This window comes from Kutzneria sp. NPDC052558, from assembly GCF_044547355.1.
Taxonomy (GTDB): Bacteria; Actinomycetota; Actinomycetes; order Mycobacteriales; family Pseudonocardiaceae; genus Kutzneria.
On the sequence record NZ_JBIUAG010000020.1, the window covers coordinates 55,582 to 110,461 of the forward strand.

The following is a 54,880-nucleotide window of genomic DNA, read 5'->3' on the forward strand; positions in this document are numbered from 1 at the left end:
CCGCCGAGTCCATCGAGGGCGTCGAGGTCGACGCCGTGCGGCCCTACGCCGGCGTGCTCAACACCCACCGCGAGCTGGAGCTGGTCGAGGAGATCGCCGCCCAGCCCGACCAGGGTCTGGCGATCTTCGCCGAGGGCGTGCCGCGCATCGTGCGGGCCGGCTGGGCCCTGGTCATCACCCACGACGGCGAGGGCGTGCACCGGCTGGCCGCCAGCCCCGCCGCCCCCGAGACGCGCATGGTCTCGGTGCCGTGGATGCCGCTGCCCCGCGCCACCATCCTCGACGGCGAGGAGGACTGGGTGCCCGAGACCTGGCAGGAGCTCGGCACGGAGCTGGCCGCCACGCCCCTGGGCAAGCCCGAGCGGGTGCTGCTGGTCGGCCGCCCCGGCGGGCCCATGTTCCGCGCCGCCGAACTGGCCCGCCTGGCCCACCTCGCCGGCATCGTGTCGGTGGTCCTGCCGGACTGAGCGGCAATGTGGTTTTGTCGCGCGGCGATTGCCCGACCAGGCGTGCGCCATGCGGCCCAATTCCCGCCAACACCGCGCTGACCTGCGGCGATAGTAATACTTGAGTAAACTTTGAGAATTCTCCCAGGCTACGGGGCGCCGATTCCGAGCAATTTCGCCGGGATACTCGGGGCAGCTTCCCGTAGCGAATGGAGAGCATCGTGTTCCGAATCAGCGCGGTTGTCGCGGCCGTGGCGCTCGCGACGGTCACCGCCACCACGCCCGCCTGGGCGTCGACGGATCGGGTGGTGCACTTCGACCTGAGCCACCTCCAGCAGCCGGAGAACATCACGCTGGAGCCGGACGGCTCCGCCGATCTGACGTTCAGCCCGGCCGCCCAGGTGGCCAGGGTGAGCCCGTCCGGCCAGGTCACCATCCTGGCCCAGCTGCCCGGCCGCACCGGGGGCATCGTGCGCACCCCGGACGGCGCCCTCTACGTGAACGTCAACGCCGGCGACCAGACCGGCGTCTACCGGATCGGCCGCGGCGGCGGCGCCAAGCTGTTCGCTGCCCTGCCGGCCGGCTTCGTCAACGGCCTCGCCCTGGACGGCCGCACCCTCTACGCCACCGACTCCTCGGCCGGGCAGGTGTGGCGGATCCCGCTGAACGGCGGCGCCCCGGCGATCTGGGCGCAGGGCGGCCCGCTGGCCAAGGTCACCGGCTTCGGCTCCAACGGCATCAAGGTGCACGCCGGGGCGGTGTGGGTCAGCAACACCGACAACGGCACGCTGCTGCGGATCCCGGTCCAGCGTGACGGCTCGGCCGGCGCGATCCAGACCCGCGCCACCGGCCTGCCCGGCATCGACGACTTCACCTTCGACGGCCGCGACGTCCTCGCCGCCATCAACGCCAGCAGCCAGCTCGCCGTGATCCATCCCGACGGCAGCCACACCATCGCCCTGACCGCGACCAACGGCCTGTCCAACCCGACGTCCATCGCCGTGCGCGGCAAGTCGGTCTACGTGGCCAGCGCCGCCTACCGCACCCAGAACGACCCCAACCTGCTCATCACCCGGTTCTGAGCCGTCGTCGGCCCACCGCCATGGGCCGACCACCGCCCTCACACCACCGGGCTCCGCACCAGCGCCCACCCACCGAGGCGCGCCGTTCGTCGCCCCGCGCCGGCAATATCACCCGCTTGCGAACCGACGCCCACCCACCTCGGTGGACCGGCCTCCACTCCTGGCCCCGTTGCCGCGCCGGCAATATCACCCGGTTGCGAGCATCGCTCGGACCGCCGAGACCAGGTCGGCGTTGCCGAGAGCAAGTGTGCCGTCGGGGCGGTGCAGGGTGTCCTCCAGGCCGATCCGGGTGGAGAGCCCGAGCCGCACCGCCTCGCCGAGCACGGGCCACGCGTCTTCTTCTTGTCCGTGCAACAGAATCGGCGGCTCGACCCAGGAAAGCGCCTCCAGCAAGGGATCCGGCCGGTCGCCGGGCTGGACCTCGGCCAGCACCCGGACCACGCCGGGCGGGATTCCCTTGGCGCGCAAGGCCTGCGCCGCCGGCAGGTGGAAGACTCCGAGCTCGATGCCGATGCCGGCGGCGTGCAGCGCGGCGCAGACCTCCCGCCACCCATCCTCGTGCACGTTCACGGAAGCGGTGTCGGGCCGGCCGGCGGCGAGACCGGCCCACCCGGCGACGAGCTCGGCGCGGCGCACCGGATCGGGCTGGATCCACGCCCCGGTGGTCACGCCGATCTCCACGCCCGGCACGGCAGCCCGGATCACCGAGACGGCGGTGGCCACCTCGGGTCCGGCGATCACCTCCAACCCGGCAACATCGCGCGGATGCACGTGCAGGGCGGTCACGCCGAGCTCGGCCACCGCCGCGGCGTCGGCGGCCAACTCCTGAGGCGTCACCGGCAGCGCGGGATGCGCGCCCCGCGGCCGATCCCCGTTCAGACAGGCTTGCAGCATCCCCCGACCGTGCCCTGGCCGGGCCGCAACGGCAACGGGGCCAATTCATTCGATCGAGCTAAGACCGTGTGGGTTCCCGGACAACGGCTTGGATTGGCCACGACTCCTCCAGTACGTTCCGGGGCGGCCAGGGCATGGGCTCGGCCCGAAGCAAGGAGACGTGATGCGCGGCCATCACCGGGTGGTGCACCCCGAGGCAGCACTCGCCGTGTCGGCCGGCATCACCGGCATCACCTTCGCGGCAGTGGTCGCGGTGATGGCGGTCCAGCACGCCAGCGACCAGGCGACCGACGTGCGCAACGCCGGCCAGACGCCGGCGCCGACGCCGACCACCACCTCGGCGACGCCCACCCAGCAGCCGCCGACCACGATCATCGTGCAGCAGCCGGCGCCGCAGACGAAGGTGCTGGTGGTGACCAAGGAGGTGCCGGCGCCGCCGGTCACCAGCAGCGCGCCGAGGTCGGCGCCGCAGCCGAGGGACCTGCTGCCCTCGACCACGCCGCCCGACCCCTACGGCCAGATGATGACCGAATGGCCGTCCATGGCCGGCAACGTCTTCGACCTATTCGTCCGCTGAGGCCTCCTCCTCTTCCTCGGCCCCGATGACGGCCACCTCGGTCGCCGCCTCCGGCCCCTGGGCCAGCAGCACCCGGAAGCCGTCCTCGTCCAGCACCGGCACCTTGAGCTGGATCGCCTTGTCGTACTTGGATCCCGGGCTCTCGCCGACCACCACGAACGAGGTCTTCTTCGACACCGAGCCGACGGCCTTGCCGCCGCGCACGATGATCGCCTCCTTGGCCTCGTCCCGGGAGAGGTTGGGCAGCGTGCCGGTGACGACGATGGACAGGCCCTCCAGCACCCGCGGCGTCGAGGCGTCCTGCTCCTCCGCCATGCGCACGCCGGCGGCGCGCCACTTCTCGATGATGTCCCGGCGCCACTCCCACTCGTGCCACTCCAGCACCGCCGCCGCGATGGTCGCGCCGACGCCGTCGGCCGCCGCCAACTCCTCCTCGCTGGCGGCGAAGATCCGGTCGATGGAGCCGAACGTGACCGCGAGCGCCCGCGCCGCCGACGGGCCGACGTGGCGGATCGACAGCGCCACCAGCACCCGCCACAGGTCCCGGTCCTTGGCCGCGGCCAGGTTGTCCAGCAGCCGCTCGCCGTTGGCCGACAGCTTGTAGCCCAGCTCGGACTTCTTGTCCTGGGCCCGGAACAGCTCGGTCCGCAGCAGCTTCTCCTCGTCGAGGTCGAACACGTCGCCCTCGTCCTCCAGCACGCCGGCCTCCAGCAGCGCGGTCGCCGCCTCGTAGCCGAGCACCTCGATGTCCAGCGCCTTGCGGCTGGCCAGGTAGAACAGCCGTTCCCGCAACTGGGCCGGGCAGGACTGCTGGTTGGGGCAGCGGATGTCGGCGTCGCCCTCCTTCTCGTAGCGCAGCGTGGTGCCGCACTCCGGGCAGTCGGTCGGCATCACGAACTCGTAGGCGTCGTCCGGGCGGACGTCGATGACCGGCCCCAGCACCTCGGGAATGACGTCGCCGGCCTTGCGGATGACGATCGTGTCGCCGATCCACACGCCCTTGCGCTTGACCTCGGACGCGTTGTGCAGCGTCGCCCGCGACACCGTGGACCCGGCCACCAGCACCGGCTCGGTCACGGCGTACGGCGTCACCCGACCGGTGCGGCCGACGCCGACCTGGATGTCCAGCAGCTTGGTGGTGGCCTCCTCCGGCGCGTACTTGTAGGCGATCGCCCAGCGCGGGGCCCGCGAGGTGGAGCCGAGACGGCGTTGCAGCGCCACCTCGTCCACCTTGATCACGATGCCGTCGATCTCGTGCTCGGCGTCGTGCCGGTGCTCGCCCCAGTAGGCGATGTGCGCCTCGACCTCGCCGATGCCCTTGACCAGCTTGGTGTGCGGCGACACCGGCAGGCCCCACGCGGCCAGCGCGCGGTAGGCGTCGGACTGGCGCTGCGGCTCGAAGCCCTCGCGCTTGCCCAGGCCGTGGCAGATGAAGCGCAGCGGACGGCTCGCGGTGATCTTCGGGTCCTTCTGCCGCAGCGAGCCGGCGGCCGAGTTGCGCGGGTTGGCGAACGGGGGCTTGCCCGCCTCGACCAGGCCGGCGTTGAGCTCCTCGAAGTCCTCCACCCGGAAGAACACCTCGCCGCGCACCTCGACCAGCCTGGGCGTCGGGAACTCCTCGGCGCCGGTCAGCCGCTCCGGGATGTCCTTGATGGTGCGGACGTTGAGCGTCACGTCCTCGCCGGTGCGGCCGTCGCCGCGGGTCAGCGCCCGCACCAGCCGGCCGTCCTCGTACAACAGGTTCAGCGCGAGGCCGTCGATCTTGAGCTCGCACAGGAAGTGCGAGTCCTCGCCGATCTCCTTGTGCACGCGCTCGGCCCAGGCCTGGAGGTCCTCGGTGTTGAAGACGTTGTCCAGGCTGAGCAGCCGCTCCAGGTGGTCGACGGCGGTGAAATCGGTGGAGAAGGCGCCGCCCACCCGCTGGGTGGGCGAGTCCGGCGTGACCAGGCTGGGGTGCTTGTCCTCGATGGCCTGCAGTTCCCGCAGCAGCACGTCGAACTCGCCGTCGGTGATCGTCGGCGAGTCCAGGACGTAGTACCGGAACTGGTGTCCACGGATCTGCTCGGCGAGCTCGCCGTAGTGGGCGCGAACCTCGTCGGGAACGTCTTCGGTGCTGGTCACGGGCCTAGATTAGCGGCCACCCCCGACAGTTCCGGCCCACCGTGGCCCGCGCCGGGCCAGGTCGCCCAGTGGGGTAACGACCCGAATCCGCGCCGCGCGTCAGCGCTGCGATGAGGACGGCCTCAGCGTTCGGAGTGGTCCGCCCCCAGGGGATTGCCGTCGGCGTCCTGCCCGGCCAGTCCACGCACGATGGTCCGCAGCTCCAGCAGCGTGATGGCGTGCTCGGGGACGGTCTCCGCGGCCTCGACCCGGCGCAGCCGCTCGGCGGCCAGCCGTTCGCCGAGGGTGGCGTCGAGGGGCAGGAAGGTCATCGCGGTGCGGGCCTCGTCGGTCAGCGCGGCCAGCTGCGGATGGTGCACGGCCACGTCGACCACGCCGGCGTCCCGGTCGACCTGGGCCGCCACCCGAACGTCGGCCAGCCGCAGCCGGTGCTCGCCGATGTTGACGGTGACCTCGGTCGGATCCGGCACCGGCGGCACCGAGTCGTGGTACTCCCAGATCATGTCCTCCGACGGCGCGGCCCGCTGCCAGGCGTCGGTGTAGGGCCGCAGGTCGGGGCGCTCCTGGCCGGTGACCACGAGGGCGTAGACGGCGCGCTGGCCGCGTTCCACCGAGAAGTGCAGCTCCGGATGGATCGCCGCGACCTCCTCGCACAACAGGTGCTCGATCCGCTTCGGCTCGCTGTCGCCGAGGGCGGAGTTGATCTGCGGCAACAGCTCGTGCCAGCGCTCCCAGAACCGCTCGGCCCGGGCCCGCGGGTTCTCGGTGGCCGGTTCCAGCCACTCCGCCACCTGCTCCGAGTCCGGCTCGAGGGGTGCGGTGTCGTGCTCGGCGTGACGGCGCCGCCACGGGAACCACTTCATCCCGTCATTGTCCGCCTCGGCGCGCCGTTGTCTGCCCCGTTGAGGCCGTTCGGACCAGTGAATGCGGCCATCCGCGACCCGATCGGGGTCATACATGAACCACATTCGCATTAGTCATCGGCCGGCAATTGCCGCAACGGCAGCCTTGCAGACGGAAGAGGCCTGGTCGATGCCGGTCTGCTCGTCCGGCTGCGAGCTGGACAGGTAGGCCACCAGGTAGTTGTGACCGCCGTGGCTGACCTGTCCAATGCTGTTGACCGCCCACAGGTCGTTGTCGGAGTCGACGGGCAGCCAGCCGTTCTTCAGCGCCGGCGTGGTGCCGGCGTCGGCCGCCGCCGACACGCCCCACACCTGGTCCGGCTCGATCTGGTGCATCAGGTTCGCGGCGTACGACCGGGCTTTGGGACCCAACAGCGACTTCGACGAGGTCAACACGTTCATCACGGTCAGCTGGTCGGCCACGGTCGTGGTGGTCAGGCCCCAGTAGTCGTCCGCGCCCGGCACGGTGTTCTTCAGCCCGAACGCCGTGTTGGCGGTGGCCATGCCGGCGGCGCTGCCCACGTCGTCCCACAGCGTCGTGGCGGCGTCGTTGTCGCTGGCCTCGATCATCTTGGTGGCGGCGGCGTCCTCGTCGTTGGTGAGCGGGCTGCCCTGCTGCTGGGCCTGGTACAGCAGCACGGCCAGGATGTCGGCCTTGACGATGCTGGCCGTGTCGTAGGTCTCGTCGGCGTTGAAGCTGGCGGAGACGCCGGTGTCCTGGTTGAGCACGGCGACGGAGAAGTCGCCGGTCTTGTCGGCGTTCAGCGGGGCCATCGCGGCGGCCAGCACCTGGTTCGGGTCGGCCGCGGGCACCGAGGTGGCGTCGACGGAGGTCGTCGGCTTGGGCTTCGCGGCGCTGCTCAGCGTGTTCGTTGCGGCGGCCGCGCGGGCCTGAGGCTGGGCCTCGCCGGACACCGGGGACGCGACGACGTCACTGTCCACGCCGACCACCACGGCAGCCAGCCCGGCGCCGGCGACCACGGCAGCGAGCATCACCAGCACTCGGTGGCGCGTCCACGCCGGCCCGGAATTTCGACCCATGCGGCAAGCCTCGGGTATCCACCTGCGGAGAAGCTGAAGAGGAGACCGTGAAGACCTTAAGAGTTCCCTGTCCGGATTGCCAGGGTTCGATCGGCCGATAGGTGAACCAATTCATATCCAGGCAGCTCACAGCCGGTTTTGATGCCGTTCACAGGCGTTTGTTAAAAAGGATGAATCGCCCTCCCGAGTGAGTTCCATGATCAAACTGAACCGACATTGGGGGTGATCAGGCCGCTTTCGTAGGCGACCACGACCAGTTGTGCTCGGTCCCGCACGGCGAACTTGGCGAGCAGGTGGCTGACGTGGGTCTTGACGGTGCCGATGCCCAGGTGCAGCCGACCGGCGATCTCCGCGTTGGACTGTCCGCGGCCCACCAGTCGCAACACCTCCACCTCGCGCTCGGTGACGCCGGTCAGCGAAGGCCGCGACGGCTCCGGGAGCCGGCTGAACTCCTCGATCAGCCGCCGGGTGACCGAAGGCGACAGCAGCGCCTCCCCACCGGCCACGACGTGGATCGCGGCCAGCAGCTCGGCCGGCGGCGTGTCCTTGAGCAGGAAGCCGCTCGCCCCGGCCCGCAGCGCGGCGTACACGTACTGGTCCAGGTCGAACATGGTCAGCACCAGCACCTTGCTGGACAGCTCGGCGCAGATCCGGCGGGTGGCCTCGACTCCGTCCAGCACGGGCATGCGGATGTCCATCAGCACCACGTCCGGCCGGCGCCGCCGGGCCAGCTCGACCGCCTCGTCACCGTTCTCGGCCTCGCCGACCGTGACCAGGCCCGGATCGTTGTCGATGAGCGTGCGAAAGCTGCCGCGCAGCAACGCCTGATCGTCGGCGACCAGGACACTAGTCACAGGAAAGCCTTGCCGACACGGCGAATCCGCCGCCCGGGCGAGGTCCCGCGGTCAACGCGCCCTCGAACATCGCGACCCGTTCCCGCATGCCTCTCAGCCCGTTCTGGCGGCCCAGGTCGGTGACGTCCACCCGAACCTCGGTCTCGGTGACGTCCACCAGCACCTGACAGCTGGTGGGGGCCGCGTGTTTGACGACATTGGTCAGCGCCTCCTGCACGATCCGGTAGACGGCGAGGTCGGCTCCGTCCGGCAGTGGGCCGCCACGCACCTCCATGCTCACTTCCACCCCCATTTCCCTGGCCACCTCGACCAGTTCCGGCAACTCGGTCAGCCCCGGCGCGGGGCGCAGCGGCTCCTCGGCCCGCAGCACGCCCAGCATCCGTCGCATCTCCGCCAGCGCCTGGCGGCTGGTCGACTCGATCACCCGCACCGCGTCCGGCGCGCTCTCGGGCACGTGGTTGGCGACGCCGGCCTTCACCGCGATGACGCCGAGGCTGTGCGCCACCACGTCATGCAGCTCGCGGGCGATCCTCAGCCGCTCGGCCACCACCGCCTGCTCAGCGACCTGCCTTGCGTAACAACGACTTCTGCGCACGGCCCGGCCGATCGCCCACGCCCCGCCCAGCACCAGCGCGCCGAACAGCGTGGCGCCGACGTTGGTGAACGTCCAGAACGGCCCGGTCACGCCCCGTCCGACCAGCGCGCCGGCCCCGCCGAGCACGACGACCGCCAGCGCCCACCACCGGTGTCGGTCGGTCTCGACCATCACGGTGTACAGGCAGAAACCCGCCGCCAGGAACGGATCCACCAGAATGCCGAGCAACACCGACAGCCACGTCATGGTCAGCACGAACGCGAACACCGGCAGCGGCCACACCCGGCGCAACCCCGCCGGGACCACGGTCGCCACCAGCATCAGCACCCGCAGCCACACCGGAGCCGGCACGTGCAAGCCGCTGAACGCCAACAACAGGACGACATAGAGGACTGCGCATACGCACTCCTCCAGCACGAGCCGTCGTGATGGCATGTCCGCAACGCTAGTGGACGCGTGCCGGCCGCACATCTGTCTGGAGACAGAGATGAGAACAGGTCGCCAGACAGAGGCGGACCCGGGCCCGCCCGCGGCATCGTCGAGGCATGAAACCGCTGCTCCTGGCACTCACGGCAATCACAGTGCCCCTCACGCCCGCGGCGCAACCGGCGCTGGGCTGGGGGCCGTGCGACAACGGCATGGAATGCGCCACCATCACGGTGCCGCTGGACTGGCAACACCCCGACGGCCGCGCGGTCACGCTCGCGTTGGGACGGTTGAAGGCGACCGGCCCCTCGCAGGGCACGGTGCTGGTGAATTACGGCGGGCCCGGCGCGCCGGGCATCAAGATCATGGGCACCGGCGTGCTGTCGCCGGGCACGCAGCCGTTCGCACAGCTGCGGCAGCACATGGACATCGTCACCTGGGACCCCCGTGGCTACGGGCAGGGCGGGGCCAGCATGCCGACGATCGACTGGTCGTGCCTGAAGACGTTGCCGCACAACGGGCCGCCGACACCACCGAGCTCACCGGCCGGCTTCACCCAGCTGGCGACATCCAACGCGGCCGCCGCGAACGCCTGCCGTGCCCAGGATCCGGCGCTGTTCGACCACATGGACACGCTGGCCAACGTCCGGGACATGGACGCCATCCGGCAGGCGTTGGGGCAGTCCCGGCTCAACCTCTACATGGGCTCCTACGGCGGCGTGTACGGCCAGAGCTACGCCGACTTGTACCCCGACCGCGTCCGGACCATGGTCATCGACGGCAGCGGCGACCACGGTGGTGACTTCGACCGCGTCCAGGACGCCATCGCCCGGGACAACGTGCTGCGATTACACCGGTTCTCGGACTGGTGTGCCGCCGAGGTCACCTGCGCCCTGCACGGCCAGGACGTCGCTCAGGTCGCGGCGTCGGCGCTCGACGACTGGAATTCGAAGGTGGCCCTGGCCGGGCGGCTGATCCACAGCGACCACGCCGACTTCCCACAGCTGGCGGCCGACCTGGCCAAGGCCGCCCGGGGCGACACGTCGGCGTTCCCGGCGCCCGGCATGGGATATCCGGTGTCGGAGTGCCATGAGTGGCCGGCGCCGCGCAGTCTCGCCGACCTGCGGGCGAGCATAGCTCGATTACACCGCGTCGACCCGGTGCTCGGTGCGGCCGGCACGATGATTCCGTTCACGCTGGCCTGTGTGGGCTGGCCCGCCACTGTGGACAATCCGCCGCGCCCGCTGCCCGGTGGGTTGCCCCCGCTGCTGGCCGTCGGGTCCTGGGGTGACTTCCCGGCGACCGAGCGGGTGGTGTCCCGGGTGCCGGGCAGCGGATCCGTCTATCACGACGGTGGCGGCCACGAGCTCTACGCCACCGGCAACGCCTGCGTGATCGCGTTGGTGGACAAGTACTTCCTCACCGGGGCGCCGCCCAAGGCCGTGTGCTGACACGACGAGAGGCCGCCCGACCTGGGGACCGGGCGGCCTCTCTTCCCTGCCGTCAGCCTGCCGCAGTCAGGCTGAACGCGAGCGCGGCGGTCGAGGTGAAGTCGATCGCCGGCTCCGAGCTCTGCCAGGTGCGCACGTCGTCCATGTAGCGCGACGTGCTGGAGTCGTAGGTCTTGAAGGAGGTGACGCCGCAGGACTTGCCGCCGTCGGGAAGGCTGTCGATCTCGGTGAACAGGCTGGCCTTGTTCGGGCCATTGACCACCGCGCCGACCGCCACCTTGGTCCCGCCGGTCAGGCTGCCGGCCAGGTTGGCCACCTGGTGCTGCATGCAGTGCGGGAAGGTGCTGCCGACGCCGACCACCAGCGAGGTGCCCCACGCGTTGGAGCCGAGGGCGAAGTCGCGCTGCTGGGTGGCGAACGCGTCGTAGTCGTGCTTGCCGGTCAGCTGGCCGTAGAGCAGGGCGGTGGCCACGAAGCCGAAGCTGTGGCTGGCCACGTCGAAGTCGGTGACCGAGGCGCCCGTGCGGAACGGGCTCTTGGCCGCCTCGGTCACGCCGTCGGACAACTGCCGGGCCAGATCGCCGGTCAGCTGCGCCTCGGTGACGTCCAGTTTGGGGGCGTTGGCCTGGCGCAGCACCTTGATCAGGTCGGCGTGGCCGAGCGCGCTGGTGTCGTAGACGTTGAGTGTGCCCCGGTCGCTGCTGGCCAGGTACGCCTTGGCCCACTTGCCGGCGTCGGTGGCCCAGCCGCCGGCCCGATTGTCACCGAGCGCGGCGCCGGCCAGCGCCAGCTCGGTCGCGCCGAGTTCCACGTCGTCCAGATAGGAGGATTCCGGGTAGTAGCCGTGCGGGTAGGCCGAGACGATGCTGCCGCCGGCGGTGTCGGCCAGGCCGTAGACCGCGGCCGCTGTGCCCAGGTACTGGGTCGCCTTCGCCTTATCGGTGGCGGCCAGGTTCTGCGCCGCCACGGCGAAGGCCGCCGCCACCCGGCCGGCCAGGTTCGGGCTGATCTTCTGGCCCGCCTTGTTGGCCGCGAACACCGGGCGGTACTTGATGTAGTAGTTCTCGTCGCCGGCCTTCACGCTCAGCTTGTCGTCGGCCTCCGGCAGCCGCCAGACGTCGTGGTCGCCGACGAAGTTCTCCTTGCTGCTGCCGCCGCCCACACCCACCTGCGCGTACAGCACGCCGTTCTTGGCGTCCCACATCCTGCTCAGGAAGTCCAGGCCATACTGGGCCTCGGCGTTCAGGGAGGCGCTCGGGCGGGCCCGCTCCGACAGCAGCAGATTGGTCACCGCGTACGAGGTCGTCTCCGTGAACTTCAGGAAGTCGCCCGCGTCGAACCAGCCGCCCGAGGCGTCGATCGTCGCCCCGGTCTTGGACATCGTGCTGCTGATGGTGTCGTCACCGGTGAAGGTCGGCACGGTGTACACCGACGCGGTCTTGTCGGTGAGGTGGCTCGGCTTGCGGTTGAGCACGCCCGGGATCACGTCCGAGCCGTCCCGCTGCACCTGGAAGAACTTCACCACGTCGTCGGCCACCGGCGAGAACAGGCTCGCCGCCGTGCCCACCTTGAAGGCGGGCGACACCGTGCTGCCGACCTTGACCTGGTAGGTGCCCGCCGTCTTCAGGGCCGAGATGTCGATCGGGTAGACCGCCGAGTAGGCCGTGCTCCACTTGCCCGTGCTCGCGCCCACCTTGCCGGTCAGCACCGACTTGCCGCCGGCGTCCACCACGGAGAACGACGCCCCGGCATTCGAGGACGTGCCCATCAGATAGGCGGCCTTCGCCTCCCCGGTCGCATAGCCGACCTGGTCCACCCTGATCTGCGCCGTCGTCGCCGCCTCCGCGGGCACGGCGAAGCTCACCGATGCCACCGCGGCCAGCACCGCGATCGCTGCCGTTCCAACTCTCATGGGGTCCTCCGGTGCAGGGGCCGGTGGCGGCGGAGCCCAAAACAGTTAATAAAGTATCCTAATTTGTTGAGATGAAAGCTACGTCACACTCCGCCCGCGGTCAAGAGATCGTCCGGACCAACCCACCCTGAGGCCCGCCCGGGTCCACTGGGGGCGAGCGCACCAGATCCCGAAAGCCATGGCCGGGCATGCACCGACCAACCCCAGCCCCCACCACTCCCAGGGGAGGCCGCCCCGCTGCCAGCCTACTCAGCGGTGGGCGGAGTCGATCTTGGGAGCGGGGTGGCTGTGGATAACCCAGCCCCTGTGGACAACGGGGAAAGCGCTGGTCACCAGGTTTCGGGGGGCTCGACGAAGGCCTTGGCGAGGTCGCGGGACAGGGACATGGCGCGGCGGGCCCAGGTGTGGTCGGCGACGGCGAGGCCGCAGGCGGGGGTGGGCAGGGCGCGCTCGGCGAGGCGGGAGCGGGGGAAGCCGAGCTTGTCGGCGAGCTCGAAGGCGGGCTGGGCGAGGGACTTGAGGGTGACGGGCTGGGCGGGGGCGGTGGTGGGAACCAGGCCGAGGAACAGCACGGCGCCGTCGTCCCAGGTCTCGCCGATCTCGTCGAGGACGGCGGCGGGGGCCTGGCGAAGGAGGGTGAGGTCGAAGGCCAGGGCGTCGGCGCCGGAGGCGCGGATGAGGCGCAGCGGGGGCTCGTCGGCACAGCAGTGGACGACGACGGGCTGCCCGGTGGCCCGACGGGCGGCCTCGATGACGGCGCCGAGCAGCTCACGAACCTCGGGCTCGGGGACGGGGGCGACGTGGCCGAGCTTGGACGGCGTGGGCAGCATGCCCCGCAGCACGGAGGGCAGCATGGGCTCGTCCAGTTGCACCACGACGTTCGCACTGGTCCGTTTGGCGACCTCAGCGACGTGGGCGGCGATGCCCTCGGACAGGGAGGCGGCGAACTCCCGGAGAGCCCCCGGGTCGGTGAGGACTCGATGGCCCCGCGGCAGCTCGACCAGGGAGGCGAGGGTCCACGGACCGGCGACCTGGACCTTGACCACGGCGGGCTTGGCGTCCTCGACGGCGTCCTGGAAGGCGTCGAGGTCGAAGCGCAGCAGGTCGACGGCCCGGCGGTGGTCACGGCCGGGGCGGGCGGCGACCCGGTAGCCGGAGGGCACGACCTCGACGGCGAGGTCGACGAGCAGGCCGGCGGACCGGCCGATCATGTCGGCGCCGACGCCGCGCGCCGGCAGCTCGGCCAGGTGGGGCAGGTCGGGCAGCTCGCCGGCGACGACCCGGTTGGCCTCGCCGGGGTCGGTCCCGGGCAGGGATCCGTTGCCGGTCGCGGCGGCCTGCGGCCAAGGTGCGTTCTCCACGGTTCACCAGTCTTTCGTCTTGTGGGGAACTCCCCGAAAAAGGTCTAGACCCATTGACGTTGTGGTCTAGGCCACTTACGGTCTGGGTACGACGTGAACCCACCGGGCCGCCCGCCGCGTAGAGCGGAGGGTCGCCTCAAGTGGGCGGCAGCCGTGGTGTGGGAGCGTGACGCGCCCTCGCTCCCACACCACCCCGCTGTCCGTCTCTCCGCACCCCTGCCGCAGAGAGGCTCCACGATGCGCTCCTCCATCCTGCTCGCCGCCGCGATGATGATCACCTCGATCGCGGTGGCGGCCGCGCCCGCGCAAGCGGCGACGGCCTTCCCCGCGTGTCAGCACTTCTACACGGGCACGATCCCGGACCGTCCGGTGACCGGCGGACACGGCCCCGGGACCCTGGTCCCGCCGGTCGACGTCAGCGGCCGGCTGCCGGCGCCGTCGGGCGTCAGCGGCGGGGTCTCCGGCACCGCGGTGACCTTCACCTTCAACCGGGTGCCGGGCGCGGTGGCCTACCGGGCCTTCCGCAACGGCCAGGCGCTGCAGTGGATCAGCGACTGGGGCCAGCCGACGCTGACGGTCACCGACGCCAGCCCGTGCCAGAACGCGAACTACCAGATCTACGCCATGAGGGACGCCAGCGGCTCGGAGCCGTCCATCGGACAGATCTCCACCTCCTACCGGGTCGGCGCCGACAACAAGCTGGCGGCGTGGTCCCTGCCCAAGGGCACGGTGCTCAACTACCGCGTCACCTCCTACAACGACGCCGGCCAGACGGCGCTGGGCTACAACGCCGGCCCCGGCTTCTGCGCGGTCGACGCCCGGAACATCCCGTGGGGCACCAGATTCACCGTCCCCGGCTACGGCAGCTGCTACGCGGCCGACATCGGCAGCTGGATCAAGGACGACATCGTGGACGTGTGGCTGCCGGGCAACCAGGCCAACGACTGGGGAATCCAGCGCCTCAACCTCGTGGTGAGCTGAGACCCGGTTCGCTTAACGAAGGCGGTGAAGGGACTCTTTCGGGCGTTGGACGTCAGGAAGGGCCCCATCATGACGTCGACCGTTGTGAAGGGGCCCTTCCTGGCGTTGAACGAGAGGATCGGTCCCTTGATCTTGGTCAGGAGCCGAAGAGACGGGTGAGGGCTTCGCGGGCGGCGGCGTCCTGGGCGGCGATGCCGTTGAGGACCTCGGCGAACACGGCCAGCCACTCGTCCACGCCGACCTGGCGGCGGCTGATGACCACGCCCCGCACCACCTGGCGGATCTCGGCCTCGACGCCGCCGTGCTTGGCTGCCCGCAGCTCCAGGTGCCGGTCGGGGGTGCGCACGACCACGGAGGTGGCCTGCCCGCCCCGGCCGAACAGGCCCCGCTTGCGCTCGACTTCGACCATGCCGGCGGGCAGGGCGTCGCCGAGGGTCTCGGTGAGCACCCGGGTGTACGACTCGACGTCGGCCCGGTCGGCCTTCAGCGCGGCGACCACGAGGTGGGTGTCCCACATGTTGTCGGCCATCAGTCCACCAACGGCAGCACGAGCTGCGGCTTGGCGATGGTGTGGTCGGCCCGCAGCGGCTTGACCGCGGTGCCGATGGCGAAGAACTCGGTGGTGTGCCCGCCCCACTGGTGCGGCAGCGACAGCAGCTGCACGCCGACGATGCCCTCGGCCTGCAACGCTTCGGCCTCGGCCTGCATCCGGCTCATGGCCAGCTCCCGGGCGTCGTACAACGCCTCGGTGAACTGCGGGATCTCCACGTTCTGCCCGACGTTGCCCAGCGCCTGCCAGAAGCGTTGGTGGGCCACGTGGTAGACGCAGGTGCCCATGACCATGCCCAGCGGGGCGTAGCCGGCCTGCACGAGGGTCCAGAAGTCCTGCCCGGACAGGTCCGAGGTGAAGGGCTTGCCGGTGTTGTTGCGCCACTGCCCGGGCTCGTCGGCCTTGACCGCGGTGCCGACGGCGATGAACTCGGCCAGGTCGCTGCCGAACTCCTTGAACTCGATCTCCAGCCGGACGCCGACGATGCCGTCGGCGCCGAGCACGTCGGCCTCGGCCTCCATCCGGGTCATGGCCAGCTCCCGGGCGTGGTACATGGCGTTGGACAGCACCTCCAGCTCCTGGTTCTTGCTCCACCGGCCGAACTGGAAGCCGACGTGGTAGATGCTGGAGCCGAGCACCATGCCCAGCGGGCGGAATCCGGCCTCCCGCACCAGCAGGAACTCGTTGACGCTCAGGTCGGAGGTGAACAGCGAGGTCTGCTGGCCGGGTTTCATCTCGGCCAGGCGCCGCATGGCGTCCTCGGGAATCCCGTCGACGGTGGTCATCACTACTCTCCCTGCCGACGCAGCGGCATGACGGTCAGCGTGCGGGCCGGGGCGGGCCCGTCGGCGTGGAACTGGGCGATGGCGGTGCCGTAGACGACGGCGAGGGCGGCCACGAGCTGTTCGCCGGGCTTCCAGGTGGACAGTGCCATGTCGGACACGATGCCGCCGTCGGCGTGTGCGGATCTCACCATGTCGTGGAACCGGCGGCGGGCGCCGGCCCGGACCCGGTTGATCAGCGCGGTGTAGGAGTCGACCTCGGTGTTGCCGGCGTAGAACGAGGTCTGCAGCTGGGTGTTGGCGCCGATGTAGACGGCGTGGGCGTCGCCGGCCCATTCGACGTGCACGGGGACCCAGCCGCTCTGCATCAGCTTGGCCACGTCGCCGCCGGACAGGTCGGTGGTGAACAGCGACCGCGGCCGGCGGCTGGACTGGGCCCGCACGGCCGTGCCCATGGCCAGGAACTCCTCGCCGCTGCCCATGTCGCTGGTGCTGAGCCGGATGTCGACGACGCCGTCGGCGCCGAGCGCCTTGGCCTCCTCGCGCAGCCGGCCCAGCGCGGTGGCGTAGCCGGTGTTGAGGGCGTCCAGGAAGGGCTGGGCGATGCCGGCGATGTTGTAGCTGTAGGCCGGCAAGTACGTCAGCTGGCGCGGCGCCATGCTCTGCACCACGCAGCCCATCACCTCGCCGACCGGTTCCAGACCGACGGACTTGATGCCGGCCGCCGAGGGCGCGGACAGCAGCGAGGTCCGCACGCCGGAGCGCGCGGCCCGGGCCAGTCGTTCGACGGCGGCCGGGGGCAACCCGTGCATCGATGACCTCCTCGTCCTCCCTCCATCGTGTCACTGCCAGGCGTGAGGGCAACGTGATCCAGCAGACTGGCGCGATGCTCATCGTCTCGAATGTCCTGGTCGCGCTGGTCGCCCTGATCCACGTCTACATCCTGGTGCTGGAGATGTTCCTGTGGACGGCGCCGCGCACCCGGGCCGCCTTCGGCGTGTCGGCCGAGCTGGCCGAGCAGACCAGGGCGCTGGCGGCCAATCAGGGCCTCTACAACGGTTTCCTGGCCGCCGGGCTGATCTGGGGGCTGATCGGCAGCCGCCCGGCGGAGATCTTTTTCCTCGCCTGTGTGATCGTGGCCGGCGTTTACGGCGCGTTCACAGCCACCAGGCGCATCCTTCTGGTGCAGGTGCTGCCGGGGGCGCTGGCCCTGCTGTTCGTTCTGCTGGCCGGTTGAGCGCGTTCGGCGCTGGCACACCCGGCCGGCTCCGGCGATACTGCCGGGACAGGAGGAGGGGGTGGCGGGGCGTTGCTGGTGCGGCCGGCGCAGTGGGCCATCCGCCGTCTGTCGCCCGGGCTCATCGCCTTCACCGTCGTGGTCGAGCTGGTGGCGGTGGTGCTGCCGTTCCTCTTACCCGGGCGGACCCCGGCGGCCGGCGACTGGCTGCGCTTCGGGGTGTTGCTGGTGGTCGGGATCGCGCAGGCCGAGCTGTCCCGGCGCACCGAGCGGCAGCGCCGCTTCCTGGCCAGCACCGTGCACGTGAACATGACGTCGGTGTGGATCTTCGCCGGCGCCGTGGACCTGCCGCAGGGGCTGGCCGTCACGCTGACGGTGCTGATCTTCGGCCATCTGTGGGAACGGATCTGGCGGCGGCTGGAGAGCCGGCCGGCGCACCGGGTGATCTACACCGCCACCACGGTGGTGCTGTCGGTGCTGCCGGTGCGCCCGGTGATGGCCGCGGTCAACGCGGGGCTGCCGTTCCTCGACCGTGACCTGCGCGGCCTGGTCGCCATCGTGGCGGCCATGGCCGTGTTCTTCGCGACCAACAGCGCGCTGGTGACGATCGCGTTGAAGCTGCGCTATCCCGATCTCACGGTCCGCGAGCTGTTCGGCGGCTGGGACGTCAACGCCCTGGAGCTGGCCACGCTGTGCCTGGGCGCGCTGACCGCGATCGTGCTGATGGCCCACGTCTACCTGGTGCCGCTGGTGGTGCTGCCGATCGTGGTGCTGCACCGGGGTGTCCTCATGCGACAGTTCGAGGAGGCGGCCACCACCGACCACAAGACCGGCGTGCTCAACTCGGTGGCCTGGCACGACGCCGCCGCCCGGGAGCTGGACCGGGGGGCCGATTTCGGCGTGCTGATGATCGACCTGGACCACTTCAAACGGATCAACGACACGCACGGGCACCTGGTCGGCGACGCGGTGCTGCGCGAGGTCGCGGACACCGTGTGCGAGCAGGTCCGCGACGTGGACGCGGTGGGCCGGTTCGGCGGCGAGGAGTTCGTGGTGCTGTTACCCGGGGCCGCGCTGCCCGACGCCATCCGTGTGGCGGAGCGGATCCGGACCGCGATCGCGGACCTGACCGTCGACGAGGGCAGCGCGGCCATCTCCGCCTTGTCCGCCTCCATCGGCGTGTCCGTGCACCCGACGGCCGGCGCGGTGCTGGAGCAGGTGCTGCTGGCCGCGGACAACGCCTTGTACGAAGCCAAGCGCGGCGGCCGCAACCGCGTGGTCAGCCTGCTCGATCCGGCGTGAGCAGCCCGACCAGCTCGGCCACCAGCCGCGGCGGCCGCTTGCGGTGCACGACGAAGATCTCCCGTGCCGGCCTGATCCCGGCCAGCGGGCGCACGGCCAGCCGGTCGCAGTCCACGTCGCCGAGCACCGTCACCGGCACCAGCGAAATGCCCAGGCCGGCGGCGACCAGGGCCAAAGTCACCTCGTAGTCCCGCGTCTCGTAGGCCACATGCGGTCGGATTCCGGTCTGTTCGGCCAGAAACTCCAGGCAGACCCGGTTGGGAATGCCGTGCGCGCCCGAGATCCAGTCCTCGCCGGCCAGGTCCTTCAACGCGACCCGGCCCTCAGCCCTCGGGTGGCCGGCCGGCAGCACCAGCCGCAGCGGGTCGGCCAGCAGCCGCCTGCGGTGCAAACCGTTGTCGGCGGGCGGAATCACGCCCGGGTACCGGTGGGTGATCAGCACGTCGAGATCCCGCGAGGTGACCAGGCCGTAGCCGTCGGGCGGCTCCATGTCCACAAGGGACAGTCGGGCTCGCGGGTGCCGTTCCCGCAGCGCGGCAAGGGCTTCCGGCACGAGCACCTTGCCGGCCGAGGAGAAGGTGCCGATGGCCAGCGACTCCGGCTCGGCCTCGATGGCCGCCCGCACGGCCCGTTCGGCGTCCCGCAGCTCGCCCAGCACGCGTTCGCCGTGGCGCAGCAGGACTTCGCCCTGCTTGGTCAGGGTGACGCCGGCCGGGCCGCGCTCCACCAGCCGGCAGCCCAGTTCCCGTTCGAGCTTGGCCAGCTGCTGCGACAGCGCCGAGGGTGTGAAGGCCAGCCGAGCGGCCGCCGCGGTGATCGAGCCGGCGTGCCCGATCTCCACGAGCACCCTCAGCCGGGCCGGGTCGAGCATTAAGCGCTCCTAAAGTCGGCTCTGCGATCCTCGCTGGCGATTATGGCCCGCCGGGGTCAGGGTTGGGGGCATGACAACGCTCGTGGACCTGCCGACCGTCGACGACGTGGCCGCCGCGGCCGAGACGATCCGCCCCTATGCCCGGCGCACGCCCGTCCTGCGCACGTCGCTGGACGGCCGGCCGGTGGTGCTGAAGCTCGAACACCTCCAGCTCAGCGGCTCGTTCAAGCTGCGCGGCGCGGTGAACGCCCTGTCGCGCGGCGACCGGCCGACCCGGGTCGTCACCGCCTCCGGCGGCAATCACGGCCTGGCCGTGGCCACCGCCGCCAGTCTGCTCGATCTTCCGGCCACGGTGTACGTGCCGGAGTCGGTCCCCGAGGCCAAGGCCCGGCGGATCGAGGCGGCCGGGGCCAAGCTGGTCCGGCACGGGGCGACCTACGCCGAGGCCGCGAAGGCGGCCATGGCGGCGGTGGGGCCACAAGAGCGGTACCTGCCGGCCTACGACCACCGGGACGTGATCGCCGGCCAGGGCACCATGGGCGCCGAGATCGTCGCCGACGCGCCCGAGGTGGACGCAGTGTTCGTCGCCGTCGGCGGTGGCGGGCTGGCCGCCGGGACAGCGCTGGCGATCGGCGACCGGACGACCGTCGCGGTGGAACCCGAGGCCTGCGTCGCCCTGCACGCCGCGCTGGCCGCGGGCCGGCCGGTGGACACCGAGGTGAAGGACTCCGTCGCCACCTCCGCCCTGGGCGCGAGCCGGCTCGGCGACCGGCCGTTCGCCATCCTCAACTCGCCGCGCACCCGATCGGTGCTGGTCAACGACGCGGAAATCGTTGCCGCGCAAGCGTTGCTGTGGGACGAGTGCCGGCTGGCGGTCGAGCCGGCCGCCGCGGCGCCGCTCGCGGCCTGGCTCGCCGACCGGGCGCCGGCGCAGCTGCCGTGCATCGTGCTCTGCGGCGCCAACAGCGACTGGACTACGACACCGTGACCGTGACGGTGAAGCCCTGCAAGGACTTGCAGGTCAGACCGCCGGGCGTGGTGGTCGGGCACACCGGCCGGCTGGAGGTGAGCTTGGCCGTTCCCTTGTGCCGGGCCATGAAGTCGGCCTGGGTGCCGCTGATCGGCGGCGAGCCGGTGAGCAGCAGCGTGTCCACCGCGTCCGAGTCGCTGACGATGGCCGACCAGTGGCCCTTGCCGTCGTCGGGCAGCTCGACCGTGAACTTGGCCCCGACCGTGGCACAGACGCTGTGACCGTTGTCGGCCATGGTGATCCGCGCCGGCGCCTGGCAGGCGGAGCTGGTCTGGGCCGGGGCCGTCTGGGCCGGCGGCGAGGTCGGTGGCAGACGCGAGCCACAGCCGGCGACGAGGATCGCTGACATCCCAAGAACCACAAAGGCTGCTCGCATGTCTGAAGGACGGTGCGAGCAGCCTCCACGGTTGCAGCTACTTGAGCGTTCCAGCCGTCAGGCCGGCCTGGACCTGGCGCTGGAACACGATGTACATCGCCAGCATCGGCAGCATGGCGATGGTCATGCCGGCGAACAGGCCCGACCAGTCGGACTTGTAGCCCTGGGTGACGGCCAGGTTGAGCAGGCCCTCGGCCAGCACCGAGTGGTCGGTGTCGAAGCTGGACTGGGGCTGCAGCAGCACCAGCGGCAGCAGGTACTGGTTCCACTGGCCGATCACGTTGAAGATGCCGATGCTGATCAGGCCGGGCTTGGCCATCGGCAGCATCACCCGGGCGAACAGTGTCGCGTGCCCGGCCCCGTCCAGCAGCCCGGCCTCGGCGATCTCGGTGGGCAGCGTGCGGAAGAACGAGTGCAGGAAGAACACGGTGAACGGCAGCGAGAACGCCACGTACACCAGGATCAGGCCCAGGTAGGAGTTGAGCCCGAGGTACGGCCCGATCACCGGGATGGTGCCCAGGTTGCCGACGATCTTGAACAGCGGCACCAGGGCCAGGAACACCGGCAGCGTCAGCCCGGCCACGAAGGCGTAGTAGACGATCCGGTTGCCCGGGAACGAGTACCGGGCCAGCACGTAGGCCGCCATCGCCCCGACCACCATGGTGATCGTGACGCCGCCGGCCAGCACGATCACCGTGTTCAGGAAGAACGTGCCGATGTGGCCGGTGGTCCAGGCGCGGGCGAAGTTGTCCCACTGCGGCGACGCCGGCAGCGACCACGGACTGGTCAGGATCTCCTTGTCCGTCTTGAACGAGGACATCACCGCCCACAGCAGCGGCAGCACCACCATGGCCGCCCACAGCAGCAGGAAGCCCTGGGAGAAGAAGTTCACCACGCCGAACGAGCCGCGCGGCGGCTTGGCCTGCTCGGGTGGCTCGGTGTCGGCGGTGGCCAGGGCGACCGCGACGAGCTCTTGTGGCATGAAGTCCTCCCCCTCAGAACTCGATGCGATCGCGTCGGGTCACCCGCAGCTGCACGATGGCCAGCAGCAGCGAGAACACCGCCAGCGCCACACCCATGGCGCAGGCGACGCCGAACTTGCCCTGGGTGAACGCGGTCCGGTACAGGACGTTGGAGATCAGCTCGCTGGCGTGGTTGGGGCCGCCGCCGCCCGACTCCGGGGTCAGGCCGGTGACCAGGGCGAAGCCGTCCAGCGCGATGAAGCCCAGGTACACCCAGGCCACCGAGATGTTCTCCCACAGCAGCGGCAGCGTGATGCGGAAGAACGTCGGCCCGCGGGTGGCGCCGTCCAGCAGCGCCGCCTCGTAGATCTCCTTGGGGATCGACTGCATGGCCGCCGAGAACAGCACCATGTAGAAGCCGACCCCGCTCCACACCATGACCGCCAGCAGGCACCACAGCACCAGGTCGGGGCTGTTGAACCACTGGACCGGCTTGTTCGGGTCCTCCAGGCCCAGCGCGATCAGGAACGCGTTGAGCAGCCCGCGGCCGTCGGTGCGGAACACCGACTGGAACAGCACCACGATGATCGCGACCGACAGCACCTGGGGGAAGAACAGCACGACCTTGTACACGCTGGAGCCACGCACGCCCCGAATGCCGGCGCTGTCCCCACGTCCACCGACGTTGAGCATGAACGCGAGGAACAGCGCCAGCAGGATCGTCGTCACGGGCATCAGCACCAGCAGGAACGCGTTGTGCAGGACGGCCTTGATGAAGATGTCGTCCTGCAGGATGCGCACGTAGTTGCTGATGCCGACGAAGTTCTGCGTGTCGGACAGGCCACCCCAGTCGGTGAACGAGTAGAACAGCGTCTGCACGAACGGCGAGATCACGTAGACCACGTACAGCACGACTGGGATGACCAGAAAGCCCGCGACGAAGGGCAGACTGCGATATTTCATCGGTTACTTGTCCCGGTGGAACTTCGTGATGGAGCTGTCGGCGGCGACCTTGTCCGCGGCGGCCTGGACCTTGTCGATCCACTGGTCGGCGGTGAAGCGGCCGGCCATCAGCTCGCCGGTGGCCGCCTGCCACTCGTTGATCAGGGTCGGGTACCAGTCGGTGACCGAGCGGTAGGTCACCAGGTTCGTGCCGGCCGCCTGCACCGCCTTGTTGGCCGAGGTCAGCGCGGTCGAGCTGGTCACGCTGTCGGCGGAGCCCTTGACGATGGACAGCGAGCTGGTGGCCTGGGCGAAGTTCTTGGCCGCGTCCTTGCTCAGCATGATGCGCAGGAACTCCAGGCCACCGGCCGGGTTCTTGGCCTTCGCCGGCACCACGAACGGCTCGCCGGCCTCGGCCCGCAGCGTGCCGTAGGGCAGCTTGTCCGAGGAGGTGAGGTCGGGCATCGGGACCAGGGTCAGCTCGGTGCCCTGGGGGATGGTCTTGCGCATCTCGTTCTCGAACCAGCTGCCGACCGGGATGAAGGCGGCCTTGCCGTCCAGGAACGCCTGCTGGGACTCGATGTGGGTCATGCCCTCGGCGCCGGGCAGCACCCAGCCGTTGTGCACCAGGTCGTACACGGCCTGCACCGAGCTCTTGACCGCGTCCACCCGCCAGGCGTTGGGCTTGAGGTTGTCGATGTCGATCAGGACCTGGTTGCCGCCGGCCTTGCCGACCCAGTCCATGAGCGGCACACCCTGGTAGTACGGGTACTTGCCGGCGTGCACCCACGGCGCGATGCCGGCGGCCTTGATCTGCGGGGCCAGCGTCTTGAACTCGGCCCAGGTCTTGGGCGGGGTCCAGCCCTTGCTGTCGAACAGCTTCTTGTTGTACCAGATGCCGTAGACCGTGTAGCTGTAGTTGAGCAGGTACACCTTGTCGTTGTAGGTGCCCACGGTCAGCACGCCCGGCAGCAGCGTGTCCTTGACCTTCACGTTCGGGTCGTCGTAGCTGGCCGCCTCCAGCAGCGGCCCCAGGTCGGTCAGCGCGTTGCTGTCGACCAGGGTGCCGGGCTTGATCTGGTTGTCGCCGGAGTCGTCGATCACGTCCGGCGGGGTGCCGTTGGCGAAGCGGGGCTGGAGCTGGTCGGAGATCTTCTGGGTGGCGCTCAGCGCCGCCTTCGCGCTGGGGAACGCCTTCGTGTACAGGTTGAGGTCGTACTGGGCGTAGTCCTTGCCGAAACCGCCGTCGAAGATGACCACGTCCAGCGGGGCGTCGGCGACCACGCCGAACGGGTTGGTCGCGCTCTTGGCTCCGGTCTGGGCGGCGCTGCCGCCACCACCACCCGCACACGCGCTGAGCACGCCGGCCGCGGGGCCGGCCAGCACCGCGAGCGCCGCGGCCCGCTGGAGCAGCTGGCGGCGAGAGAATTCGGAACCCGAAGGGTTGGGCATTGATCTTCCCCCTGCTGGTCAGGTGGACGGTTGTCCCTGGTTGAACCGGCCCCGACCCGGTCCAGACCAGTGACCGTAACGCCCATCACAGCGCGGGGGGAGGACCTTGTCGCAGTGACCTACACATCGTGACGCTCTCGTGTCCGATGCTCGCTCCACGCGTCCGTTCGGCGGATGAAGCGAACGTTTGCGACTTTTTCGTCGCGAGAGGGCCGCCCCGGAGTGTTGGATGGGGAGCATGGAGTCGGACGAGGAGTGGATCGCACGGCTGCGGCGCACGGCCCTTCGGGACGCCGAGGAGATCGCGCCCAGACCGTCCTTCCCCGTGTTCGGCCTGGCCGAGCCGGATCTCGGGCTGGGCGTGCTGACGTCGCTGTCCGACTCCTCGGCCGAGGAGATCACCCTCGCCTACGGCGACCCGCTGGCCCAGGGCGGTCCGCACCTGTCGATCAACACCGCCCTGCCGGTCGAGGACGAGGCCGCCGGGGCGCTGCGCCGCATGCTCGACGACGAGCACAACCGCATCGTCGACCACGCCGGCGTCGAGGACCCCGACGACGGCGAGCCGGCCGAGCTGTCCGACACCATCACCACCGTCGACGGCGTCGAGCTCACCGGCCCCATCTACCGGGAGGGGCCGCTGTGGACCGCCCGGTTCACCGTCTCCGACGTCGTCGTCACCGTCGTCGCCCGGGGCGTGGCCCCCACCTCCCTGCGCCTGGCCACCGTCGGCGACCTGCGGCCGTACCTCGAACGGCGGGGCGAGTGGATCGCCCGGCTCATCGAGGCCCACCGCCGCCGCCCCGTGCCCGACCTGCCCGCCGCCGCCGGGCTCGACGTCTACCGGTCGCTGATCGGAGAGCTCCTCGGCTTCCAGTCCCGGCACCGCCTCGCCGCCCGCGAGGGCCGTCTCCCCCGCCGCCGCGTCGGCGACGGCCGCCTCTACGGCCCCATGTGGCAACGGGCCGTGCGGGAACTCGAACGCTCCGGCCGCCTCAGCCGCGAGGCCGCCAACCGCACCGTCACCTCCATCGTCAACCAGCTCACCCGTCTGGCCGACCGCGCCGACTGGTTCGCCGACAAGCGCCTCGCCGACCTCGCCGTCGACGAGACCATCCGCTACGCCGTGCTCGGCCAGCCCGTCTCCAGCCGCGACGCCCAACTGGCCTGGGAGCGCGTCACCCTCGACGGCCGGCCCGAGGACACCAAGGTGTGGCTGGAGACCTGGGAGAAGTGGGCCACCGCCTGACCAGGGTCCCGGTCGCCGGCGTCAGGCGAGGTGGATAGCCTCCACGCCGACATCCGAGGTACTGTAGATGTCATGACCGCAGCGTACGACGACGTGCCCTTCAGCGAGTTGCTGCACCACCCCGCCGCCACCACGCGAAGACTCGATGTCGTCCGCACGCTTCGACTGCGCCGGCGTGACGCCGGGGATCTGGCGCTGATGCGCGTCGAACAGATGGAGCGGGACGCCTCGATCGTGTACTTCGCCGTGCGCCTGCTGGCCGGGCTGGTGCGAACCGACAACATCGAGGCCCTCCGCCAGGCACTGCCCGAAGCCCTTCCGTGGAGCACCTTCCTGCCCGCCGAAGACGTCGACACCTTGATCAACGAACTGGTCGACACGGCACGGGGCGCGATGGCGCTCGACAACCTCGCCCCGATCGCGCTGCTGCTCACCCAGTGGCGCCACAGCGCGGAGATCCACGCCGACCCCGATCTGTTGGCCGCCGTCACCCGCGAACCCGAGGGCGATCTCGGCCCCGCCCCGATCCCCGAGGCGGCCGAGTGAGTCCGAAACGCGGAGACCGCGCCGCACCACCCCCGATCGCCGATGAGTACGACATCCGCTTCGTCACGTCCGAAGCCGCCGACGGCTGGGAAAACCTCAGCCGTCAGGCCGCCGGCAATCTGCGACGGGCCTACGAGAGGATTCGCGCCACGCCGCGCGCCCTCGACATCCCCGACCGCCAGCACCGCCTCAAAGGCAAGCTCGGCACCGCGGCCTTCAAGGGCCAGGAGTTGGAACGCTGGCAGTACGAGGTCACCGGAGGCGGACGCATCTGGTACCTGATCGACGACCAGACGCGGACCGCATGGATCACCTACGCCGGCACCGGACACCCCAAGGCCACCGACTGAGGTTCAGTCGAGGTGGAAGACCTCGGTCAGGGGCTTCATGGCCTCGTCGGGGCGGCTGCCGTCGAGGGCGACGAAGAACTCGGCCATCTCGGCCTGCCAGCGGGCGTTGACCTCGCGGGCCTGCATGCCGGCGCGGGCGGCGTCGAAGTCGTCGGTTTCGAGGTAGCCGACGAGGAGGCCGTCCTCGGCGAGGAAGAGGGAGTAGTTGCCCCAGCCGGTTTCCCGGAGGGCGTCGCGCATCTCGGGCCAGACGTGGGCGTGCCGCTCGCGGTACTCGTCGAGGCGGTCGGGGCGGACCCGCAGGAGGAAGCAGACGCGGCGCATCAGCGGGCGCCGGTGATGGTGGCGCTGGCCAGCACGACGTCGTCGCGGTAGAGCACGACGGCCTGACCGGGGGCGACGCCGCGGAGGGGCTCCTTCAACGTGACCCGGACGCCGTCCTCGACGACCTCGGCCACGGCCTCGGCGATGCCGCCGTGGGCCCGGACCTGGGCGGTGCACTCGACGAGGCCGGACCAGTCGACGTGGACGACCTCGTCGGCGGCCTCGATCCTGGTGACGTCGAGCTTCGAGGCGGAGCCGACGCGGACGGTGCCGGTGACCGGCTCCAGGGCCAGCACGTAGCGAGGGCGGCCGTCGGGGGCGGGGGTGTCGATGCCGAGCCCGTGCCGCTGCCCCACGGTGAAGCCGTGCACGCCGGTATGCCGGCCGAGCACGGCGCCGGTCTCGGCGTCGACGAGGTCGCCGGCCTGCTCACCGAGGCGCTTGGTGAGGAAGGACCGGGTGTCGCCGTCGGGGATGAAGCAGATGTCGTGGCTGTCGGGCTTGGCGGCGACGGCGAGCCCGCGGTCGGCGGCCTCGACGCGGACCTGCTCCTTGACGGTGTCGCCGAGCGGGAACATGGCGTGCGCCAACTGGTCTTCGGTCAGGGAGGCCAGCACGTAGGACTGGTCCTTGCCCTCGTCGACGGCCCGCCGCAGCTCCGGCCGACCGTCCACAGTGGACAGCTGGGCGTAGTGCCCGGTGCAGACGGCGTCGAAGCCCAGCGCGATCGCCTTGTCCAGCAAGGCCTCGAACTTGATCTTCTCGTTGCACCGCAGGCACGGGTTGGGCGTGCGCCCGGCCGCGTACTCGGCGACGAAGTCCTCGATCACGTCCTCGGTGAAGCGCTCGGCGAAGTCCCAGACGTAGAACGGGATCCCGAGCACGTCGGCGGCCCGCCGGGCGTCGTTGGCGTCCTCGAGGGTGCAGCAGCCCCGGGCCCCGGTGCGCAGCGTGCCGGGCTTGGCCGACAGCGCCAGGTGCACACCCACGACCTCGTGCCCGGCCTCGACCGCCCGCGCCGCAGCCACAGCGGAGTCCACGCCGCCGCTCATCGCCGCCAGTACCCGCATGCTCACATCCTCACCCTGGAAGCCGACCGCCGTCGCAGGCCGGCGATGCCGGCGTTGCGGGCCCGTTCCACCGCCGGCCCGATCGCCTCGCCCAGCGCGGCGACGTCCTCGGCGGTCGACGTGTGCCCGAGCGAGAACCGCAGCGAGCCGCGGGCGGCCGCCGGCTCGACGCCCATGGCCAGCAGCACGTGGCTGGGCTGGGCGACGCCGGCCGTGCACGCGGAGCCGGTGGAGCACTCGATTCCCTTGGCGTCCAACAGCATCAGCAGGCTGTCGCCCTCGCAGCCGGGGAACGTGAAGTGCGCGTTGCCGGGCAGCCGGTCAACCGGGTCGCCGTTCAGCACGGCGTCGGGCACGGCCTTGCGCACCGCCGCGACCAGCTCGTCCCGCAGCGCCCGCACGCGCGCCGAGTCATCCTCGACGGAAGCTCGCACGGCCGCGGCGAAGCCGACGATCGCCGGCACGTTCAACGTCCCCGAGTGGACGTCGCGTTCCTGCCCGCCGCCGTGCAGCAGCGGCGCGCACTTGACGTCCCGCTTGAGCAGCAGCGCGCCGATCCCGTACGGGCCGCCGAGCTTGTGGCCGGTCAGCGTCAGCGCGGACGCCCCCGACTCGGCGAAGTCCACCGGCACGGACCCGACCGCCTGCACGGCGTCGGTGTGCAGCGGCACGCCCCGGCAGGCGGCGATCTCGGCCAGCTCACGGATCGGGTTGATGGTGCCGACCTCGTTGTTGGCCCACATGACCGTCACCAGGCCGACACTGTCGTCCAGCGCGCATGACAGCACCTCAGGAGTCACCCGGCCGAGGGAGTCGACCTCCAGCCAGCCCACGGCGTCCTCGCCGAGCCACTGCACGGCGTCCAGCACCGCGTGGTGCTCCACGGTCGAGGCCAGCACCCGTGGCTTGTCGCGGGCCCAGTAGATGCCCTTCACAGCCAGGTTGTCGCTCTCGGTCCCGCCGGCGGTGAAGATCACCTCGGACGGGCGGGCTCCCAACGCGTCGGCGATGTCCTCCCGGGCCTCCTCCACGGCGCGCCGGGCCCGGCGGCCGGAGGTGTGCAGCGACGAGGCGTTGCCCAAGGTGGACAACGCCTCGGTCATCGCCGCCACTGCCTGCGGGAGCATGGGAGTGGTGGCGGCATGGTCGAGATAAGCCATCGCGACACTAAGGGTAGCCCGTCCGCGTGACGGTTCACGAATGACCGGCGGCCCGCCGGCTCAGCACGAGCGCCCCGAACACGGTCAGCAGGGCCAGCACCGCGTTGAGCGGCGACCAGCCCAGCGTCGGCCCCAGCTGCGCCACCAGCACGCCGCCCAGCCCGACGATCAGGGACTGCCCGAACAGGTCGGACAGCTGCAACGCCGCCGAGTTGAAGCCCCGGTCCTGCGGCGTGGACAGCTTCAGCACCAGCACCGCCACGCTGGACACGCCCAGCCCCATGCCCATGCCGGCGAACACCCAGGCCACCGCGGCCAGCCACGGCGGCCCCCACGCCGGTGCGACGAACGTCACCAGGACCAGCCCCAGGGTGATGAGCAGGAAACCCCGCCGCATCAGCACCGGGCGGGCGATGTCGGGGTGCCGCCCCTGCCACCAGGACATGGCCGACCAGCCCAACGCGGAGATGGTCAGCGGCACGCCGGCCAGCGCCGGGCTGAAGCCGTGCACATGCTGCAACACCAGCGGCAGGAAGAGCTGGCTGCCGAAGAACGCGCCGGAGAGCAGGGCTCGCGCCAGCACCACGCTGGGCAGGCCGGCCCGCGCGAGCAGCGTGCCCTTGGGCAGCAGCACCCGCAGCGACGGCACCACCAGGGCCAGACCGACGAGCACGACCGCCAGGCCGACCAGGTCCGGGTGGTCGCCGGCCCAGCTCAGCACGGCCAGCCCGATCGCCGCGGCCACGGCGGCCACCGGCAGGCCACGGCGGCGTTGTCCGGTCTGGGACGGCTCGAACGCCGGCAGCCGGCGCAGCACGACCACCACCAGCGCCCAGCCGATCAGCACCAGCGGGGCCAGCCCCAGGAAGATCCAGCGCCAGTTCAGGTACTGGGTGATCAGGCCGGCGACGGTCGGCCCGATCAGCGACGGCACGACCCAGGCCGCCGACAGCGCCCCGAAGGCGACCGGCCGGTCCCGCTCCGGGAACACCATCGCGATCATCACGTACAGCGCGACGACCTGGGCCCCGCCGCCGATGCCCTGCAACGCCCGGCCGACCAGCAGCTGGGTCATCTCCTGCGAGCTGCCGGCGACGACCAGGCCCAGGGCGAACAGCAGCGGCGCGACCATCAGCACCGCCGCCGGCCCGCGCCGGTCGCACAACCGGCCGCCCAACACGTTCCCGACCACCTCGGTGGCCAGGAACATGGTGAACGGCCAGGAGTACAGCGACTCCCCGTGCAGGTCGTGCACGAGCGTCGGCAGCGCGGTGCTCACGCCCATCTGCTCGAACGCCGCGAGCGTCACCAGCAGCAGCAAGCCCGTGGTGGCCGCTCGACGATCCGGCGCCCAGAGCGCGCTCGGTTTTTTGGTCCCCTCTGTGACGGTCACCCGGTTACTTTGCTACCTCAAGCCCGCTCCAGGTCTAGTTCCTTGTGCAAAGCAACTGTGGTGCCGAGCGCTTCGGCCACGCCGGCCTCGGCGATGAGAGCCAAGTCACGGCGGTTGTCGGCCCGCCCGGGGGCGATCTCCGGCAGCACGTGCACCTCGACGACCAGGCCCCGCAGCCGCAGCACCCGGCGCATCGCGGTGACGAGGTCCTCGGCGCCGACGAAGGCCGCCGGCCGGGCGGTGGCGCCGTCGGCGACGCGGTAGCGCAGCGCCACCGGCCGGACCGGCACGCCGGCGTCGAGAGCGGCCTGGAACAGGGCCGGGCGGAACCGGCCGGAGGAGATGCCGCACCAGGTGGTGCCCTCGGGATTGGTGCCGATGGCCAGGCCGGCCCGCAGCGCGTCGCTCAGCTCCGACACGGTCTCGGGCAGCCTGGACAGCCGCTCGCGATCGATGAACACCGAGCCGGCGGCCGAGATCAGCTTGCCCAGCAGCGGCCAGCCCCGAATGTCGAGCTTGGCCACCATGGCCATCGGCTGCACGGCGTCGAGCACCAGCGAATCCAGCCAGGACACGTGGTTGCTGACCACGAGCACGCCACGGCCGGGGGTGGCCTGGAACCGCGGCTCGCCGTGCACCTCGATCCGTACGCCGAAAGCACGGACCAGGGCGGCGAACCAGCGGCGCACCGCGCGTCGGGTGTTGGACCGCAGCACCGGCTTGGCCGCGACCACGAGCAGCCCGCACAGCAACACCACCAGCGCCGCCAGCACCCGCGACATCACACGAACGAGCGACACCCGGCGGAACGTGCCGCCGGTGACACAGCTCGGGCCGCAAGGCGACGACGGCATCCAAGCGTGGGCGGTCATGCGGTCTGCCCCAGGAAGAACTTGAGGTAGCGCTGGTCCACGCGGTCCATGGACAGCAGCACGAACAGGTCGGCGACGCCGAAGTCCGGGTCGTGGGCGGGGCGGCCGCAGACCCAGGCGCCCAGCCGCAGGTAGCCCTTGAGCAGCGGCGGCATGACGGTGCGCTGCGGGGCTTCGACCGACTCCGGGCGCCACGGGTTGAGCGGCGTGACCCGGAACTCCTCGGGCGAGAGGTGCTTGGCCGCGACCGCGTTCCACACGCCGGCGGCGTACGAGCCGCCGTCGGCCAGCGGCACCGAAGCGCAGCCGGCCAGCCACTTGTGGCCGGACAGCAGCATGTAGCGGGCGATGCCGGCCCACACCAGGCCGACCACCGAGCCGTTGCGGTGGTCCGGGTGCACGCAGGAACGGCCGGTCTCGACCAGCGCCGGCCGCAGGGCGGAAAGAGCGCGGAGATCGAACTCGGTCTCGGCGTACAGGCCGCCGTCGGCGCACTCCGGCGGCAGCATCCGATAGGTGCCGACGATCTCGCCGGTCTCGTCCTCGCGGACGACCAGGTGATCGCAGCGCTCGTCGAACTCGTCGGCGTCCACGCCCTCGGCGATGGAATGCAGGGTGGCGCCCATTTCCTCGGCGAACACCAGGTGCCGCAGCCGCTGGGCGGCCCGCACCTCCTCGTTGTCGCGCGCCACGAGCAGCGAGTAACGAGGCGTGCCCGGAGCCGTCTCCGGGCTGCTGACCAGCAGTTGCGACCGCGTCATGGCATCTGGTCTACCGGGCGTGACCCGTACTCCGAAGGGTCTGTCCGTTTACGCGAAAATGACGCTTCAGCTAATTGCGAGTCGATGTGAATTCAGCGTGACGCTGATATGAATCCCGGGGGTCTGAGGGTTGTCCCCCAGATATTAAAACGGGCGACGTGGTCCGCGCTTTCCGCGGACACACGTCGCCCGAGCCTGTCGGTTCCCGTGTCAATGGGAACCGCCCCCGGCCGATTAAACCCTCAGCCCTTGCGCTTCTGGACTTCCTCGGTGAGCTGCGGCGCCACCTTGAACAGGTCGCCCACGACACCGAAGTCGGCGATCTCGAAGATCGGCGCCTCCGCGTCCTTGTTGACCGCGATGATCGTCTTCGAGGTCTGCATGCCGGCCCGGTGCTGGATGGCGCCGGAGATGCCCAGCGCGATGTAGAGCTGCGGGGACACCGTCTTGCCGGTCTGGCCGACCTGGAACTGGTGCGGGTAGTAGCCGGAGTCGACGGCCGCGCGGGACGCGCCGACCGCGCCGCCCAGGGCGTCGGCCAGGGCCTCGACCACGGCGAAGTTCTCCGCGCTGGCCACACCGCGGCCGCCGGAGACGACGACCGAGGCCTCGGTCAGCTCGGGGCGGTCGCCGCCGGCCAGGGGCTCACGGCTGGTGATGGTGACCACGGCGTTGCCGGCCGGCACCGCCACGGTCTCCTCGACCGCCGCGCCCTCGGCGTTCTCGGCCTCCACCGCGCCCGGACGCACCGAGATCACCGGCACGCCCTTGGCCGCCTTGGCCTTGACGTTGTACGCGCCACCGAAGATCGACTGGCCGACGCTGGCGTCGGCGTTGACCTCGGTGACGTCCACGAGCACGCCGGAGCCGATGCGGATGGCCAGCCGGCCGGCGATCTCCTTGCCGGTGGCCGAGGCGGCGACCAGCACGGCCGCCGGGGAGGCCGAGCCGACCAGCGCGGCCAGCACGTCCACCTCGGGGGTGACCAGCTGGGTGGCCGCGTCCTCGGACTCGGCCACGTAGACCTTGGCGGCGCCGTGCGCGGCCAGGGCGTCCTTCAGCTTCGCCGCGGTGCCCGGGGCGCCGACGACGACCGCGCTGGCCTCGCCGATGCGGCGGGCGGCGGTGAGCAGCTCGTGGGTGACCTTCTTGACCTCGCCGTCGACGTGATCGACGAGGACCAGGACCTCTGCCATGTCTGTTTCCTCCTCGTCAGTTCGTCAGATCAGCTTCTGGCCGACGAGGTACTCGGCGACCTTCGTGCCGCCGTCGCCCTCGTCCTCGACGCGCTGGCCGGCCGAGCGCGGCGGCTTCGGCGCCGACTCCAGCACGGAGGTCCAGGAGCCGGCGATGCCCAGCTCGGCCGCGTCCACGCCCAGGTCGGCCACGGTCAGCGTGCTGACCGGCTTCTTCTTGGCCGCCATGATGCCCTTGAACGAGGGGTAGCGCGGCTCGTTGATCTTCTCGTTGACGCTGATCACCGCGGGCAGGCTCGCCTGGAGGTGCTGCACGCCCTCGTCGGTCTCGCGCTCGACCTTGACGGTCGTGCCGTCGACCTCGACCTTGCGGGCGTGGGTGAGGGCGGGCAGGCCCAGCAGCTCGGCGACCATCGCCGGCACCGCGCCGACGCGGCCGTCGGTGGCCTCGTTGCCGGCCAGCACCAGGTCGACGCCCTCGATCGTGCCGACCGCCTTGGCCAGCACCTTGGCCGTGCCGATCGCGTCGGTGCCGTGCAGGGCCTCGTCGCTGACGTGGACGGCCTTGTCGGCGCCCATGGACAGCGCCTTGCGGATGGCGTCGGTGGCGCGGTCGGGACCCACGCTGACCACCGTGACCTCGCCGCCGTGCGCGGACTGGAGTTGCAGCGCTTCCTCGACGGCGCGCTCGTTGATCTCGTCGAGCACCGCGTCGGCCGACTCGCGGTCCAGGGTGTGGTCGGAGTCGGCGAGCTTGCGCTCGGAGTAGGTGTCAGGCACCTGCTTGACCAGGACGACGATGTTCATCGGTCTCCTTCGACCTCCTGAGCGCTGGGGTGTTCAACCACCAGAATGTTACCGACGGGTAGCACAGGTGCAAACGCGGGCAAGCACTCCGGTGGCGTGAGAGTTCTCACGCGCATCCTCGCACTACGCGCGCGTGAGTGGGCACCGGCGTTACGACCGAACGGTCGTCACCCGTATGCAGGCATGCGGCAGCCCAAGTAGCCTGCTGGCCCATGAGGCGTCGAGTAGCCGTCGTGACCGACTCCAGCGCCTGTCTGCCGCCGCAACTGGCTGCTACATCGGGAGTGGCCGTTGTTCAGTTACAGCTCCAGGTGGGAGATCGGTTCGACGAGGAGGCGTGGGTCGCGCCAGAGGATCTGATCAAGGCCATGCAGGCCGGGAGCGCGGTGTCCACCTCGCCTCCGGATCCGGGCGCGTTCTTCTGGACCTACCAGGACGCCGCCGCCCAGGGCGTGGACGCCGTGGTGTCGCTGCACATCTCCGAGAAGATGTCGCAGACCTGCGAGGTGGCCAGACAGGCTGCCGCCCAGGCCAGCGTGCCCGTGCACGTCGTCGACAGCTCGTGCATCAGCATGAGCCTCGGCTACGCCGCCCTGGCCGCCGCCCAGGCCGCCGGCGCCGGCTGGGACGTGCGGCAGGTGATCGCCGCGGCACAACGGCGCTACACGACCGGCACCGAGCTGATCTACGTCGACACCCTGGAGTACCTGCGCAAGGGCGGGCGGATCGGGGCCGCGCAGGCGCTGCTGGGCACCTTCCTGTCGATGAAACCCCTGCTGACCATAAAAAACGGCCAGGTGGCGCCCTCCGGCCGCGCGATGGGCACCGACCGCGCGATCAAGAAGCTCGTCGACGCCGCCGTCAAGCGGGCCGGCAACGACCAGGTCGACGTGGCCGTGCAGCACTACGGTCCCGACGACCGCGCCGGCGCCCTGCTCGACACCCTCAAGAAGCGCATCCCCCGCGCCCGCACCTTCGTGCTCACCCAGGCCAGCTCCGCCGTCTTCGCCCACCTCGGCCCCGGCGCCCTCGGCGTCACCGTCTCCCCGGTCTGACCCACCCCCGCGAGTCGCGCCCACGGACATGCCGAATGTCGAGTTCCGACACCCCGATCTGCCACATGCGCTTCCTCATGGGCGCCACTAGGAAGCGCATGTGACAGATGGCGGGGTCAGGTGGCCACCCAGTACCGCCGGATGCCGTCACCCCGGAACTCCAGCACGCCCCCGTTGGCCTCGATCACCCGCCGCGAGGGCTCGTTGTCCTCGTCGCACGTGATCAACACCTGCGCCAGGCCCAGCTCCTGGGCCTTGGGCAGCACCGCCGCCAGCATCGCCGTGGCGTGCCCCCGCCGCCGGGCCGTCGGCCGCACGTCGTAACCGATGTGCCCGCCCTTCACCCGCAGCCGCTCGGTCAGCTCGTGCCGCAGGGCGATCCGGCCCAGGTAAGTCGTGCCCTCGCACCACCACCAGGTCGTACAGGGCACGCGCAGCGCCGTCGCCGACACCGTCCGCAGGCCGGTGACGAACTCCGCGAACCCCTCCGCCGTCTCCCACCGACCGTCGCGGATCTCGTCCCCCACCATCGACCGGTCATGCTCCTGCCCACGTCCCTCGCCCTGGAACTCCCGCATCGCCTCGACGAACGAGGCCCGCAGCTCGACTCCCGGCAGCGTCAGACGTGGCATGCGCCCCAGTGCAGCAGGACGATGACCCCCATGCATCCGAATAACGCCGAGGCGATCGTCGGCTGTCGGCCCAACCTGCTGGTCGACAGCATCGCCGCCAGCCTGCGGTTCTACGTCCAGGCCCTGGGCTTCCACGTCGGCTGGCGCTGGTCCGACGCCGAGGGCCGCTTCCTGGCCGAGGACGAGCCCGACCAGCCCGGCACCGCGATCGTGGGCCAGGACGCCGTGCAGATCATCCTGACCCAGAAGCCCGGGGAGCACACCACCTGGCTGCACCTCGACGTGCACACCGCCGACCAGGTCGACGAGCTGTTCCAGGAGTGGACCGACCGTGGCGTCCGCGTGGCCGAGCCGCCCGTGGTGCGGCCGTGGGGCAACTACGAGATGCGCCTGCACGACCCCGACGGCAACACGCTCCGGGTCAGCGCCCCGGCTACCGGCAGGTAGGGTTCGCGGGGTGACAGCCGAGCCGCTGCCCCTGACCGGGGAACGAACCGTCCCGGGAGTACCGGAGGAAAATTATTGGTTCCGCCGGCACGAGGCGGCGTATCTGGCGCTGGCCCGGCACTGCGCGGGGGCGACGGTGCTGGAGGCGGGGTGCGGCGAGGGATACGGCGCGGACCTGCTGGCGGGGGTGGCGCGAGAGGTGATCGCGCTGGACTACGACCGGTTGACAGCCGAGCACGTGCGCCGGGCCTACCCCAGGGTGCACACGGTGCGGGGCAACCTGGCGACGCTGCCGCTGGCCGACGCGACGGTGGACGTGGTGGCGAACCTCCAGGTGATCGAGCACCTGTGGGACCAGCACGGCTTTCTGGTCGAGTGCCGGCGGGTGCTGCGGCCGGGCGGGCGGCTGCTGGTGACGACGCCGAACCGGATCACGTTCTCGCCGGGACGGGACACGCCGCTCAATCCGTTCCACACCAGGGAACTGTCACCGTCCGAATTGGACGAACTGCTGCGCGGGGCCGGGTTCGAGGTGGAGGCCCTGCACGGACTGCGGCACGGGCCGGGCATCGACGCGACGATCATCGAGCGGCAGGTCGAGGTGGTGCTGGGCGACGGGGGCTGGCCGGATGACCTGCTGGACGAGGTGAAAGCGGTGACGGCGGAGGACTTCGTGATCACCGCGGACGACGTGGACGGCAGCCTGGACCTGGTCGCGGTGGCGGTGAAGCGGTGACCGACGAGGGGACCTTCTGCCTGGTCGTGCACAGCCACCTGCCCTGGCTGGCCCACCACGGATCCTGGCCGGTGGGCGAGGAATGGCTCCACCAGGCCTGGGCGCACTCCTACCTGCCGGTGGTCGACCTGCTGGAACGCTATGCGGCGCAAGGAAAGCACGATGTGCTGACGCTCGGCGTCACGCCGGTGCTGGCGGCGCAGCTGGACGATCCCTACTGCCTGCGGGCCTTCCACGACTGGCTGGGCAACTGGCAGCTGCGCGCGAATTTCGCGGCGACCCGGTGGACCGACCCACTGCTCAAGGACCTCGCGGCGGCCGAGCACCGGGCCTCGGCCAAGGCGTTGGGGGACTTCGAGACCAAGTGGCGGCACGGGTTCTCGCCGGTGCTGCGCCGGCTGGTCGACTCCGGCGTGATCGAACTGCTCGGCGGCCCGGCCACGCATCCCTTCCAGCCGCTGCTGGACGAGCGGATCCGCCGGTTCGCGCTGACCACCGGGCTGGCCGACACCGAGCTCCGCATCGGCACGCGCCCGCAGGGCATCTGGGCCCCCGAATGCGGCTATTCCCCTGGCATGGAACAGGGTTACGCCGCCGCGGGCGTGCAACGGTTCCTTGTGGACGGTCCGGCCCTGCACGGCGACACGGGCGCGGCGCACCCGGTCGGCGACAGCGACGTGGTCTGCTTCGGACGGGATCTCGAGGTGACCTACCGGGTCTGGTCGCCGAAGGCCGGCTACCCCGGCGACCCCGTCTACCGCGATTTCCACACCTACGACCACCCGTCCGGCCTGAAACCGTCCCGGGTGACCGGAAAGAACGTGCCGCCGGAGCAGAAACGGCCGTACGACCCGGAACTGGCGGCCGTCGCCGTGCGCAAGCACGCCGCCGACTTCGTGGACACGGTGGTGCGCCGGCTGCGTTCGCTGCCGAAGCCGGGGCTTGTGGTCGCGGCCTACGACACGGAACTTTTCGGACATTGGTGGCACGAGGGGCCGGCGTGGCTGGACGCCGTGCTGACGGCCTTACCGGAGGCCGGGGTGCGGGTGACCACGCTGCGCGGCGCGTTGGAGGCCGGGCATCTGGGCGCGCCGGTGCAGCTGCCGGCGTCGTCCTGGGGTTCGGGCAAGGACTGGCGGGTCTGGGACGGCGAGCAGGTGCAGGACATGGTCGCCGACAACGCCCGACTCCAGCGGACGCTGCTGGAGACGCTGCGGCCCAGCGACGTCCGCGACCCGGCCGCCGACCAGATGCTGCGCGAGGCGCTGCTGGCGCTGTCCAGCGACTGGGCGTTCATGGTGACCAAGGATTCGGCCGCCGACTACGCCCGGCGCCGCGCGTCAACCCATGCCGACCGGTTTTCCCATCTGGCGGAACTGATCCGCCTCGACGCGCGGGAAAAAGCGCGCGATGTGGCCGCTGAGCTGGCCGGTGTCGACGGGCTGTTCGGAAGTCTAGACGCACGGGGGTGTTGACGACCCAGCGTCGACACTAGTTTGACGCCGCGTGTCCACCAGAGCTCTGCTGATCGCCGCCCTCGTGGCGGCCACCGTGCCCACGACGGCGACCGCGGCCGCCGTCACGCCGATGATCCCGTTGCAGCACACCGCGGTCCAGCCCGCGCCGCTGCCGACCGACCAGTGCCTGGCCCAGCTGAAGAGGCACTGCTACTCGCCGCAGCAGATCCAGGCCGCCTACGACGTGAACCCCTTGTACGCCAGGGGAATCACCGGCAAGGGCCGCACGATCGTGATCGTCGACTCGTTCGGCTCGCCGACCATCCAGCACGACCTGGAGGTGTTCGACAAGCAGTTCGGCCTGCCCGACACCCAGGTCGAGGTGCTCAAGTGGGGCGAGGTGCCGCCTTTCGACCCGACCGACCCCGACCAGTCCGGCTGGGCCGGCGAGAGCACGCTCGACGTCGAGGCCGCGCACGCCGTCGCCCCCGGCGCGAAGATCGTCCTGGTCGAGACGGCCGTGGCCGAGACCGAGGGCCCGGTCGGCGTGCCGGAGATGATGAGCGCCATCAACCACCTGGTCAACGCGGGCGAGGGCGACGTCGTCTCGATGAGCTGGGGCACCGGCGAGCGGCACTTCCCCGGCTACGAGGTCGGCGACTACACCTCCTTGACCTCGCAGCGCTACGCCTTCCAGAACGCCGCCAAGCACGGCGTCACGCTGGCCGCCAGCTCCGGTGACGGCGGCGGCGCACCGGCCGGCATCGGCGGCTTCTGGCCCTCGTCCGATCCGCTGGTCACGGCGATCGGCGGCACCCACCTCGACCTGGACAACACCGGCAAGCGCGTCAACCCGGACAGCGCGTGGACCGGCAGCGGCGGCTACGTCTCGCAGGTGTTCGACCGTCCCGCGTACCAGAACGGCGTGAAGTCGGTGGTCGGCGCCAAGCGCGGCACCCCTGACATCAGCCTGGACGCCGACCCCGACGGCGGCCTGTGGATCTACTCCAGCTACGACCCGAAGGCGCCCGGCTGGTGGCTCGGCGGCGGCACCAGCCAGTCCTCGCCGCTGTTCGCCGGCGTGGTAGCCCTGGCCGACCAGGCCGTCGGGCACCGGCTCGGGCAGATCGACAACCAGATCTACCGGCCGCACGCCCAGGGCATCGTGGACGTGACCGCCGGTCAGACCGGGGCCAACGGCTATCCCGCCGTTCCCGGCTACGACCACGCGACCGGCGTCGGCACCCTCGACGCGGCCCGCTTCGTCGCCGGCCTGCGCTAGAACCCGTTCTAACGAGGAGTTTCGGGACCTCCGGGGCTACCGCCGAGTAGCCCCGGGGCCGGACATGGCAGGATCCCCTGGTCATGCGGATCCTGATGCTGTCCTGGGAGTACCCGCCGGTCGTGGTCGGCGGGCTGGGCCGGCATGTCCACGCGCTGGCCCGCAAGCTCGGCGAGCAGGGCCACGACGTGGTGGTGCTGTGCCGGCAGCCCACAGGCAGCGACGCCGCCACCAACCCGACCTCGGACTTCGCCTCCGACGGGGTGCGGGTGATCAGGATCGCCGAGGACCCGCCGCACCTGGTGTTCGAGCGTGACCTGGTGGCGTGGACCCTGGCCATGGGCCACGGCATGATCCGCGAGGGGCTGCGGCTGCTGCGCACGTGGCAGCCCGAGGTCGTGCACGCCCACGACTGGCTCGTCACCCATCCCGCCGTGGCGCTGAGCGAGGCCGCCGGGGCGCCCCTGGTGGCCACCATTCACGCCACCGAGGCCGGTCGGCACAGCGGCTGGCTGTCGCAGCCGCTCAACCAGCAGGTGCATTCCGTGGAGTGGTGGCTGGCCAACCGGGCCGACAGCCTGATCACCTGCTCGGCCGCCATGCGGGCCGAGGTCACGCACCTGTTCGACGTCGACCCGGACACGATCACCGTGCTGCACAACGGGATCGAGCCTCGTCGCTGGCGCGTGCGGCCCGCCGACGTCGTCGCCGCCCGGGAGCGGCACGGGTCGCCGAACGCGCCGCTGCTGCTGTTCTTCGGCCGGCTGGAGTGGGAGAAGGGCGTCCAGGACCTCATCGCCGGCCTCGCCCGCATCCGCCGCAGCCACCCCGGCGCCCGGCTCGTCGTCGCCGGCACCGGCAGCCATGCCCAGTGGCTCGCCGACCAGGCCCGCAAGCACCGGGTGCTGCGGGCCGTTGAGTTCGCCGGGCACCTCTCCGACCGCGAGCTGGCCGCCGTGCTCGCCGCCGCCGACGCTGTCGTGCTGCCCAGCCGCTACGAGCCCTTCGGCATCGTCGCCCTCGAAGCCGCCGCCGCCGGCACTCCCCTCGTCGCCTCCACCGCCGGCGGCCTCGGCGAGGTCGTCATCGACGGCAAGACGGGTTCTTCCTTCGCCCCCGCCGACGTCGACGGCCTCACCGCCGCCGTCCGGGGCGTGCTCAACGACCCCGACGCCGCCCAGCGCCGCGCCCGCGCCGCCAAGGCCCGCCTCGGCACCGACTTCGACTGGGGCCGCATCGCCGCGGGCACCGCCGCCGTCTACACCGCCGCCCGCATCCGCGACCACGGCGTCCTCGGCCGCCCCAAGATCGCCACCGGCAACGCCTTCCAGTAGCCCCCGTGCCGATCCGGCCCGTGCGGGGGGGATCGAGCGAGGTGGAGAGCGGCCAAGAGCGGGAATCAAGCCCGGCGATCATGGGCGGGCGACATGAGCAGCCCCCGAATCAAGCCTGGTCGGCGACACTGGCAATGCCGGAAAACCCAAGCCCTACTTGGGAAACCGCGGACTGCCAGCTTCGCGTGGTTGGATTGACTCGGGGGCTGCTCAGCACTCGGAGCCACCCACAACCCCGACTGCCAGGTTGATCTGCTTGCCTGGGTTCGGGGCCTGCGCAGCACCGGGGGAGCTACTCGCCGAGGGCCTGTTTGAGGGCCTCGTCGGCTTTGCGGGCCATGTCGGCGACGGCGGCGCGGCGGTCGGCGTCGGCGGCGTAGTCGGCGCGGCGGTCGCGGACGACGCGGGCGGGGGTGCCGACGGCGATGGCGTAGTCGGGGATGTCGCCGCGGGCGACGGCATGAGCGCCGAGCACGCAGCCGCGGCCGATGCGGGTGCCGCGCAGGACGGTGGTCTTGACGCCGAGCCAGCAGTCGGGGCCGATGCGCACGGGCGTCTTGACGATGCCCTGGTCCTTGATCGGCATGGTGATGTCGGCCACGACGTGATCGAAGTCGCACACGTAGACCCAGTCGGCGACGAGGGTGGCGGCGCCGATCTCGACGTCGAGGTAGCAGTTGACGGTGTTGTCCTTGCCGAACACGACCTTGTCGCCGATGCGCAGCGAACCCTCGTGGCAGCGAATGGAGTTGCCGTCGCCGATGTGGACCCAGCGGCCGACCTCGAGCCGGCCGTAGCCGGGCCGGCAGTGCAGCTCGACGTTGCGGCCCAGGAACACCATGCCCCGCAGCACGACATGCGGATTGGCCAGCCGGAACTTGAAGAGCCGCCAGTACCGAACCAGGTACCAAGGCGTGTACGCACGGTGACGCAGCATCCAGCGCAACGAGGCCATGGTGAGGAAGCGCGCCTGCTCGGGGTCACGGCGACGGGCGCGACGCCGTGACGCTAGGGAAGCTCCCCACATGCTCGTCATAGGCTGCACCCTATGACGCCGCTGATCATCGACACCGACCCAGGCATCGACGACGCCTTCGCGATCGCGCTGACGGCCGCGAGCCCCGAGGTGGAGCTGCTCGCGGTGACGACCACGTTCGGCAACGTGGGCCTGGAGCACACGACCCGGAACGCCCTGCGGCTGCTGGAGCTGTGCGGACGCCCGGATGTGCCGGTGGCGGCCGGGGCGGACCGCCCGCTGGTGCACGCGACGCCGCACCGGGCCGTCGAGGTGCACGGCGGAGACGGCCTGTCGGGGGCGGCGGACACGCTCCCGAAGGCGTCCAAAGAGGTCGACGGCCGGCACGCGGTGACCCTGATGGCGGATCTGCTGCGCGAGGCTTCGGAGCCGGTGACGATCGCGCCGATCGGCCCGATGACCAACGTGGCGCTGCTGCTGGCGCTGCACCCGGAACTGAAGCCGAAGATCGGCCGCATCGTGGCGATGGGCGGCGGCGCCAAGGGCGGCAACATCACGGCGGCGGCCGAGTTCAACATCTGGAGCGACCCCGAGGCGGCGCATCGCGTGCTGGCCGAGGAGGACGTGCCGACCGTGCTGGTGCCGCTCGACCTGACGCACCGCTGCTTCGTCGACGCCAAGGGGATGGACCGCCTGGCCACCGGCGGCCCGGTGGCCCGCGCGCTGAACGCCCTCACGCCGTCCTACCGGGCCACCTACCGGCGCGTTCTGGGCACCGACGGCATGGTGCTGCACGACGCCATCGCCCTGGCCGAGGTCATCCGCCCCGGCATCCTCCGCACGACCGCCTGCCCGGTCGAGGTCGACACCTCGCACGGCCCCGGCCGCGGGGCGACGATCGTCGACCAGCGCCTGGGCCTGCCGTCGCAGCGTCGGCTGGTGGACGTGGCCCTCGACGCCGACGTCGACGAGCTCGGGGAGTTCGTGCTCAGCCGCGTGTTGGGCTGAGGGCCAGGTCCAGCGCGGCCTCGCAGTGCAGCGTGGTGGTCGGGAACACCGGCACGTCCAGGCGTTCCTGGCCGACGCTGAGCTCCAGCTCCGTGCAGCCGAGCACGATGCCCTCGGCGTCGAGGCCCCGGGCGATGCCGAGCAGCTCCTCGCCCCCCATTTTCGCCTCATGTGGCCCACATTCGACTTCTGAAGTCGAATGTGGGCCACATGAGGCTCAAGAGCCGGGGGGTGCTACTGGGCGTTGGCGCCGGCGACCATGGGCTTGATCTGGAGCGGCGTCTGGTTGGGCACGTGGCCCGAGCAGCCCTGCACGTCGCCGCTCAGCGGCACGAAGAGGGCGGCGGTGTTGTTCGGCGGGTAGACCCGCAGGCCCCGCACGCTCACCGGCTTGCACTGCGCGGGGTCGTACACGCCGACGTTGGCGATGCTCAGCGCGGCCGAGGCGGCCTGGCCGGGCTGGAGCGTGATGGTGGGCGCGCTGGCCGGCTCGCGGGTGGCCGGGTCGCCGACCTGGTGCCCGTCGTCACCGGCCACAAAGGACACACCGGGGTAGGCGGCGATGGTGCACGGCTTGGCGCCGGCGTTGGTGAACACGATGGGCAGGAACTCGTGCCCGGCGCCCGCGTTGCCGTCGCCGACGGTGACCTTCAGGTTGTTGCTGATGCACTGGCCGTTGGCCGCGCTAGCGCCGCCCGAGCCGTCCCCGCCGGCGCCGGACGCGGTGTTGGTGCCCGTGTCCTGGCTGCTCGTAGCCGGCGCCGAGCTCGCGGTGCTGGTGGCCGGGGCCGAGGATGTGGTCGAGGTGTCGGACGAGGCATTGGTGGAGCTCGGGCTGCCGCAGGCCGCGGTGAGCAGGCCCACCGCCATCACGCCCGCGACCGCCCCGATGCCGAAAGACCTGGTCATGGACTTCGCCTCCAGTCGTACTCAGCGTTTCGAGTACCCGATCAGAGGACGTGTGACACCTCAGCTGGTTGCCTGCGCCCGGCAGAGCACGGCCGTCGGGGTGTGACCGATCCTCGTGAGCACGACGGTCGCCTCGGCGTCGCCGGCCAGCTTCAATCGGGGACGCAGCGTGTTGGGGTCGACGCTAAGCCCCCGGACGAGGATCTCCAGTCGCCCGATCCGGTGGCGTCGCAACACCGCGCGCAGCGCCTTCTCACTGTAGTGGCCGTGTTCCAGCACCTGGAAGGCCCGAATGCCCGGCGGCGGTGTGTCGCCCGTCAAGTAGGCGATGTGCGGGTCCAGTTGAGCCAAACCGTGTCGGGCCGCGTAGTGGCGGACGAGACCGGCTCGCACCACGGCTCCGTCCGGATCGACGATCCAGGCGCCGACGGGGGCGACCGGGCAGTCGTCGTGCTCGTCGGAGGTGATCGTCCACTCGGGACCATTCGTGCGCAGAACCGTTGCCCGCCTTGCCACTCCGGCCAGCGAGCCGGTCCACAGGCAGGCCTCGCGCACCTGGCCGTCCAGCGAGACCAGCTCGATCTCGCCGGCCAAGGGCGCGGCGTCGAAGTCCATGCCGGGCGAGCACTTCACGGCCAGGTCCCGGCCGCGGTAGGCGTCGACGAGGTCGTCCAGCGGCGGCACCAGGTCGGCGGCCCGCCACTTCCGCTGCCCCGAGGTGTCCCGCCGCGCCGGGTCGGCGACCACGACCGTGTCCGCAGTGGACGGTCGCAGGGCGTCGGCCCGAACCAGCAGCGGGTCGACACCGGCGGCGGATGCGTTGTGGCGGGCCATCTTCAGCCGGATCACGTCCACATCGGACCCGACGCAGCGGTTGGCCGCACGCGCGACGACGGTCAGGTCGGCGCCGATCGAGCAGGTCACGTCGTGCACGTCGCGACCGCGCAGCCGCCGGGCGCGATGCTCGGCCACCAGCGACGGCGTCGCCTGCTGCAAGGCGGCGTCGGTGAACAGCCATTCGTCCGAACTGGACAGTTTGGCCACGGCCTTTCGGCGCAGCACGGCCGTTTCCAGCACGGCCGCGGCGAAGTCCGGCACGATCTTGCGGGCCGCGGCCACGTCGGCCAGGCGTGAGGCGGCGGTCAGCGGCAGCGCGCCGACCTCGGCCAGCGCGGCCCGACCCGCCGCCGACGTCAGGAAGGCGACGTCGGCGGCGGAGAACTCATACCCCACCCGGCTTGGTCCCGGTCACCAGCACGTTGTAGAACAGCTCCCGCGGCATCACCTTGGACAGCAGGTTCTCGTCCAGCCAGGACAGCCGCTGCCAGGTCTTGTAGGCGAACATCGCCCAGCCCCAGCCCAGCTTCTCGCGCGGCACCGCCGCCTCGAAGGTGCGCACCGGCCAGCCGAACAGGGCCGCCGACAGCTCCTCGGTGACCGCCTTGACGTTGCGGGCGCCGGCCGCGCGGGCGGTCCGCTCCAGCTCGGCCGGGTCGAAGGTGTGGATGTCGACCACGGCCTCCAGCGCGGCCGCGCGCGAGGACTCGTCCAGCTCCTCCTGCGAACGCCGCCACGAGTTGAGCGGGCCCAGCCTGGTCAGGTTGGTGGTCAGCCACCAGGTGGCCTGGCCCAGCTTGCGGGCGTAGAAGTCGCCGATCTTGGTCGGCTCGCCGGCGAACACGAAGCGGCCGCCCGGCTTGAGCACCCGCAGCACCTCGGTCATCGCCGCCTGCACGTCCGGGATGTGGTGCAGCACCGCGTGCCCCACCACCAGGTCGAACGTGTTGTCCTCGTACGGGATGCGCTCGGCGTCGGCGACCCGGCCGTCCACGTCCAGGCCCAGGCTCTCGGCGTTGCGCAGCGCCACCTGCACCATGCCCGGCGACAGGTCGGTCACCGAGCCCTTCTGGGCCACCCCGCCCTGCATCAGGTTCAGCAGGAAGAACCCGGTGCCGCTGCCCAGCTCCAGGGCCCGGCCGTAGGGCCAGCCGCGGTCGCCGGCCACCATCCGGAACCGGTCGGTGGCGTAGTCGATGCAGCGCTGGTCGTAGGAGATCGACCACTTCTCGTCGTAGGTGCCGGCCTCCCAGTCGTGGTAGAGCACGTTGGCCAGCTTGGGGTCGTCCCAGGCGGCCTGCACCTGCGCGGCCGTGGCGTGCGGGTTGGGGGCAGGGTCCTGCACGTCACTTGCCACTGAACTTCGCCTTCCCGGGGCCGTTCTCGATGAATGACTGCATGCCGGCCGCCTGGTCCTGGGTCGCGAACAGGGCCGCGAACAGGTGGCTCTCCAGCTTCAGGCCGCTGGCCAGGTCGCCGTCCAGGCCGCCGTCGATGGCCGCCTTGGCCGCCGCCAGCGCCCGGGCCGGGCCCTCGGCGAACTGCGAGGCCCAGCGCTTGGCCGCCTCGAACACGTCGTCGGGGGCGACGACCTCGTCCACCATGCCGATGGCCAGCGCCTCGTCGGCGGCCACGAACCGGCCGGTGTAGATCAGGTCCTTGGCCTTGCTCGGACCGACCAGCCGGGCCAGCCGCTGGGTGCCGCCCATGCCCGGGATGATGCCGAGCAGGATCTCCGGCTGGCCCACCTTGGCGTTGTCGCCGGCGATCCGGCGGTCGCAGCACAGGGCCAGCTCGAAGCCGCCGCCCAGGGCGTAGCCGGTGATCGCGGCCACCGTCGGCTTCGGGATCTCGGCCACCGCGCCGATGGCCGAGGACAGCTGCTGGGCCCGTTCGGCCATCTCGACGTAGGACAGCGTGGCCATCTCCTTGATGTCCGCGCCGGCCGCGAACACCTTCTGCCCGCCGTAGACGATCACCGCGCGCACGTCCTCACGCTGCGACGCCTCGGCCGCTGCGGCCCGGATCTCGGCCTGGACCTGCATGTTCAGCGCGTTCATCGGCGGCCGCTCCAGGCGGATGACCCCGATCCCGCCGTCCACCTCTAGCCGGACGAACTCAGCCATCAGTCCTCCTCAGACATCCTGCCCCGCAGGCTACCGCCCAGTAGCACCCCAGTTGGCGCAGGGAACGGGGCTCAGCCGCCGGTGCGGCGGCGGGCGAAGAAGCGGGAGCCGGCCCGGTCCAGCTCCAGGTCCTGGCCGAAGGCGGCGGACAGGTTGGGCGCGGTGATCACGTCGTCGATCAGGCCCTGGGCCACGACGCCGCCCTCGCGCAGCAGCAGCGCGTGGGTGAATCCCGGCGGGATCTCCTCCACGTGGTGGGTGACCAGCACCATCGCCGGCGCGTCCGGGTCCATCGCGAACTCGGACAGCCGGGCCACCAGGTCCTCGCGGCCGCCCAGGTCCAGGCCGGCCGCCGGCTCGTCCAGCAGCAGCATCTCGGGGTCGGTCATCAGGGCCCGGGAGATCAGGGTGCGCTTACGCTCGCCCTCGGACAGCGTGCCGAACATGCGGTCGGCCAGGTGCTTGATGCCCAGCGCGGCCAGCAGCTCCTCGGCCCGGCCGGTGTCCATGGTGTCGTACTGCTCACGCCAGCGGCCGATCACGCCGTAACCGGCGCTGACCACGACGTCGACCACCTTCTCCTCCGGCGGCACCCGGCCCGCCAGCGCGGCCGAGCAGACGCCGATGCGGGTGCGCAGCTCGAACACGTCGGTGCGCCCCAGCTTCTCGCCGAGCACGTGCACCGTGCCCGTGGTCGGGTGCATCTCGGCGCCGGCCAGCCGCAGCAGGGTGGTCTTGCCGGCCCCGTTCGGGCCGAGCACCACCCACCGCTCGTCCAGCTCGACCCGCCAGTCGATGCCGCGCACCAGGGTGGTCCTGCCGCGCCGCACGCTGACCTTCTCCATCGCCACGACGAGATCGACATCCGCACTGATCGGCTCGGTCACCGGTCCATTGTTCACAACCCACCCGTCGTGGCCTGGCACCGGGGCACCCGGTCGGGGAAGATCGCGATGTGGTTGCCAACCCTGCGCCGGACCCGATGATGCTGGCCGGACGCCCCTTCCCCCTCGGGTCGCACCCCGAGGCCGGTGGGGTGCGCTTCGCCGTCGCCTCCTCCACGGCCGAGGCGGTGGAGGTCTGCTTACTCGACAACGGCCAGGAAAAGCGCGTTGAGCTCACCGAACGCACCTTCGGCGTGTGGCACGGCGTCGTGCACGGGGTGCTGCCCGGGCAGCAGTACGGCTACCGCGTGCACGGCCCGTACGACCCGGCACGTGGCCTTCGCCACAATCCGGCCAAGCTGCTGGTCGACCCCTATGCGAAACGCATCACCGGCGCCCTGACCAACCTGGAGGCGGCGCTCGGCTACGTCGACAACGCCATGACCGGGCCGGCCTCCACCGTCGACTCGCTGGGCAGCGTGCCGCTGTCGGTCGTCACCTCGATGGGCGGGCCGGCCACCGGCGTCAAGCCCGAGGTGCCGTTCGAGGAGTCGGTGTTCTACGAGCTGCACGTGCGCGGCTACACCAAGCGGCATCCCGACGTGCCCGAGCACCTGCGGGGCACCTACCTGGGGCTGGCCCATCCGTCCGTGGTCGAGCATCTGGTGCGACTGGGCGTCACCGCCGTCGAGCTGATGCCCGTGCACACATTTGTGGACGAGCCGTCGCTGATGACCGCCGGCCGCCACAACTACTGGGGCTACTCGCCGCTCGGGTTCTTCGCCCCTTATGCCGGATATGCCAGCGAGCCCGGGCGGGAGGTCGAGGAGTTCCGCACCATGGTGGCGTCGCTGCACGCCGCCGGCATCGAGGTCATCGTCGACGTGGTGTTCAACCACACCTGCGAGTCCGGTTTCGAGGGGCCGACGCTGAGCTTCCGCGGGCTGGACGCCCCGGCGTACTACGCGCACGGGGACAACGGGCGGGGGCTGGACATCACCGGCTGCGGCAACACCCTGGACGCCGGCTCGCCGACCGTCGTGCGGCTGGTCACCGACTCGCTGCGCTACTGGGCCGGGGAGCTGGGCGTGGACGGCTTCCGCTTCGACCTCGCCTCCGTGCTGGGACGGCCAGGGGCCGGTCCGTTCGATCCCAACGCCGCGCTGCTCACCGCCATCGCGTGCGATCCCCTGCTGGCCAGCTGCAAGCTCATCGCCGAGCCGTGGGACGCCACCGGCGACGGCTACCGGGTCGGGGCGTTCGGCGTGCAGTGGGCCGAGTGGAACGGCCGCTACCGCGACACCGTCCGTGACTTCTGGCGCGGCGCCGTGGGCGTGCGGGACCTGGCCTACCGCCTGACCGGCTCCAGCGACCTCTACTCCGACGACGGCCGCCGGCCGTGGGCGTCGATCAACTTCATCACCGCGCACGACGGCTTCACCCTGCGCGACATGGTGTCGTACAACGACAAGCACAACGAGGCCAACGGCGAGGACAACCGCGACGGCACCAACGACAACCGCTCGTGGAACTGCGGGGCCGAGGGCGAGACCTCCGATCCCGCCGTGCTGGAGCTGCGGGCCCGGCAGGCCCGCAACCTCATGTCCAGCCTGCTGCTGTCCATGGGCACGCCCATGATCACCGCCGGCGACGAGATGTGGCGGACCCAGGACGGCAACAACAACGCGTACAACCAGGACAACGAGATGTCCTGGGTGGACTGGTCCTTCGACGACGCCGCGTCCTCCCTGCTCGAGTTCACCGAACGCCTCGTCGCCATCCGCGCCGCCTCCCCCGCCCTGCGGCAGCCCCAGTTCTTCGACGGCCGCATCACCCCCAGCGGCGAGCCCGACCTCGTCTGGCTGCGCCCCGACGGCGCCGAGATGGCCGAGACCGACTGGTTCGACGACGACCGCCGCACCCTCGGCGTCTGGATCGACGGCGCCAACTGCCTGTCCCGCACCAAATCCGGCGAGCTCGTCTCCGACCACTCCTGGCTCATCGTCCTGCACGCCGGCGGCGACCCGTGCTCCTTCACCCTCCCCCCGGCCGAGTTCGGCCCCCAGTTCGAGCCCATGCTGGACAGCGGCACCCCCGACGGCACCCCCGTCGACCAGACGCCGCTGGCCTCCGGCGCCTCGATCCAACTCCCGGGCCGCACCACCCTCCTGCTCCGCGTCCCCCGCTCCGGCGGGTAGGCCGCCTTGCCACGTGAGTGGCTCACTTGCTTTCGGCACCAAGCGAGCCACTCACGTGGGTTCGGCGCACAGCGCCTCGGCCTCGGTGAGCCGTTTCCGGTGCCAGCGATCGGACGTGATCCGTCCCCCGTCGTCCGTCAGCGGGTAGATCGGCCCGTCCGAGGCCCGGTCGTCCGTCCAGACGTGGCCGGCGTTCGGGCCGTTGACCACGAGCAGGTCGTAGTAGCCACAACCGTGATGCGCCGACGCGATCGTCCCGTGCGTGTCGGTCTCGTACCGCTGTTCGGCCGCCTTGAACAGTTCGGCGTGCCGCTGCCGGGCTTGCTCGTACGCCGCCTCGGTCAGGAATCCCGATACTCGGCCGGCAGCGTCGCCCCGACTCGCCGTTCCCAGTCGAGCAACTGCTGCCGGGTCAGCGGCGCGGCCAGCACAAAGCCGTGGCCGTCCGCCCCGAACACCTTCTCCGGGCCGCCCCGGCCGGCCAGGGCCTCGACCCGCTCCCGCACCCCTGCCCAGTTCCCGTTCACCGGCCACTCCCCACGGATCTCACCCGACGTCACGATTCCGCCCGCCCCAGCAGGGCCGGGACAGGCGGCACACCACAGACGAGGCGACGGGAAGAATCCGGCGCTGCTCACGGTGAAATCCTGAACGGCATGACACTTGTCGTGGGAGCCTGGGCGGCGTGTCGGACAGCGCGGATGCACGGAGGTTTCTGGCTTCGCTTCAGGTCGGTGATGTCTGTTCGGGAAAGGTCACATCGGTTGCCCCGCACCGACAGTGGCCAGTGACCCTCGACGGCTTCCCTTCCCGCCCCCTCGGGGTGGTCGGGCCGTTGGAGCAGAGCTGGCCCCCGTCGCCCGCGGTGGCGGTCGGCGACCGTGTCACCGTCGGAATCGTCGCCATAGACCTGGACCGCGAGGAGATCCGGTTGTCGCTCGCCCCGGCCAAGGATCCGGAACTGTGGGCATTTCTGAGTCGGCGCCATCCTGGGGAGATCTTGTCCGGCGTGGTCTTTGGCGATCACGGGCTTCGACAACCACATGATCAACGAGGTGTCGTGCCCGCTCCACCGCCAGCCCCACGGCTTTGCCGAAACCCCACCCTCCCGGGGGCAGACCCCGGTTCCACTATACCGGCGGTGCCCCGAAGTTGACCTTGGACGGCCACGGCCTGTGGACAACTGCGGGAGCTGCCCACAGGCTGTGGATGGGTCAGAGTTGGCCCAGGTAGAAGCGCACGCCCTGGTCGTCGACGCAGTCGGAGGTGATGCCGTAGGGCATCTGCACGGGGTCGGTGGCGGCGCCGCCGGCGGAGCGGACGCGGGAGACGGCGGCGGCGACGTCGGGGACGGAGTACATGGGCAGGACGGCGGCCTCGGCGTGGCCGCCGTGGAGGCCGAACATGGTGCCGGTGCCCTGGACCTGCCAGCCGTCGGGGACGGAACCGCGGGTGAAGCTCCAACCGAAGACGGAGCCGTAGAAGTCCCGGGCGGTGCGGGAGTCCCGGACGTTCATGGTGAAGTAGACGATCTCGCCGGGGGCGAAGACGGCGGACGGGGCGGCGGGGGTGGAGTGGTGCAGGGCGAAGGGCAGCCCCTGGTTGTCGACGCACATCGCACTGAGGCCGTAGGGCTCCTCGACGGGATCGCCGGCGGTGCCGCCGGCGGAGCGGACGCGGGAGACGGCTGCGTCCATGTCGGAGACGGCGTGGCTGAGAAAGGTGGTCCGATGGGTGTCGGACGACCACAGCCCGAGGTGCTGGCTGAGGCCCTCGACCCGGCGGCCGTCGGCGGAGATCCGCCAGTCGAGCACTGAGCGGTAGAAGGCGGCGGCACGGGCGGCGTCGGGCGACCACACGGACGCGTAGACGACATCGCCCTGCACGGCGGTGGCGGGCATGGAACCTCCAGACATGGGACGGACGAAGGCGGCCTCGAGCTGGGCACGAAGCCGGGCGGCGAACCGCGGGTCCGGGTCGACGGGCACGACGGGCGAGAGCAGGTCCTCGAACGGATCGGTCATCGGTCGCCCTCCCGGTAGTGGGCCCGGAAAGCTCCGCGGGCACGGACGAGCAGCGCCTCGGTGGCCTGCACGGTCCGCCCGAGGCAGCTGGCGACCTCGGGCACGGGCAGGCCGTCGAGGTAGCGCAGGGTGAGCACGCAGCGGTGCTGAGCGGACAGTGCGGCCAGCACGTCCCGGGCGAGCAGGGCGTCGAGCCGCTCATCCCACGGGTCCTCGGCCTCCCGGACGAGCCCGCCGAGCACCCGCAGGCCCCGCCGCTCGCGTTCGGCCCGCCGCCAGTGGTCGACGAGCTTGTGCCGGGCGACTCCGATCAGCCAACTAGTGCTGACCTCGGTTACCTTGCCGCGACGGCAGGAGTCCATGGCCGCGAGGAACACCTCGGCGGTCAGGTCCTCGGCCACGGCCCGCTGCCGGCACCGGGCCAGCAGGTAGCCGTAGACCTGGGGCAGCGCCTGTTCGTACAGGTCGAGCAGGGTGAGCCCCGGGTCCGGCCGCACCCCGGACGGTTGGTTCATGCCCACCTATCGTTCCGGCGGCCCGAACTCCGACGAAAAAAACCACCCTTCACGGGGAGCGACCAATCGCGCACAGCCAGCGCACGATGCTGGCGCCCTCTGACACGATGACGCCATGCAGCAGCCGTGGGGCACCGACCCCGAGCTTCGCGACCACCTGGTCTCGCGGTTCGTGGAGTGGGCCGAGCGCCGCCGAGAGCCGGTGGAGCACGTCGAGGACGCCATCATGGCGCTGGACTGGAGCAGCCTCGGCCCGCGGGACGGCGCCTTCCGCTGGACGGTCCGCGACGTCGACCGGTTCCTGCTGGAGTACCTGCCGGACCGGCTGAACCTGCCGGAGACGGTGTGCGGGAGCGGGGCGCTGACGCTGCGGCTGCTGGTGGAGTTCCTCGGCAGCCACGGCATGTTGTCCCCGGACAGCGATCACCCGGACGACGTGGTCGAGCGCTGCGACGCGGTGTGGGAGGCGGCGGAGCACCGGTCGTCCTACGACGTGCGGGCCAAGGCTCTGTTCCAGCACGTGCGCGGCGACGAGGAGCTGACGTTCGCGGAGCTGGTGTCCCGCGTGCGCACGATGCCGGCCGACGAGGTGGCCAAGGCGCTGGTGGGGATCGAGCGGCGCACGGTGGGCCCGCTGCGGCTGCCGAACGAGCGGGAGCAGTGGTTCGCGGCGGAGCGCGCGCCGGTGTTCGTGTGGTTCGCGCAGCTGCGGCAGGCGTGCGGCGAGGACGGCATCGAGCTGGTGGACAAGCGTGAGCTGCCGGCGGAGATCGCGGTGGTGCTCGGCGTGGACGTCACGGAGCTGCCGCGCGTGATGGCGTGGGCGCTGGCGGCCGGGGCGGTGCGGCGGCTGAAGGGTCGTCTGGTGCGGGTGGCGGCGTGGCGCAAGGTCGAGAAGCATTCGCTGAACCTGATCCGCAAGGCGTTCGAGGCGCACCCGAAGCTGCCCGGCCGCAGCCTGGCGCAGCTGAGCACGGAGCTGGTGAAGGCCGCGGTGGCACGCCGGTCGCTGGATCTGGCTGAGCTGCCGGTGTCGAGCGAGGTCGTGGACTTCCTGATGGACAGCGGCCTGATGTTCGCGCTGGGCACGCAGGCGCGGCTGACAGCTTGCGGCGCGCCGATCGTGGTGGAGCTGGCCGAGCGCAACGGACTGCTGGTGCGTGTGCTGCCGGACCCGCTGTGGGCCACGGTGGACGAGCTGATCGACGCCATCCCGGCGGCCGGCGACGAGTGGGCCGACGACGTCCGGGAGTGGAGCCAGGCCGAGCCGGACCAGCGCAACCCGCGGGTGCTGATCAGCCGGCTGGCCACCCCGGACCGGCCGACGGCCGAGGTGATGGTGGCCATCCGCGCCTGCGGCGACGTGTTCGGCGATCGGCTGACGGTGCCGCCGGTGCGGCTGCTGCTGGGCGGCCCGCACGACGGGCCGGCGCTGCTGTGGTTGTTGCGGCACAAGGCGTTGGACGAGGGCGACGTGCCGGCGGTGCGGGTCGCGGACGCGAATGTCGTTGAGCTGTCGGGATTGCTGGACGCCGGCGGGGTGTCGCGGATGCTGGACGCGGTGGCCGAGCACGGCGACACGGCCCAGACGATCGAGTTCCTGAACCTGGTGTGGCGATCGGATCATCCGCGGACCTGCGACGTGCTGCTGGTCACGGCCGAGCACTACGGCGACGAGACGGTCGCCGCGCACGCCCAGAAGCTGGCCGAACGCCACCGCGGCTGGCACACCCGCGGCTGACCCCCCGGGGGTGGGATGCGTCGGTGATCGACAGAATTTCAACAGGTGGAAGCGAGTGCGGAGCATTCGCCGGACATGTAAACATGGAGACATGATTCGGCAGCGAACGACCTGGTCAGACCTGGTGGTCGACCTCGTTCGCGTGGCGTCCTGCGGCTGTACCCGGACGCGACGAAGCCGCTGATCGCCCAAGTCACAAGCGAGCCGCCGGCCCGTCGCGTAGGCACACGCCCGTCCCAGCGCCGCGACCCCAGGAGTCTGCCGTGACCCTCGCCATCGACCTCGACGTCCACCCGGCCCTCGACCTGCCGCTGCTGCGGGACCTGATCCAGCCCGACCGTCCCTTGTGGACGCCGTCACAGCTGCGGGACCTGACCAGCACGATCGCCACCGAGCTGACCACGCCGCTGCTGGGCGTGCTGCGGTTCGAGGAGCCGCAGCGCTGGTGGGCACGGTTGGCGCTGACCGGCGGGGTGGAGGTGTGGCTGCTGTCGTGGCTGCCGGGCCAGGGCACCGAGCCGCACGACCACGGCGGCGCGTCCGGCTCGTTCACGGTGCTCAAGGGGCTGCTGACCGAGGACTACCGTTACCCGGGCGGCCCGATCCGGACCATGCAGCGCGAACTGGGCGCCGCTGTCGGCTTCAGCGGCGGCCGGGCCCACCAGGTGCGTAACTTGGGAGTGGCGCCGGCCGCGAGCGTGCACGCCTACTCGCCGCCGCTGCTGCCGACCCGCGAGTACACCAGCCTGGAGGACGTGAAGTGACCGTTGACGACTTCCTCGCCCAGGCCCGCGCCGAGCTGGCGCGCGTGAGCCCGGCCGAGGCCGACGAGCTGCGCCGTGAA

General features: G+C 71.1%; 58 protein-coding genes (2 of these 58 running past the window's edge). 22 read left to right on the plus strand and 36 right to left on the minus strand.

The features are described 5' to 3' along the window. On the plus strand, positions 1-467 hold the 3' portion of the coding sequence (locus tag ACIG5F_RS30955) for an ACT domain-containing protein (RefSeq protein ID WP_396523433.1). The gene continues 187 nt to the left of window position 1, outside the view; the window shows 467 of its 654 coding nt (coding positions 188-654); its start codon lies off the left edge, out of view; its stop codon occupies positions 465-467. 200 nt (positions 468-667) lie between these two features. After that, on the plus strand, positions 668-1,528 hold the full coding sequence (locus tag ACIG5F_RS30960) for an SMP-30/gluconolactonase/LRE family protein (RefSeq protein WP_396523434.1): 861 nt from the start codon (positions 668-670) through the stop codon (positions 1,526-1,528). Positions 1,529-1,714: 186 nt separating this feature from the next. On the opposite strand, the gene ACIG5F_RS30965 is transcribed toward ACIG5F_RS30960, so the two are convergent. Further along, positions 1,715-2,422, minus strand: a complete 708-nt coding sequence (locus ACIG5F_RS30965) for a 3-keto-5-aminohexanoate cleavage protein (protein ID WP_396523435.1) — start codon at positions 2,420-2,422, stop codon at positions 1,715-1,717. 163 nt (positions 2,423-2,585) lie between these two features. Between ACIG5F_RS30965 and ACIG5F_RS30970 the strand changes: the two genes are divergently transcribed. Then, positions 2,586-2,999 carry a hypothetical protein gene (locus ACIG5F_RS30970; protein WP_396523436.1) on the plus strand — a complete coding sequence of 138 codons (414 nt, stop codon included), beginning with the start codon at positions 2,586-2,588 and terminating at the stop codon, positions 2,997-2,999. On the opposite strand, the gene ligA is transcribed toward ACIG5F_RS30970, so the two are convergent. The 5 genes from ligA to ACIG5F_RS30995 form a co-directional block, all read right to left on the minus strand. After that, complete coding sequence (gene ligA / locus ACIG5F_RS30975; protein WP_396523437.1) at positions 2,985-5,120, minus strand: NAD-dependent DNA ligase LigA; 2,136 nt, start codon at positions 5,118-5,120, stop codon at positions 2,985-2,987. The two genes, ACIG5F_RS30970 and ligA, sit on opposite strands and share 15 nt — an antisense overlap. Before the next feature lie 122 nt (positions 5,121-5,242). Then, positions 5,243-5,983: a hypothetical protein gene (locus tag ACIG5F_RS30980; protein WP_396523438.1), complete on the minus strand. Its 741-nt coding sequence runs from the start codon at positions 5,981-5,983 to the stop codon at positions 5,243-5,245. A 114-nt stretch (positions 5,984-6,097) separates the two neighbouring features. Continuing rightward, positions 6,098-7,063 carry a serine hydrolase gene (locus ACIG5F_RS30985; RefSeq protein WP_396523439.1) on the minus strand — a complete coding sequence of 322 codons (966 nt, stop codon included), beginning with the start codon at positions 7,061-7,063 and terminating at the stop codon, positions 6,098-6,100. Between the two features lie 200 nt (positions 7,064-7,263). Continuing rightward, complete coding sequence (locus ACIG5F_RS30990; protein ID WP_396523440.1) at positions 7,264-7,917, minus strand: response regulator; 654 nt, start codon at positions 7,915-7,917, stop codon at positions 7,264-7,266. Further along, complete coding sequence (locus tag ACIG5F_RS30995; protein ID WP_396523441.1) at positions 7,910-8,947, minus strand: histidine kinase; 1,038 nt, start codon at positions 8,945-8,947, stop codon at positions 7,910-7,912. Before ACIG5F_RS30995 ends, ACIG5F_RS30990 begins: the two co-directional genes overlap by 8 nt. Positions 8,948-9,057: 110 nt before the next feature. Here ACIG5F_RS30995 and ACIG5F_RS31000 point away from each other — a divergent pair, with 110 nt between their 5' ends. Next, positions 9,058-10,389 (plus strand): alpha/beta fold hydrolase, encoded by a 1,332-nt coding sequence (locus ACIG5F_RS31000; protein WP_396523442.1) that lies wholly within the window; start codon positions 9,058-9,060, stop codon positions 10,387-10,389. 52 nt (positions 10,390-10,441) lie between these two features. On the opposite strand, the gene ACIG5F_RS31005 is transcribed toward ACIG5F_RS31000, so the two are convergent. Both ACIG5F_RS31005 and ACIG5F_RS31010 read right to left on the minus strand, forming a co-directional pair. After that, positions 10,442-12,301 carry a glycoside hydrolase family 9 protein gene (locus ACIG5F_RS31005; RefSeq protein WP_396523443.1) on the minus strand — a complete coding sequence of 620 codons (1,860 nt, stop codon included), beginning with the start codon at positions 12,299-12,301 and terminating at the stop codon, positions 10,442-10,444. 329 nt (positions 12,302-12,630) lie between these two features. After that, the gene (locus tag ACIG5F_RS31010) at positions 12,631-13,662 is read right to left on the minus strand and encodes a methionine synthase (protein WP_396523444.1); all 1,032 of its coding nucleotides are present in this window, start codon (positions 13,660-13,662) and stop codon (positions 12,631-12,633) included. A 237-nt stretch (positions 13,663-13,899) separates the two neighbouring features. On the opposite strand from ACIG5F_RS31010, the gene ACIG5F_RS31015 reads away from it, so the two are divergent. Next, the gene (locus ACIG5F_RS31015) at positions 13,900-14,643 is read left to right on the plus strand and encodes a 3D domain-containing protein (protein ID WP_396523445.1); all 744 of its coding nucleotides are present in this window, start codon (positions 13,900-13,902) and stop codon (positions 14,641-14,643) included. Between the two features lie 136 nt (positions 14,644-14,779). On the opposite strand, the gene ACIG5F_RS31020 is transcribed toward ACIG5F_RS31015, so the two are convergent. The 3 genes from ACIG5F_RS31020 to ACIG5F_RS31030 are packed head-to-tail and all read right to left on the minus strand — an operon-like array spanning position 14,780 to position 16,787. Further along, positions 14,780-15,172 (minus strand): hypothetical protein, encoded by a 393-nt coding sequence (locus tag ACIG5F_RS31020; protein ID WP_396523446.1) that lies wholly within the window; start codon positions 15,170-15,172, stop codon positions 14,780-14,782. Continuing rightward, on the minus strand, positions 15,172-15,978 hold the full coding sequence (locus tag ACIG5F_RS31025; RefSeq protein ID WP_396523447.1) for a heavy metal-binding domain-containing protein: 807 nt from the start codon (positions 15,976-15,978) through the stop codon (positions 15,172-15,174). Before ACIG5F_RS31025 ends, ACIG5F_RS31020 begins: the two co-directional genes overlap by 1 nt. Positions 15,979-15,980: 2 nt before the next feature. Continuing rightward, positions 15,981-16,787: a heavy metal-binding domain-containing protein gene (locus ACIG5F_RS31030; protein ID WP_396523448.1), complete on the minus strand. Its 807-nt coding sequence runs from the start codon at positions 16,785-16,787 to the stop codon at positions 15,981-15,983. Between the two features lie 74 nt (positions 16,788-16,861). On the opposite strand from ACIG5F_RS31030, the gene ACIG5F_RS31035 reads away from it, so the two are divergent. Beyond that, complete coding sequence (locus ACIG5F_RS31035; protein ID WP_396523449.1) at positions 16,862-17,212, plus strand: DUF1304 domain-containing protein; 351 nt, start codon at positions 16,862-16,864, stop codon at positions 17,210-17,212. A 78-nt stretch (positions 17,213-17,290) separates the two neighbouring features. Further along, the gene (locus ACIG5F_RS31040; protein ID WP_396523547.1) at positions 17,291-18,514 is read left to right on the plus strand and encodes a diguanylate cyclase; all 1,224 of its coding nucleotides are present in this window, start codon (positions 17,291-17,293) and stop codon (positions 18,512-18,514) included. Here the strand turns inward: ACIG5F_RS31040 and ACIG5F_RS31045 are convergent. Continuing rightward, positions 18,492-19,385 (minus strand): LysR family transcriptional regulator, encoded by an 894-nt coding sequence (locus ACIG5F_RS31045; protein ID WP_396523450.1) that lies wholly within the window; start codon positions 19,383-19,385, stop codon positions 18,492-18,494. The two genes, ACIG5F_RS31040 and ACIG5F_RS31045, sit on opposite strands and share 23 nt — an antisense overlap. 70 nt (positions 19,386-19,455) lie before the next feature. Between ACIG5F_RS31045 and ACIG5F_RS31050 the strand changes: the two genes are divergently transcribed. Then, positions 19,456-20,373, plus strand: a complete 918-nt coding sequence (locus tag ACIG5F_RS31050) for a serine/threonine dehydratase (protein WP_396523451.1) — start codon at positions 19,456-19,458, stop codon at positions 20,371-20,373. Here ACIG5F_RS31050 and ACIG5F_RS31055 read toward each other — a convergent pair. The 4 genes from ACIG5F_RS31055 to ngcE form a co-directional block, all read right to left on the minus strand. Beyond that, the gene (locus ACIG5F_RS31055) at positions 20,360-20,764 is read right to left on the minus strand and encodes a hypothetical protein (protein ID WP_396523452.1); all 405 of its coding nucleotides are present in this window, start codon (positions 20,762-20,764) and stop codon (positions 20,360-20,362) included. The genes ACIG5F_RS31050 and ACIG5F_RS31055 overlap by 14 nt on opposite strands. A 64-nt stretch (positions 20,765-20,828) precedes the next feature. Beyond that, complete coding sequence (locus ACIG5F_RS31060) at positions 20,829-21,773, minus strand: carbohydrate ABC transporter permease (protein ID WP_396523453.1); 945 nt, start codon at positions 21,771-21,773, stop codon at positions 20,829-20,831. Positions 21,774-21,786: 13 nt separating this feature from the next. Next, entirely contained in the window at positions 21,787-22,716 is a 930-nt protein-coding gene (locus ACIG5F_RS31065) for a carbohydrate ABC transporter permease (RefSeq protein WP_396523454.1), read from the minus strand. Between the two features lie 3 nt (positions 22,717-22,719). Further along, on the minus strand, positions 22,720-24,147 hold the full coding sequence (gene ngcE, locus ACIG5F_RS31070) for an N-acetylglucosamine/diacetylchitobiose ABC transporter substrate-binding protein (protein WP_396523455.1): 1,428 nt from the start codon (positions 24,145-24,147) through the stop codon (positions 22,720-22,722). A gap of 238 nt (positions 24,148-24,385) precedes the next feature. On the opposite strand from ngcE, the gene ACIG5F_RS31075 reads away from it, so the two are divergent. The 3 genes from ACIG5F_RS31075 (at position 24,386) to ACIG5F_RS31085 (ending at position 26,292) form a co-directional block, all read left to right on the plus strand. After that, a complete protein-coding gene (locus tag ACIG5F_RS31075) occupies positions 24,386-25,396 on the plus strand; it encodes a hypothetical protein (protein WP_396523456.1) in 1,011 nt (336 codons plus the stop codon). 72 nt (positions 25,397-25,468) lie between these two features. Further along, positions 25,469-25,942: a hypothetical protein gene (locus ACIG5F_RS31080; RefSeq protein WP_396523457.1), complete on the plus strand. Its 474-nt coding sequence runs from the start codon at positions 25,469-25,471 to the stop codon at positions 25,940-25,942. Continuing rightward, entirely contained in the window at positions 25,939-26,292 is a 354-nt protein-coding gene (locus ACIG5F_RS31085; RefSeq protein WP_396523458.1) for a hypothetical protein, read from the plus strand. The genes ACIG5F_RS31080 and ACIG5F_RS31085 overlap by 4 nt, the downstream gene beginning before the upstream one ends. A 3-nt stretch (positions 26,293-26,295) precedes the next feature. Here ACIG5F_RS31085 and ACIG5F_RS31090 read toward each other — a convergent pair whose 3' ends face one another. The 8 genes from ACIG5F_RS31090 to ACIG5F_RS31125 form a co-directional block, all read right to left on the minus strand. After that, on the minus strand, positions 26,296-26,616 hold the full coding sequence (locus ACIG5F_RS31090; protein ID WP_396523459.1) for an L-rhamnose mutarotase: 321 nt from the start codon (positions 26,614-26,616) through the stop codon (positions 26,296-26,298). Then, positions 26,616-27,686: a tRNA 2-thiouridine(34) synthase MnmA gene (gene mnmA / locus ACIG5F_RS31095; RefSeq protein ID WP_396523548.1), complete on the minus strand. Its 1,071-nt coding sequence runs from the start codon at positions 27,684-27,686 to the stop codon at positions 26,616-26,618. The genes ACIG5F_RS31090 and mnmA overlap by 1 nt, the downstream gene beginning before the upstream one ends. 2 nt (positions 27,687-27,688) lie before the next feature. After that, positions 27,689-28,846: a cysteine desulfurase family protein gene (locus ACIG5F_RS31100; RefSeq protein WP_396523460.1), complete on the minus strand. Its 1,158-nt coding sequence runs from the start codon at positions 28,844-28,846 to the stop codon at positions 27,689-27,691. A 34-nt stretch (positions 28,847-28,880) separates the two neighbouring features. Next, positions 28,881-30,239, minus strand: coding sequence for an MFS transporter (locus ACIG5F_RS31105; protein ID WP_396523461.1), 1,359 nt, complete (start codon positions 30,237-30,239; stop codon positions 28,881-28,883). Between the two features lie 17 nt (positions 30,240-30,256). Continuing rightward, entirely contained in the window at positions 30,257-31,039 is a 783-nt protein-coding gene (locus ACIG5F_RS31110; RefSeq protein ID WP_396523462.1) for a lysophospholipid acyltransferase family protein, read from the minus strand. A 68-nt stretch (positions 31,040-31,107) separates the two neighbouring features. Continuing rightward, complete coding sequence (locus ACIG5F_RS31115; RefSeq protein WP_396523463.1) at positions 31,108-31,872, minus strand: GNAT family N-acetyltransferase; 765 nt, start codon at positions 31,870-31,872, stop codon at positions 31,108-31,110. Positions 31,873-32,114: 242 nt separating this feature from the next. After that, positions 32,115-33,068: an electron transfer flavoprotein subunit alpha/FixB family protein gene (locus ACIG5F_RS31120; protein ID WP_396523464.1), complete on the minus strand. Its 954-nt coding sequence runs from the start codon at positions 33,066-33,068 to the stop codon at positions 32,115-32,117. Between the two features lie 24 nt (positions 33,069-33,092). Then, complete coding sequence (locus tag ACIG5F_RS31125; RefSeq protein WP_396523465.1) at positions 33,093-33,875, minus strand: electron transfer flavoprotein subunit beta/FixA family protein; 783 nt, start codon at positions 33,873-33,875, stop codon at positions 33,093-33,095. A 212-nt stretch (positions 33,876-34,087) separates the two neighbouring features. Here ACIG5F_RS31125 and ACIG5F_RS31130 point away from each other — a divergent pair, with 212 nt between their 5' ends. Next, positions 34,088-34,930 (plus strand): DegV family protein, encoded by an 843-nt coding sequence (locus tag ACIG5F_RS31130; protein ID WP_396523466.1) that lies wholly within the window; start codon positions 34,088-34,090, stop codon positions 34,928-34,930. Positions 34,931-35,046: 116 nt separating this feature from the next. On the opposite strand, the gene ACIG5F_RS31135 is transcribed toward ACIG5F_RS31130, so the two are convergent. Continuing rightward, the gene (locus ACIG5F_RS31135) at positions 35,047-35,562 is read right to left on the minus strand and encodes a GNAT family N-acetyltransferase (protein WP_396523467.1); all 516 of its coding nucleotides are present in this window, start codon (positions 35,560-35,562) and stop codon (positions 35,047-35,049) included. Positions 35,563-35,592: 30 nt separating this feature from the next. Between ACIG5F_RS31135 and ACIG5F_RS31140 the strand changes: the two genes are divergently transcribed. The 5 genes from ACIG5F_RS31140 to ACIG5F_RS31160 all read left to right on the plus strand — a co-directional run bounded on the left by ACIG5F_RS31140 (position 35,593) and on the right by ACIG5F_RS31160 (position 40,818). Next, on the plus strand, positions 35,593-36,009 hold the full coding sequence (locus ACIG5F_RS31140) for a VOC family protein (protein WP_396523468.1): 417 nt from the start codon (positions 35,593-35,595) through the stop codon (positions 36,007-36,009). A 10-nt stretch (positions 36,010-36,019) separates the two neighbouring features. Then, a complete protein-coding gene (locus tag ACIG5F_RS31145; protein ID WP_396523469.1) occupies positions 36,020-36,745 on the plus strand; it encodes a class I SAM-dependent methyltransferase in 726 nt (241 codons plus the stop codon). Then, on the plus strand, positions 36,742-38,220 hold the full coding sequence (locus ACIG5F_RS31150) for a 1,4-alpha-glucan branching protein domain-containing protein (protein ID WP_396523470.1): 1,479 nt from the start codon (positions 36,742-36,744) through the stop codon (positions 38,218-38,220). The genes ACIG5F_RS31145 and ACIG5F_RS31150 overlap by 4 nt, the downstream gene beginning before the upstream one ends. A 31-nt stretch (positions 38,221-38,251) precedes the next feature. Beyond that, a complete protein-coding gene (locus ACIG5F_RS31155; RefSeq protein WP_396523471.1) occupies positions 38,252-39,484 on the plus strand; it encodes a S8 family serine peptidase in 1,233 nt (410 codons plus the stop codon). An 83-nt stretch (positions 39,485-39,567) separates the two neighbouring features. Beyond that, positions 39,568-40,818 (plus strand): glycosyltransferase family 4 protein, encoded by a 1,251-nt coding sequence (locus ACIG5F_RS31160; protein WP_396523472.1) that lies wholly within the window; start codon positions 39,568-39,570, stop codon positions 40,816-40,818. Between the two features lie 292 nt (positions 40,819-41,110). Here ACIG5F_RS31160 and ACIG5F_RS31165 read toward each other — a convergent pair whose 3' ends face one another. Next, positions 41,111-41,854 (minus strand): acyltransferase, encoded by a 744-nt coding sequence (locus ACIG5F_RS31165; protein WP_396523473.1) that lies wholly within the window; start codon positions 41,852-41,854, stop codon positions 41,111-41,113. Between the two features lie 12 nt (positions 41,855-41,866). Between ACIG5F_RS31165 and ACIG5F_RS31170 the strand changes: the two genes are divergently transcribed. Continuing rightward, positions 41,867-42,802 (plus strand): nucleoside hydrolase, encoded by a 936-nt coding sequence (locus tag ACIG5F_RS31170; protein WP_396523474.1) that lies wholly within the window; start codon positions 41,867-41,869, stop codon positions 42,800-42,802. Here ACIG5F_RS31170 and ACIG5F_RS31175 read toward each other — a convergent pair. The 6 genes from ACIG5F_RS31175 to ACIG5F_RS31200 all read right to left on the minus strand — a co-directional run bounded on the left by ACIG5F_RS31175 (position 42,783) and on the right by ACIG5F_RS31200 (position 47,519). After that, a complete protein-coding gene (locus tag ACIG5F_RS31175) occupies positions 42,783-42,962 on the minus strand; it encodes a hypothetical protein (protein WP_396523475.1) in 180 nt (59 codons plus the stop codon). The genes ACIG5F_RS31170 and ACIG5F_RS31175 overlap by 20 nt on opposite strands. A 74-nt stretch (positions 42,963-43,036) precedes the next feature. Further along, the gene (locus ACIG5F_RS31180) at positions 43,037-43,711 is read right to left on the minus strand and encodes a DUF4232 domain-containing protein (RefSeq protein ID WP_396523476.1); all 675 of its coding nucleotides are present in this window, start codon (positions 43,709-43,711) and stop codon (positions 43,037-43,039) included. A gap of 60 nt (positions 43,712-43,771) precedes the next feature. Beyond that, complete coding sequence (locus ACIG5F_RS31185; RefSeq protein ID WP_396523477.1) at positions 43,772-44,944, minus strand: class I SAM-dependent methyltransferase; 1,173 nt, start codon at positions 44,942-44,944, stop codon at positions 43,772-43,774. Beyond that, positions 44,934-45,893 carry a class I SAM-dependent methyltransferase gene (locus ACIG5F_RS31190; RefSeq protein WP_396523478.1) on the minus strand — a complete coding sequence of 320 codons (960 nt, stop codon included), beginning with the start codon at positions 45,891-45,893 and terminating at the stop codon, positions 44,934-44,936. The genes ACIG5F_RS31185 and ACIG5F_RS31190 overlap by 11 nt, the downstream gene beginning before the upstream one ends. A 1-nt stretch (position 45,894) precedes the next feature. After that, the gene (locus tag ACIG5F_RS31195) at positions 45,895-46,674 is read right to left on the minus strand and encodes an enoyl-CoA hydratase/isomerase family protein (RefSeq protein ID WP_396523479.1); all 780 of its coding nucleotides are present in this window, start codon (positions 46,672-46,674) and stop codon (positions 45,895-45,897) included. Between the two features lie 71 nt (positions 46,675-46,745). Continuing rightward, on the minus strand, positions 46,746-47,519 hold the full coding sequence (locus ACIG5F_RS31200) for an ABC transporter ATP-binding protein (protein WP_396523549.1): 774 nt from the start codon (positions 47,517-47,519) through the stop codon (positions 46,746-46,748). A gap of 110 nt (positions 47,520-47,629) precedes the next feature. Here ACIG5F_RS31200 and glgX point away from each other — a divergent pair, with 110 nt between their 5' ends. Beyond that, positions 47,630-49,756: a glycogen debranching protein GlgX gene (glgX, locus tag ACIG5F_RS31205; protein ID WP_396523480.1), complete on the plus strand. Its 2,127-nt coding sequence runs from the start codon at positions 47,630-47,632 to the stop codon at positions 49,754-49,756. 51 nt (positions 49,757-49,807) lie between these two features. Here the strand turns inward: glgX and ACIG5F_RS31210 are convergent, their stop codons facing one another. From ACIG5F_RS31210 to ACIG5F_RS31225, 4 genes are all read right to left on the minus strand, one after another. Next, positions 49,808-49,966 carry a hypothetical protein gene (locus ACIG5F_RS31210; protein ID WP_396523481.1) on the minus strand — a complete coding sequence of 53 codons (159 nt, stop codon included), beginning with the start codon at positions 49,964-49,966 and terminating at the stop codon, positions 49,808-49,810. A 131-nt stretch (positions 49,967-50,097) separates the two neighbouring features. Beyond that, positions 50,098-50,283 (minus strand): hypothetical protein, encoded by a 186-nt coding sequence (locus ACIG5F_RS31215; protein WP_396523482.1) that lies wholly within the window; start codon positions 50,281-50,283, stop codon positions 50,098-50,100. Positions 50,284-50,970: 687 nt separating this feature from the next. Beyond that, positions 50,971-51,780 (minus strand): VOC family protein, encoded by an 810-nt coding sequence (locus ACIG5F_RS31220; RefSeq protein ID WP_396523483.1) that lies wholly within the window; start codon positions 51,778-51,780, stop codon positions 50,971-50,973. Further along, complete coding sequence (locus ACIG5F_RS31225) at positions 51,777-52,295, minus strand: RNA polymerase sigma factor (protein WP_396523484.1); 519 nt, start codon at positions 52,293-52,295, stop codon at positions 51,777-51,779. Before ACIG5F_RS31225 ends, ACIG5F_RS31220 begins: the two co-directional genes overlap by 4 nt. A gap of 115 nt (positions 52,296-52,410) precedes the next feature. On the opposite strand from ACIG5F_RS31225, the gene ACIG5F_RS31230 reads away from it, so the two are divergent. The 3 genes from ACIG5F_RS31230 to ACIG5F_RS31240 all read left to right on the plus strand — a co-directional run. Further along, positions 52,411-54,036, plus strand: a complete 1,626-nt coding sequence (locus tag ACIG5F_RS31230) for a hypothetical protein (RefSeq protein WP_396523485.1) — start codon at positions 52,411-52,413, stop codon at positions 54,034-54,036. A 263-nt stretch (positions 54,037-54,299) separates the two neighbouring features. Then, complete coding sequence (locus tag ACIG5F_RS31235; protein ID WP_396523486.1) at positions 54,300-54,800, plus strand: cysteine dioxygenase; 501 nt, start codon at positions 54,300-54,302, stop codon at positions 54,798-54,800. Beyond that, positions 54,797-54,880, plus strand: the beginning of a protein-coding gene (locus tag ACIG5F_RS31240) for a rhodanese-like domain-containing protein (protein WP_396523487.1). The gene runs 309 nt beyond the window's last position; only the first 84 of its 393 coding nucleotides appear in the window; it begins with the start codon at positions 54,797-54,799; the stop codon falls past the right edge of the window. The genes ACIG5F_RS31235 and ACIG5F_RS31240 overlap by 4 nt, the downstream gene beginning before the upstream one ends.

Bases quoted from the DNA above. Each gene is read 5' to 3' on its own strand.
- ACIG5F_RS31135 (WP_396523467.1), bottom strand. From the start codon at position 35,562: ATGCCACGTCTGACGCTGCCGGGAGTCGAGCTGCGGGCCTCGTTCGTC.
- ACIG5F_RS31075 (WP_396523456.1), top strand. From the start codon at position 24,386: ATGGAGTCGGACGAGGAGTGGATCGCACGGCTGCGGCGCACGGCCCTT.
- ACIG5F_RS31005 (WP_396523443.1), bottom strand. From the start codon at position 12,301: ATGAGAGTTGGAACGGCAGCGATCGCGGTGCTGGCCGCGGTGGCATCG.
- ACIG5F_RS31090 (WP_396523459.1), bottom strand. From the start codon at position 26,616: ATGCGCCGCGTCTGCTTCCTCCTGCGGGTCCGCCCCGACCGCCTCGAC.
- ACIG5F_RS30980 (WP_396523438.1), bottom strand. From the start codon at position 5,983: ATGAAGTGGTTCCCGTGGCGGCGCCGTCACGCCGAGCACGACACCGCA.
- ACIG5F_RS31115 (WP_396523463.1), bottom strand. From the start codon at position 31,872: ATGACGCGGTCGCAACTGCTGGTCAGCAGCCCGGAGACGGCTCCGGGC.
- ACIG5F_RS31225 (WP_396523484.1), bottom strand. From the start codon at position 52,295: ATGAACCAACCGTCCGGGGTGCGGCCGGACCCGGGGCTCACCCTGCTC.
- ACIG5F_RS31180 (WP_396523476.1), bottom strand. From the start codon at position 43,711: ATGACCAGGTCTTTCGGCATCGGGGCGGTCGCGGGCGTGATGGCGGTG.
- ACIG5F_RS31100 (WP_396523460.1), bottom strand. From the start codon at position 28,846: ATGGCTTATCTCGACCATGCCGCCACCACTCCCATGCTCCCGCAGGCA.
- ACIG5F_RS31165 (WP_396523473.1), bottom strand. From the start codon at position 41,854: ATGACGAGCATGTGGGGAGCTTCCCTAGCGTCACGGCGTCGCGCCCGT.
- ACIG5F_RS31175 (WP_396523475.1), bottom strand. From the start codon at position 42,962: ATGGGGGGCGAGGAGCTGCTCGGCATCGCCCGGGGCCTCGACGCCGAG.
- ACIG5F_RS30970 (WP_396523436.1), top strand. From the start codon at position 2,586: ATGCGCGGCCATCACCGGGTGGTGCACCCCGAGGCAGCACTCGCCGTG.
- ACIG5F_RS31140 (WP_396523468.1), top strand. From the start codon at position 35,593: ATGCATCCGAATAACGCCGAGGCGATCGTCGGCTGTCGGCCCAACCTG.
- ACIG5F_RS31230 (WP_396523485.1), top strand. From the start codon at position 52,411: ATGCAGCAGCCGTGGGGCACCGACCCCGAGCTTCGCGACCACCTGGTC.
- ACIG5F_RS30965 (WP_396523435.1), bottom strand. From the start codon at position 2,422: ATGCTGCAAGCCTGTCTGAACGGGGATCGGCCGCGGGGCGCGCATCCC.
- ACIG5F_RS31030 (WP_396523448.1), bottom strand. From the start codon at position 16,787: ATGCACGGGTTGCCCCCGGCCGCCGTCGAACGACTGGCCCGGGCCGCG.
- ACIG5F_RS31195 (WP_396523479.1), bottom strand. From the start codon at position 46,674: ATGGCTGAGTTCGTCCGGCTAGAGGTGGACGGCGGGATCGGGGTCATC.
- ngcE (WP_396523455.1), bottom strand. From the start codon at position 24,147: ATGCCCAACCCTTCGGGTTCCGAATTCTCTCGCCGCCAGCTGCTCCAG.
- ACIG5F_RS30985 (WP_396523439.1), bottom strand. From the start codon at position 7,063: ATGGGTCGAAATTCCGGGCCGGCGTGGACGCGCCACCGAGTGCTGGTG.
- ACIG5F_RS31035 (WP_396523449.1), top strand. From the start codon at position 16,862: ATGCTCATCGTCTCGAATGTCCTGGTCGCGCTGGTCGCCCTGATCCAC.
- ACIG5F_RS31050 (WP_396523451.1), top strand. From the start codon at position 19,456: ATGACAACGCTCGTGGACCTGCCGACCGTCGACGACGTGGCCGCCGCG.
- ACIG5F_RS31065 (WP_396523454.1), bottom strand. From the start codon at position 22,716: ATGAAATATCGCAGTCTGCCCTTCGTCGCGGGCTTTCTGGTCATCCCA.
- ACIG5F_RS31170 (WP_396523474.1), top strand. From the start codon at position 41,867: ATGACGCCGCTGATCATCGACACCGACCCAGGCATCGACGACGCCTTC.
- ACIG5F_RS31160 (WP_396523472.1), top strand. From the start codon at position 39,568: ATGCGGATCCTGATGCTGTCCTGGGAGTACCCGCCGGTCGTGGTCGGC.
- mnmA (WP_396523548.1), bottom strand. From the start codon at position 27,686: ATGCGGGTACTGGCGGCGATGAGCGGCGGCGTGGACTCCGCTGTGGCT.
- ACIG5F_RS31000 (WP_396523442.1), top strand. From the start codon at position 9,058: ATGAAACCGCTGCTCCTGGCACTCACGGCAATCACAGTGCCCCTCACG.
- ACIG5F_RS31125 (WP_396523465.1), bottom strand. From the start codon at position 33,875: ATGAACATCGTCGTCCTGGTCAAGCAGGTGCCTGACACCTACTCCGAG.
- ACIG5F_RS31120 (WP_396523464.1), bottom strand. From the start codon at position 33,068: ATGGCAGAGGTCCTGGTCCTCGTCGATCACGTCGACGGCGAGGTCAAG.
- ACIG5F_RS31200 (WP_396523549.1), bottom strand. From the start codon at position 47,519: ATGGAGAAGGTCAGCGTGCGGCGCGGCAGGACCACCCTGGTGCGCGGC.
- ACIG5F_RS31015 (WP_396523445.1), top strand. From the start codon at position 13,900: ATGCGCTCCTCCATCCTGCTCGCCGCCGCGATGATGATCACCTCGATC.
- ACIG5F_RS31220 (WP_396523483.1), bottom strand. From the start codon at position 51,780: ATGACCGATCCGTTCGAGGACCTGCTCTCGCCCGTCGTGCCCGTCGAC.
- ACIG5F_RS31055 (WP_396523452.1), bottom strand. From the start codon at position 20,764: ATGTCAGCGATCCTCGTCGCCGGCTGTGGCTCGCGTCTGCCACCGACC.
- ACIG5F_RS31130 (WP_396523466.1), top strand. From the start codon at position 34,088: ATGAGGCGTCGAGTAGCCGTCGTGACCGACTCCAGCGCCTGTCTGCCG.
- ACIG5F_RS31025 (WP_396523447.1), bottom strand. From the start codon at position 15,978: ATGACCACCGTCGACGGGATTCCCGAGGACGCCATGCGGCGCCTGGCC.
- ACIG5F_RS31080 (WP_396523457.1), top strand. From the start codon at position 25,469: ATGACCGCAGCGTACGACGACGTGCCCTTCAGCGAGTTGCTGCACCAC.
- ACIG5F_RS31045 (WP_396523450.1), bottom strand. From the start codon at position 19,385: ATGCTCGACCCGGCCCGGCTGAGGGTGCTCGTGGAGATCGGGCACGCC.
- ACIG5F_RS31060 (WP_396523453.1), bottom strand. From the start codon at position 21,773: ATGCCACAAGAGCTCGTCGCGGTCGCCCTGGCCACCGCCGACACCGAG.
- ACIG5F_RS30995 (WP_396523441.1), bottom strand. From the start codon at position 8,947: ATGCCATCACGACGGCTCGTGCTGGAGGAGTGCGTATGCGCAGTCCTC.
- ACIG5F_RS31020 (WP_396523446.1), bottom strand. From the start codon at position 15,172: ATGGCCGACAACATGTGGGACACCCACCTCGTGGTCGCCGCGCTGAAG.